This window comes from Paenibacillus cineris, from assembly GCF_018333335.1.
Taxonomy (GTDB): Bacteria; Bacillota; Bacilli; order Paenibacillales; family Paenibacillaceae; genus Paenibacillus_AQ; species Paenibacillus_AQ favisporus.
In genome coordinates this window covers 3,743,334-3,801,004 of record NZ_BORU01000001.1, presented here as the reverse complement: position 1 = coordinate 3,801,004, position 57,671 = coordinate 3,743,334, and the positions used below count along the sequence as shown (strand labels likewise).

Annotated in this window: 45 protein-coding genes and 1 tRNA gene (2 of these 46 cut by a window edge); 37 read left to right on the top strand and 9 right to left on the bottom strand. The window is 54.6% G+C overall.

Annotated elements, in window-relative coordinates; genetic code table 11:
- From KI379_RS17565 to KI379_RS17555, 3 genes are all read right to left on the bottom strand, one after another.
- Positions 1 to 953 carry the 5' portion of a glutamate-5-semialdehyde dehydrogenase gene (locus KI379_RS17565; RefSeq protein WP_076170918.1) on the bottom strand. Its footprint begins 295 nt before the window's first position, so only the first 953 of its 1,248 coding nucleotides appear in the window; its start codon is at positions 951 to 953; its stop codon lies off the left edge, out of view.
- A gap of 37 nt (positions 954 to 990) precedes the next feature.
- The gene (gene proB, locus KI379_RS17560; protein ID WP_089548011.1) at positions 991 to 2,094 is read right to left on the bottom strand and encodes a glutamate 5-kinase; all 1,104 of its coding nucleotides are present in this window, start codon (positions 2,092 to 2,094) and stop codon (positions 991 to 993) included.
- A gap of 382 nt (positions 2,095 to 2,476) precedes the next feature.
- Positions 2,477 to 3,688: a pyridoxal phosphate-dependent aminotransferase gene (locus tag KI379_RS17555; RefSeq protein WP_212984337.1), complete on the bottom strand. Its 1,212-nt coding sequence runs from the start codon at positions 3,686 to 3,688 to the stop codon at positions 2,477 to 2,479.
- 174 nt (positions 3,689 to 3,862) lie between these two features.
- Here KI379_RS17555 and KI379_RS17550 point away from each other — a divergent pair, with 174 nt between their 5' ends.
- A complete protein-coding gene (locus KI379_RS17550; protein WP_212984336.1) occupies positions 3,863 to 4,681 on the top strand; it encodes a carbon-nitrogen family hydrolase in 819 nt (272 codons plus the stop codon).
- A gap of 79 nt (positions 4,682 to 4,760) precedes the next feature.
- Here the strand turns inward: KI379_RS17550 and KI379_RS17545 are convergent, their stop codons facing one another.
- Positions 4,761 to 5,672: a LysR family transcriptional regulator gene (locus tag KI379_RS17545; protein WP_076170924.1), complete on the bottom strand. Its 912-nt coding sequence runs from the start codon at positions 5,670 to 5,672 to the stop codon at positions 4,761 to 4,763.
- Between the two features lie 204 nt (positions 5,673 to 5,876).
- Between KI379_RS17545 and leuC the strand changes: the two genes are divergently transcribed.
- The 21 genes from leuC (at position 5,877) to KI379_RS17440 (ending at position 36,748) form a co-directional block, all read left to right on the top strand.
- The gene (gene leuC / locus KI379_RS17540; RefSeq protein ID WP_089548008.1) at positions 5,877 to 7,301 is read left to right on the top strand and encodes a 3-isopropylmalate dehydratase large subunit; all 1,425 of its coding nucleotides are present in this window, start codon (positions 5,877 to 5,879) and stop codon (positions 7,299 to 7,301) included.
- Between the two features lie 14 nt (positions 7,302 to 7,315).
- The gene (gene leuD / locus KI379_RS17535) at positions 7,316 to 7,918 is read left to right on the top strand and encodes a 3-isopropylmalate dehydratase small subunit (RefSeq protein ID WP_212984335.1); all 603 of its coding nucleotides are present in this window, start codon (positions 7,316 to 7,318) and stop codon (positions 7,916 to 7,918) included.
- Between the two features lie 295 nt (positions 7,919 to 8,213).
- Positions 8,214 to 9,716: an N-acetylmuramoyl-L-alanine amidase family protein gene (locus KI379_RS17530; protein WP_212984334.1), complete on the top strand. Its 1,503-nt coding sequence runs from the start codon at positions 8,214 to 8,216 to the stop codon at positions 9,714 to 9,716.
- 28 nt (positions 9,717 to 9,744) lie between these two features.
- Positions 9,745 to 10,422 (top strand): GerMN domain-containing protein, encoded by a 678-nt coding sequence (locus KI379_RS17525; protein ID WP_244879324.1) that lies wholly within the window; start codon positions 9,745 to 9,747, stop codon positions 10,420 to 10,422.
- A 281-nt stretch (positions 10,423 to 10,703) separates the two neighbouring features.
- Positions 10,704 to 12,146: an N-acetylmuramoyl-L-alanine amidase family protein gene (locus tag KI379_RS17520; protein ID WP_212984333.1), complete on the top strand. Its 1,443-nt coding sequence runs from the start codon at positions 10,704 to 10,706 to the stop codon at positions 12,144 to 12,146.
- Positions 12,147 to 12,180: 34 nt separating this feature from the next.
- A complete protein-coding gene (locus KI379_RS17515) occupies positions 12,181 to 12,888 on the top strand; it encodes a GerMN domain-containing protein (protein ID WP_212984332.1) in 708 nt (235 codons plus the stop codon).
- Positions 12,889 to 13,079: 191 nt separating this feature from the next.
- Entirely contained in the window at positions 13,080 to 15,815 is a 2,736-nt protein-coding gene (locus KI379_RS17510) for an S-layer homology domain-containing protein (RefSeq protein WP_212984331.1), read from the top strand.
- A gap of 89 nt (positions 15,816 to 15,904) precedes the next feature.
- Positions 15,905 to 16,579: an endonuclease III gene (gene nth / locus KI379_RS17505; RefSeq protein WP_212984330.1), complete on the top strand. Its 675-nt coding sequence runs from the start codon at positions 15,905 to 15,907 to the stop codon at positions 16,577 to 16,579.
- 32 nt (positions 16,580 to 16,611) lie between these two features.
- Positions 16,612 to 16,884 (top strand): NAD/NADP transhydrogenase alpha subunit, encoded by a 273-nt coding sequence (locus KI379_RS17500; RefSeq protein ID WP_076170940.1) that lies wholly within the window; start codon positions 16,612 to 16,614, stop codon positions 16,882 to 16,884.
- 189 nt (positions 16,885 to 17,073) lie between these two features.
- A complete protein-coding gene (locus KI379_RS17495) occupies positions 17,074 to 20,745 on the top strand; it encodes a dynamin family protein (protein ID WP_212984329.1) in 3,672 nt (1,223 codons plus the stop codon).
- A gap of 552 nt (positions 20,746 to 21,297) precedes the next feature.
- Complete coding sequence (locus KI379_RS17490; protein ID WP_212984328.1) at positions 21,298 to 23,070, top strand: ABC transporter ATP-binding protein; 1,773 nt, start codon at positions 21,298 to 21,300, stop codon at positions 23,068 to 23,070.
- Positions 23,067 to 24,941 carry an ABC transporter ATP-binding protein gene (locus KI379_RS17485; protein ID WP_212984327.1) on the top strand — a complete coding sequence of 625 codons (1,875 nt, stop codon included), beginning with the start codon at positions 23,067 to 23,069 and terminating at the stop codon, positions 24,939 to 24,941. The genes KI379_RS17490 and KI379_RS17485 overlap by 4 nt, the downstream gene beginning before the upstream one ends.
- Positions 24,942 to 25,496: 555 nt before the next feature.
- Positions 25,497 to 26,687 (top strand): formate-dependent phosphoribosylglycinamide formyltransferase, encoded by a 1,191-nt coding sequence (purT, locus tag KI379_RS17480; RefSeq protein ID WP_145137334.1) that lies wholly within the window; start codon positions 25,497 to 25,499, stop codon positions 26,685 to 26,687.
- Entirely contained in the window at positions 26,677 to 27,138 is a 462-nt protein-coding gene (locus tag KI379_RS17475; RefSeq protein WP_234489346.1) for a GNAT family N-acetyltransferase, read from the top strand. Before purT ends, KI379_RS17475 begins: the two co-directional genes overlap by 11 nt.
- A 248-nt stretch (positions 27,139 to 27,386) precedes the next feature.
- A complete protein-coding gene (locus tag KI379_RS17470; RefSeq protein WP_306433678.1) occupies positions 27,387 to 29,057 on the top strand; it encodes a response regulator in 1,671 nt (556 codons plus the stop codon).
- 44 nt (positions 29,058 to 29,101) lie between these two features.
- Positions 29,102 to 30,856 carry a sensor histidine kinase gene (locus KI379_RS17465; protein WP_212984778.1) on the top strand — a complete coding sequence of 585 codons (1,755 nt, stop codon included), beginning with the start codon at positions 29,102 to 29,104 and terminating at the stop codon, positions 30,854 to 30,856.
- A complete protein-coding gene (locus KI379_RS17460; protein ID WP_212984326.1) occupies positions 30,853 to 31,833 on the top strand; it encodes a substrate-binding domain-containing protein in 981 nt (326 codons plus the stop codon). The genes KI379_RS17465 and KI379_RS17460 overlap by 4 nt, the downstream gene beginning before the upstream one ends.
- A 199-nt stretch (positions 31,834 to 32,032) precedes the next feature.
- Positions 32,033 to 33,082 (top strand): galactose ABC transporter substrate-binding protein, encoded by a 1,050-nt coding sequence (locus tag KI379_RS17455; RefSeq protein WP_076170952.1) that lies wholly within the window; start codon positions 32,033 to 32,035, stop codon positions 33,080 to 33,082.
- A gap of 95 nt (positions 33,083 to 33,177) precedes the next feature.
- Positions 33,178 to 34,689 (top strand): sugar ABC transporter ATP-binding protein, encoded by a 1,512-nt coding sequence (locus tag KI379_RS17450; RefSeq protein ID WP_212984325.1) that lies wholly within the window; start codon positions 33,178 to 33,180, stop codon positions 34,687 to 34,689.
- Positions 34,690 to 34,712: 23 nt separating this feature from the next.
- Entirely contained in the window at positions 34,713 to 35,741 is a 1,029-nt protein-coding gene (gene mglC / locus KI379_RS17445; RefSeq protein WP_212984324.1) for a galactose/methyl galactoside ABC transporter permease MglC, read from the top strand.
- 257 nt (positions 35,742 to 35,998) lie between these two features.
- Complete coding sequence (locus tag KI379_RS17440) at positions 35,999 to 36,748, top strand: CAP domain-containing protein (RefSeq protein WP_076170958.1); 750 nt, start codon at positions 35,999 to 36,001, stop codon at positions 36,746 to 36,748.
- 189 nt (positions 36,749 to 36,937) lie between these two features.
- Here KI379_RS17440 and KI379_RS17435 read toward each other — a convergent pair.
- Positions 36,938 to 37,010 (bottom strand) — tRNA-Lys (locus KI379_RS17435).
- A gap of 129 nt (positions 37,011 to 37,139) precedes the next feature.
- Between KI379_RS17435 and KI379_RS17430 the strand changes: the two genes are divergently transcribed.
- The 10 genes from KI379_RS17430 (at position 37,140) to KI379_RS17385 (ending at position 48,886) form a co-directional block, all read left to right on the top strand.
- A complete protein-coding gene (locus KI379_RS17430) occupies positions 37,140 to 38,051 on the top strand; it encodes a GDSL-type esterase/lipase family protein (protein ID WP_306433677.1) in 912 nt (303 codons plus the stop codon).
- Between the two features lie 33 nt (positions 38,052 to 38,084).
- Positions 38,085 to 39,068 carry an ABC transporter ATP-binding protein gene (locus tag KI379_RS17425; protein WP_076170960.1) on the top strand — a complete coding sequence of 328 codons (984 nt, stop codon included), beginning with the start codon at positions 38,085 to 38,087 and terminating at the stop codon, positions 39,066 to 39,068.
- Positions 39,061 to 40,050 (top strand): ABC transporter permease, encoded by a 990-nt coding sequence (locus KI379_RS17420; protein ID WP_076170962.1) that lies wholly within the window; start codon positions 39,061 to 39,063, stop codon positions 40,048 to 40,050. The genes KI379_RS17425 and KI379_RS17420 overlap by 8 nt, the downstream gene beginning before the upstream one ends.
- Positions 40,051 to 40,131: 81 nt before the next feature.
- Complete coding sequence (gene parE, locus KI379_RS17415; RefSeq protein WP_076170964.1) at positions 40,132 to 42,114, top strand: DNA topoisomerase IV subunit B; 1,983 nt, start codon at positions 40,132 to 40,134, stop codon at positions 42,112 to 42,114.
- Positions 42,115 to 42,125: 11 nt separating this feature from the next.
- A complete protein-coding gene (gene gyrA, locus KI379_RS17410; protein ID WP_076170966.1) occupies positions 42,126 to 44,591 on the top strand; it encodes a DNA gyrase subunit A in 2,466 nt (821 codons plus the stop codon).
- A gap of 276 nt (positions 44,592 to 44,867) precedes the next feature.
- On the top strand, positions 44,868 to 45,272 hold the full coding sequence (locus tag KI379_RS17405; RefSeq protein ID WP_076170968.1) for a MarR family winged helix-turn-helix transcriptional regulator: 405 nt from the start codon (positions 44,868 to 44,870) through the stop codon (positions 45,270 to 45,272).
- A gap of 93 nt (positions 45,273 to 45,365) precedes the next feature.
- Positions 45,366 to 46,586 (top strand): MFS transporter, encoded by a 1,221-nt coding sequence (locus tag KI379_RS17400; protein ID WP_089547994.1) that lies wholly within the window; start codon positions 45,366 to 45,368, stop codon positions 46,584 to 46,586.
- Positions 46,587 to 46,786: 200 nt separating this feature from the next.
- The gene (locus tag KI379_RS17395; RefSeq protein ID WP_076170972.1) at positions 46,787 to 47,131 is read left to right on the top strand and encodes a YojF family protein; all 345 of its coding nucleotides are present in this window, start codon (positions 46,787 to 46,789) and stop codon (positions 47,129 to 47,131) included.
- 20 nt (positions 47,132 to 47,151) lie between these two features.
- Entirely contained in the window at positions 47,152 to 47,802 is a 651-nt protein-coding gene (bshB2, locus tag KI379_RS17390) for a bacillithiol biosynthesis deacetylase BshB2 (RefSeq protein ID WP_212984323.1), read from the top strand.
- A 226-nt stretch (positions 47,803 to 48,028) separates the two neighbouring features.
- Positions 48,029 to 48,886, top strand: coding sequence for an SAM-dependent methyltransferase (locus tag KI379_RS17385; protein ID WP_244879323.1), 858 nt, complete (start codon positions 48,029 to 48,031; stop codon positions 48,884 to 48,886).
- Between the two features lie 193 nt (positions 48,887 to 49,079).
- Here the strand turns inward: KI379_RS17385 and KI379_RS17380 are convergent, their stop codons facing one another.
- Together KI379_RS17380 and KI379_RS17375 are read right to left on the bottom strand one after the other, a co-directional pair.
- The gene (locus tag KI379_RS17380) at positions 49,080 to 49,811 is read right to left on the bottom strand and encodes an RluA family pseudouridine synthase (protein ID WP_212984322.1); all 732 of its coding nucleotides are present in this window, start codon (positions 49,809 to 49,811) and stop codon (positions 49,080 to 49,082) included.
- A 3-nt stretch (positions 49,812 to 49,814) separates the two neighbouring features.
- Entirely contained in the window at positions 49,815 to 50,678 is an 864-nt protein-coding gene (locus tag KI379_RS17375; protein ID WP_076170978.1) for a class I SAM-dependent methyltransferase, read from the bottom strand.
- 139 nt (positions 50,679 to 50,817) lie between these two features.
- On the opposite strand from KI379_RS17375, the gene KI379_RS17370 reads away from it, so the two are divergent.
- Positions 50,818 to 51,243 carry a hypothetical protein gene (locus tag KI379_RS17370; RefSeq protein WP_076170980.1) on the top strand — a complete coding sequence of 142 codons (426 nt, stop codon included), beginning with the start codon at positions 50,818 to 50,820 and terminating at the stop codon, positions 51,241 to 51,243.
- Positions 51,244 to 51,327: 84 nt separating this feature from the next.
- Here the strand turns inward: KI379_RS17370 and KI379_RS17365 are convergent, their stop codons facing one another.
- A complete protein-coding gene (locus KI379_RS17365; protein ID WP_089547989.1) occupies positions 51,328 to 52,095 on the bottom strand; it encodes a GNAT family N-acetyltransferase in 768 nt (255 codons plus the stop codon).
- Between the two features lie 266 nt (positions 52,096 to 52,361).
- Between KI379_RS17365 and hpaB the strand changes: the two genes are divergently transcribed.
- On the top strand, positions 52,362 to 53,819 hold the full coding sequence (hpaB, locus tag KI379_RS17360; RefSeq protein ID WP_212984321.1) for a 4-hydroxyphenylacetate 3-monooxygenase, oxygenase component: 1,458 nt from the start codon (positions 52,362 to 52,364) through the stop codon (positions 53,817 to 53,819).
- A gap of 357 nt (positions 53,820 to 54,176) precedes the next feature.
- Here the strand turns inward: hpaB and KI379_RS17355 are convergent, their stop codons facing one another.
- Positions 54,177 to 55,079, bottom strand: coding sequence for an SDR family oxidoreductase (locus KI379_RS17355; protein WP_212984320.1), 903 nt, complete (start codon positions 55,077 to 55,079; stop codon positions 54,177 to 54,179).
- A gap of 222 nt (positions 55,080 to 55,301) precedes the next feature.
- Here KI379_RS17355 and KI379_RS17350 point away from each other — a divergent pair, with 222 nt between their 5' ends.
- The 3 genes from KI379_RS17350 to KI379_RS17340 form a co-directional block, all read left to right on the top strand.
- Entirely contained in the window at positions 55,302 to 56,231 is a 930-nt protein-coding gene (locus KI379_RS17350; protein WP_076171734.1) for a carbohydrate ABC transporter permease, read from the top strand.
- 65 nt (positions 56,232 to 56,296) lie between these two features.
- On the top strand, positions 56,297 to 57,163 hold the full coding sequence (locus KI379_RS17345; RefSeq protein WP_076170988.1) for a carbohydrate ABC transporter permease: 867 nt from the start codon (positions 56,297 to 56,299) through the stop codon (positions 57,161 to 57,163).
- Between the two features lie 80 nt (positions 57,164 to 57,243).
- Positions 57,244 to 57,671, top strand: partial view of an extracellular solute-binding protein gene (locus tag KI379_RS17340; RefSeq protein ID WP_212984319.1) — the 5' end (the start) only. The gene runs 952 nt beyond the window's last position; the window shows 428 of its 1,380 coding nt (coding positions 1-428); it begins with the start codon at positions 57,244 to 57,246; the stop codon falls past the right edge of the window.

Sequence of the window (57,671 nt, the reverse complement as noted above, 5' to 3'; positions counted from 1 at the left end):
ACGTTCAAAATGTAATCATTGTACTCCGTTGCATAATCTTCTTCTGTGACCGGGAGAGCCCAGTCGACGATTCTGCGGGTTTCTTCGTCGCCGCGCAGCTCGACGCCGGCTTCCTTGAATGTTCCTGCCAGTGCCAAAAGATGTTCCCGGGCAAACGCCTGGTGCACGATCAGCGTCTCCATCGAATTGCAGACCGACGGACGCTGTACCTTGGCATTGATCGAGATCTCCTCGGCCATCACGGGATCGGCCGTCTCATCCAGATACGTATGGCAGATGCCGGCGCCCGTTTCGATGACCGGCACGGTGGCGTTTTCCACTACGGTGCGGATGAGCGAGCTGCCGCCGCGAGGTATAACGACGTCGAGCAGGCCGTTCAGCTTCAGCATCTCGTCGACCGAGGAACGGTTCGGATCCTCGATCAGCTGCAGCGCCTCCGGCGGAATCGCGGTGGAGGCGAGGGCACCATGGAGCACCTCGACGATTTTGCGGTTGGAGGAGAGGGCGGAGGAACCGCCCCGCAGCACCACGGCATTTCCTGTCTTCAGACACAGGCCGGCGGCGTCGACGGTCACGTTCGGGCGCGCTTCGTAAATGATGCCGATAACGCCAAGCGGTACGCGGTATTTGCGGATACGGAGCCCGTTTGGCCGTTCGATATTCTCCAGCTCGTCGCCGACCGGATCGGGGAGCTCGACGATTTGCTCGAGCCCTGCAGCGATAGCGTCGATCCGCTGCGGATTAAGGGCCAGGCGGTCGAGCAGCGAGGATGAAGTTCCCTGCTGGCGGCCGCGCTCAAGGTCTTCGGCGTTGGCCGCGATAATGTCATCCTGCTTCTGACGCAGCGCCTCGGCCATGCGAAGCAGCGCCTGATTTTTCTCGTCGGTGCTCAGCCGGTTTAATACGGCGGCAGCAGCGCCGGCGCGTTCTGCTTTTGATCTTACTTCACTCATATCATAAATGCCTCCTTGTCCTTATTATGTGAGTAACCTATTTTAAGGTAATCCACTCATCCCTATGAATCACTTCGAGCCGGTGAACGGTATCCAGCGTCCGGATCACTTCAGCGCTGCCCAAGCCCTGAATCCGCCTGAGCTGCTCATCGTCATAATTGACGATGCCGCGGCCGCAGACCGTCCCTTCCAGGTTCAGCACCTCGACGACGTCGCCGGCATGAAACTGGCCTTCGACCTGCTTCACGCCAACGGGGAGAAGGCTGTGGCCGCCATGAACAAGCGCTTCCTCCGCTCCCCGGTCCACGTAGAGAGTGCCGAGCGGTGTGGACATGAACCCGAGCCACTGCTTCTTCATCGGCAGCGAGTGCAGCTCGGTGTCGAAGTAGGTTCCTTTGCCGCGGCCTTCCATGGCGCTGCGAAGATCGCCGTTCTCGGTCACGCGGCCCACGAAGACCGGCACGCCGCCGCGGGTGGCGATTTTGGCGGCATCCACTTTGGAACGCATGCCGCCCGTACCGACGGATGAACCGGCGCCGCCGGCAATGGAGTAGATCTCCTCGGTAATTTCTCCGACATGGTCAAACCGGATCGCATTCGGATTATTCCGCGGATCGGCCGTATAAAGACCGTCCGTATCGGTCAGGATCAGCAGGTGCTGGGCTTTGACCAGGTTGGCGACGAGCGCCGACAGCGTGTCGTTGTCGCCGAATTTCAGCTCATCAACCGAAACGGTATCGTTCTCGTTGAATATGGGGACCGCCCCCTGCTTCAGCAGCTCCTCGACGGTCATGCTGGCATTGTTCATGCGCTTGCGGCTGCAAAAGTCGGTGCGGGTCAGCAGGATTTGCGCGGCGGTGATGCCGTGCGAGGCGAATGCTTCCTGGTACGCCTGCATAAGCAGCGCCTGGCCGACGGAGGCGGCGGCTTGCTTTTCGTGCAGAAGCTTGGGCCGGAAGCTGTAGCCGATCGCCCGGAAACCGGCCGCGACGGCACCGGAGGTGACAAGCAGCACTTCGCATCCGGCTTTGATGAGTGCTGCAATTTCGCCCGCAAAGAAAGCGACCGCATCGCGGTTCAGTCCGCCTTCAACGCTAGTGAGCGAGCTGCTGCCGATTTTGACGACGACTCGAGATGGCATAGGATATCACGTTCCTTTTCTAATATAAGACTGCTCTGTTTTCCTCATAAAAACTTCCTGGTACAACAAAAAAACTTTCGTCCTTTGGAGTAAAGGACGAAAGTTTATACTTCCGCGGTACCACCTTTATTGATGATTGGATCATCCGGCTTTGGGCCCTGTAACAGAAGGCACTGTCCTGCACACAGGCAGGCCGCTCAGGGGTAGGTTTCGGAAGGGCTCGCGGTAAATTCTTTCAGCCGGTGGAATTTACTCTCTGGGCGCGAGTTGCCGTTCTTACTGGTCCCGTCAACGCGTTTCATTATGTTTCAACGATGCTTCCTTTGGTTCATCCGCTTTATTTTCACCTAGAATACCACGAAGCGGCGGTCTTTGCAAAAGGTTATACGAACAGATTCAGCCGTCCGATCCGCTCGGCAGCTTCCTGCAGCCTCTCCTCGGAGGTCAGCAGCCCGACGCGGACGTAGCCTTCGCCATGCCGGCCGAAACCGATGCCGGGAGCAACGGCCACCTTGGCTTCTTTCAGCAGGAGGTCGGCAAACGACTCCGACGTAAAGCCATTGGGCACCGGCAGCCAGCTGAAGAAGGAACCGCCCGGCTTCTCCGCCGCCCAGCCGATGCGGCCGAGACCGTCGAAAAAGGCGTTGCGACGCGATTCATACCGCTGCACGAGCTGCTGTACGCAGTCCTGGGAGGAGGTGAGCGCCGCAGCAGCAGCGGCTTGGATGCCGCCGAACAGACTGACGTAAATATGATCCTGCAGGTTGTTGATGAGCGAAATCACGTCCCTGTTGCCCAGCGCAAATCCGACACGCCAGCCAGCCATGTTGTACGTTTTGGAGAGGGTGTAGAATTCGATGCCGACTTCCTTGGCGCCTGGTGCCTGCAGGAAGCTGACGGGGCGCTCGCCGTCAAAGCCGATGGCACCGTAAGCAAAGTCGCTTGCGACGACGATGCCGTGCTCTCTGGCGAAGCGGACCGTGTCCTCATAGAAGCTTAGCGGGGCGACGGCCGATGTCGGATTGTTCGGATAATTCAGGAACATCAGCTTGGCGCGTGCCCGGTCCGCCGGGCTGATCCGGCCGTAATCCGGCAGGAAGGCGTTGTCCGCCAGCAGCGGCATAAACGACATTTCGGCTTTGGCCAGCGCTACGCCGGACCAGTAATCGGGGTATCCCGGATCCGGAACGAGGCACAGATCGCCGGGATTGAGCAAAATCTGCGGGAGCTGCACGAGTCCCGTTTTGCCGCCGAACAAAATGGCAACCTCTTTCTCAGGGTCAAGCTCCACGCCATAATCCTCGAGATAGCGATTCGCGATTGCTTCCTTTAAAAAGGCAAAGCCGGTAAACGGCGAATATTTATGATAGAGCGGGTTGGCTGCCGCCTCCTGCAGCGCGGATACGATGTGTCCCGGCGTGGGTGTATCGGGATTGCCCTGCCCCAGATTGATGACGTCATGCCCTGCGGCGATTTCCCGGTTCACCTTCTGCACGAGGGTAGCGAAAAACTGGGTCGGCAGCTGGGTCATCACTTCGGCGGGTACGATGGGAAAAGCGGATGCTGGACATGCGTTGTCCTCTGATGAATGCATATCAAATCACTCCGGTCTAGACTCGAGAATAATATGTTTAAATCTATCACGATTTATCAGGGCTGTATAGAGGGAAATGACTGCTTGCACGCGGAATGGGCAGCGTCTATGATGGTATACAAATGAGATTTGGGATCAAGCCGTTCGCGCCATGATCCAGGGGAGGAACCAATCATGCCTTTAAATGAACGCGTGGTGCTGCGAGCCGCTTTAATACAGGCCGATATTCAAATCGGCCAGCCGGAGGCGAACCGCCGCCATATGGAAGACCTGCTGGAACAGGCGGTGTCTGCCGAGCCGAAGCCGGACCTGCTAGTGCTGCCCGAAATGTGGAATACCGGTTACGCGCTGGAGCAGATCCAGGAGCTTGCGGATCCGGATGGCAGGGAGAGCCGGGAATGGTTATCGGCTTTTGCCAAGCGGCACGGGGTTACGATCGTTGGCGGCTCCATCGCGGAGAAAAAGGACGGCGGCATCTACAACACGATGTACGTTTTTAACGAACAAGGTGACACGACGGCCCAATACTCCAAGATTCACCTGTTCCGTCTGATGGACGAGGAGAAGCATCTTGAGGCCGGCGATGAAATCGTCAGCTTTGCATTGCGTGAGGGCTTTCAGGCTGGCGCTTCGATCTGCTACGACATCCGTTTTCCGGAGCTGGCCCGCACCCAGGCGCTGAACGGGGTAAAGGTGCTGATCGTGCCTGCCGAATGGCCGCATCCGCGCCTTCACCACTGGCGCACGCTGCTGATGGCCCGGGCGATCGAGAACCAGATGTATGTCATCGCCTGCAACCGCGTCGGGGTGAGCGGAAGCACCGAGTTCTTCGGCCATTCGCTCATCATCGACCCTTGGGGCGAGATTGTGGCTGAGGGCGGCGAAGGCGAAGAGATCGTGACCGGTGAACTCGATCTTGGACTGGTCGATGAAGTGAGAGGCCGGATTCCGGTGTTCGAGGACCGCCGCCCCGATATTTACCGTAAACCGTAACCTCATACCTCAATCTTCAAACCGGAAACCGCACATGAAAAAAAGGTCCGGGCTCTCCGCCCGGGCCTTTACACGTTTTTTAGACCAGATCATTCAGCGTATCCTTGAACGTTTCGATAAAAGCCTCCGCCGCTTTGGACAAATACCGTCCGCGCCGGTATGCGACCACAAGTGTCCGGCTCGGCACCGGCTCGGCAAGGGGAAGGTATACCGGCACGAATTCGCTTCGCGGTGCCCGCGCGATAAAACGCGGTACCAGCGTGATGCCCATACCCGTGGCGACGAGCGACTGGATCGTCTCCATGTTGTTGCTCTCAAAGACGACCTTGGGCTCGAAACCGGCCTGCTGGCACAGGTCGAAGGTTATTTTGCGGAAGCCCTGTCCCTTTTTGAGCACGATAAACGATTCCCCGCTCAGCTCATCGATCCGGACCGGAACCGGCTTCCCGGCTTTGGCTCTGGCAGCGAGCGGATGCGATTCCGGTACGGCGAGGTCGATCTTTTCTTCACCGATCACCTCGTATGTCAGCGAAGGCTCCTGCAGCGGCAGGGAGAGCAGGCTGAGGTCCGACTTGCCTCCCGCCGTAAGCTTTTCCAGGTTCATAGAGGAGTCCTCCAGCAGGGTGATTTCGATGTCAGGGTACTGGCGTTTGAATGTGGGAAGCACATGCGGAAGCAAGTGCGCGCCTGTAATCGGCATGCTGCCGATGACCACCTTGCCGCTCTTCAGCTGGGATATATCAGCCATTTCCTGGCGCAGCAGCTCCACGGCGTCTATAATTTTTTGGGCCTGCTCCATGAAGGAAGCCCCGGCATGCGTCAGTTCCACTGTGCTTGTATTGCGCTGGAACAGCAGCACCCCGAGCTCTTTCTCCAGCTTGGACAGCTGTTGGCTCAAGGAGGGCTGGGCGATGTGCAGCTTCTCGGCGGCCCGGGAAAAATTTCGCTCTTGGGCGATTTGGAGTGCGTATTGCAGCTGTCTAAGTTCCATGAGACACCTTCCTTTGCTTTCTATAAAGTAGCGGATAAACCACGCTTTGCTTGATAGTTAATTCCTATTACTTTTATAGATATTATATCTTGGATCAATTAAGCTGCAAATGCTATATTTAGTTTAATTCAAGAGGCTGCCGGGCTGAATCGACTTCTGTCCGGCGTCTCTTCCAAGGAACGAAACCATGAAGAGGTGACAGTGATGAGTAAAAGAACGATGTTTGAGAAAATCTGGGATAACCACGTGATTCATCAGGAAGAAGGCAAGCCGAGCATTTTGTACATCGATTTGCACCTCGTCCACGAGGTAACGTCCCCGCAAGCCTTCGAGGGCCTGCGCCTGAGCGGCCGCAAGGTGCGCCGTCCGGAGCTGACGTTCGCAACGATGGACCATAACGTACCGACGAAGGACCGCTTTAACATTAAAGACCCGATCTCCAAGCAGCAGATCGACACGCTGTCGCAGAACTGCCGCGACTTCGGCGTCACCCTCTTTGATCTGGATACGATTGATCAAGGGGTCGTGCACGTTATGGGGCCGGAACTCGGTCTGACCCATCCGGGCAAAACGATCGTCTGCGGGGACAGCCACACCTCGACTCACGGCGCATTCGGCGCTCTGGCATTCGGGATCGGCACAAGCGAAGTGGAACACGTGCTGGCTACCCAATGCTTGCAGCAGGCCAAAGCGAAGACGATGGAAGTGCGCTTCGTCGGCAAGCGCAACCCCGGCGTAACGGCGAAAGACATGATCCTCGGCGTCATTGCCAAGTATGGCACGGATTTTGCTACAGGTTATGTCATTGAGTACACGGGCGAAGCGATTCGCGAGCTGTCGATGGAAGAGCGCATGACCGTCTGCAACATGTCGATCGAAGGCGGTGCGAGAGCGGGCATGATCGCTCCGGATGAAACGACATTCGAATACTTGCGCGGACGCCAATACGTGCCGCAAGGCAGCGACTTTGACCAAGCGGTGGAGCAGTGGAAGCAGCTCGTCACCGACGAAGGCGCAGCATACGACCGCGTTGTAGAGTTTGACGTGGAAACCCTGATCCCGCAAGTGACCTGGGGAACGAGCCCGGGTATGGGTACGGACATTACGTCTCGCGTGCCGGTGCCGGCGGAACTGCCGACCGAAAACGAACGCAAAGCAGCTGAAAAAGCGATTGAATATATGGGCCTGACGCCGGGAACGCCGATGTCGGAAATCGAAATCGACTACGTGTTTATCGGTTCCTGCACCAACGGCCGGATCGAGGACCTGCGCGCTGCGGCCCAGGTAGCCAAGGGGCACAAAGTGTCCGACCGGGTAACGGCGATCGTCGTTCCGGGTTCGGGACGCGTCAAGATCCAGGCGGAGAAGGAAGGACTGGACAAAATTTTCACCGAAGCGGGCTTCGAATGGCGCGATGCCGGATGCAGCATGTGCCTGGCGATGAACCCGGACGTTCTCCAACCGGGACAGCGCTGCGCATCGACGTCCAACCGGAACTTCGAAGGCCGTCAAGGCCGCGGCGGTCGCACGCACCTCGTGTCTCCGGCAATGGCTGCAGCAGCAGCGATCAAGGGTCGGTTCACGGATGTCCGTGATTGGAACTTCAAAACGGAAGCGGTCAGCAGCTAAGGAGGAGAATAAACATGGAAGCTTTTACGAAATTAACAGGTCTCGTCGCTCCGGTAGACCGGGTGAACGTGGATACGGATGCCATCATTCCTAAACAATTTTTGAAGCGGATCGAACGTACCGGTTTCGGACAATTTCTGTTCTATGAATGGAGATTCGATGAGCAGGGCAACGACATCCCGCAGTTTTCGCTGAACCAGCCGCGCTATAAAGGAGCTTCGGTTCTGATCTCCAGAGCGAACTTCGGCTGCGGTTCTTCCCGTGAGCATGCGCCATGGGCGATCATGGATTACGGGTTCAGATGCATCATCGCTCCATCGTTCGCAGACATTTTCTACAACAACTGCTTTAAGAACGGCATTCTGCCAATCAAACTGTCTGAAGAGCAGGTGGAAGACCTGTTCCAGCGTACGGCAGCAAATGAAGGCTACGAGCTGAACGTCGACCTGGAAAACAAAACGATCACGGATGCCCAAGGTCTGCGTATCGATTTCGACCTGGATGAGCACCGCCGTCAATTCCTGCTGCAAGGCCTGGACGATATCGGCCTGACCCTTCAGCATGAAGACGCCATCTCCGCCTATGAGCAAAAGTACGCGGATCGCTTGTTCGCGTAACTTATCCAGCCGGATGGGCATTGCCCTTCATTATAAGCTCCCATGCTCCGATAAGGAGTGTGGGGGCTTTTTTGCTGGGCGCTGGAGTATACCCGAGGAGCCGAAGGAGTCAAGGGAGGTCGATATTTGGATAAATCGGGAATGAAAACAGGTAAAAATTTGTAAAATCAAGCAGGAATATAAGCTTAGCGCACAGAAATTGTTATAGGTCAAATACCGTTAATGTTTTTTTCATACATACATTCTGCGGCTTGTCACGAGCAGCAGCAAAAAATCAGTTTGTCAGAGGTGGAACATGAAGAAATTCGGCTTTTTACTGTTTTTATTGATGTTCGCCTTTATTGTCGGCGCCCAGGCGCCGTCGGTATCGGCGGCAAGCGGCACGGAGATCGTGCTGGACGGGAAACAACTGGACATGCCTGCGGACGCAGGGGTTGTCAACGTGAACGGAAGCATTATGGTTCCCTTCCGCGTGGTCGGTGAAAATCTTGGATTTGCCGTAGATTGGGAGCAGAAGTCGCAGAAGGTCACGATTCAGAAAGGCAGCACCAAGATGCTGCTAGTCGTGAAGCAGAAATCGGCAACCGTAAACGGCAAAAAGGTGAGCCTGGATCAGCCGCCGCTCCTGCAGAAGGGCAGCGTCGTTGTGCCGATCCGGTTCGTGAGCGAACAGATGGGGCTTGCGGTTAGTTGGGATGGCGTCAACAAAACTGTGTATCTGTCGACGGATGGATCGAATCCGTCGGGAGCCGATCCGGGAACAGGAGCAGGCAGTGGAGGCACAATACCGGTTCCTGATACGGGGAGCGGCAATTCGGAAGGCACCGCTCCGTCAGGCGGTTCTGAAGGATCCGGCGTGACCGGCCAGGAGGGGATTGCTGAGCTGACTGGCATCAGTTTTAGCGACAACCGCCTGATGATCGCTACCTCCGGTAACGGAAATGTGGTCCCGAAAGTGTTTACGATGAAAAATCCGGACCGCATCGTCGTAGATCTGCCGCAGACCCAATTCTCAGGAGCACTGGGCGAGACGCTTCCCTTGAGCGCTGACGCTCAAGGGAAACTGGACGTCAGCGGGTATCCCGACGTTTCCGGGATTCGGTATTCGTTGTTCAGCAGCAGTCCGTCCACCGTTCGGATCGTGATTGATTTGAACTATGCCAAAAACTATGCCGCATACCCTGATCCGTCCGGAAATGGTATGTTTATCGTCGATTTGAATTTAGCTTCGGAGACGCCGTCGGTTCCGGTCGGGGGCAGCGGGAAGAAGGTCGTCGTGATTGACGCCGGCCACGGTGCCAAGGATCCCGGGACGATCGGCTATTCGAAAACGAAGGAGAAGGACTTCAACTTGGCGGTTGCCCTAAAGGTCGGACAGCTTCTCGGGAGCGAGCCGAATATCGATTTTGTTCTGACGAGAAGCGATGACACTTTCCTCGAGTTGAAGGACCGTGTTAAAATAGCCAACGATCTGAATGCCGACGTATTTGTATCCATCCATGCGAACAGCGCGGGCTCGTCTGCGGCGAGCGGCAGCGAAACCTATTATCAGCGTGATGCAAGCAAATCGCTGGCGAACGTGCTGCACAAGTATTTGGTTCAGGCTACCGGCCTGGCGGACCGGGGAGTGAGATACGGCAACTTCCACGTCATTCGGGAGACCAAAATGCCGGCTGTTCTCCTGGAGGTTGGTTATTTGAGCAATCCGAAGGATGAGGCAACCTTGTTCTCCGAAAACGTCCAGCAGTCCGTCGCGCAGGGAATTGTGAGCGGCATTAAGGAATATTTGGGATTATAGAATTCGGAACTTGGCTGAAAGGAGTGTTATGGTGAATAAAAAAATATGGTGCGCAGTTCTTCTGTCCGCCGTGATGATTGTGGGAGCAGGCTGCGGTCAGAAAGCGAAGACGGCTCCTCCTCCGCCAGCGAGCGCTTCCGAACCGAGCTCAATTCAAGCGGACGAGAGCACATCGCCGCCGGTTACGGAAGGTACTGCTCCGGCTGACAGCACGGCAGGCAGCAATTCGGGCAATGACAGCAGTGGAGGGACCGGGGAACCCAAGGGGGAATCAACCGGTGAGGCAGCTAAGGATCAACCCAGCTTTCAGAAATTGACCATTGATGTATATTACACCGACCCTCAGGAAATGGAGCTGAAGAAAGCCCAGAAGGAGATCAGCTACCAGGTTCCTCTTGAGAAATACGTTGAGGCGTTCAAAGCGCTTCAAGACAGCGGCAGCACCGACCTCGTTCCGCTGTGGGGTAAAATCGAATTGACCAAAATGTCGCTGGACACGGATACGGGACTCCTGCATATGGATATTCATATCCCGGACGAAGCACGGCTGGGATCGGGCGGGGAACAATTTGCCCTCGACTCGCTCAAGCAAACGATGTTTCAATTCGACGAAATCAAAGCGATCGACATCCTCGTCGACGGCCAAGCCGTGGAGAGTCTGATGGGCCACATGGATCTCGACCATCCGATCAAGAGAGGCGAGTAGATCATCGTTTCAATCGTAACGAAGAAGCATGCCGATTCCTATTGGGAGTCGGCATGCTTTTTTTGCGGGAACCATGCTTTTCAGCAGGGGTGTTTGAATCGATAATACATAAAATCCCGGTTTTGTCCATCCAAAGTCATAGTAAAACTTTTGCATATAGAGGAATATATTCGCAACTTTTCAAGGGGGCTCGCGTCTAATAAATGTCTGGTGATGTCGAAGATGCCGAAGCCGAAACGTCAAAAAGCAGTTGAAAAATTTGAGAATGGTAGGGGTGAATAATGAAGAAGTTTGGTTTTTTGTTTGCGTTTATATTTGTCTTCATTTTGGCGTTTCCTCATAATGGACAGGCTGCGGCAGGGAGCACAAAGATTTTTTTGAATGACAATGAGCTGAAGCTAACAGGTAATGCAGTGGTTGAAAATGTGAAGGGTAATACGATGATCCCATTTCGTGTGGTCGGAGAGAGTCTGGGATTTGTTGTCGCATGGGAGCAGAAGACCGGCACGGTAACCATACAAAAGGACTCGACAGTCATAAAGCTTGTTGTTAATCAAAAGAATGCTACGGTTAACGGCAGTAAGGTTGCACTTAATATCGCGCCGATTCTGCGCACCGACACGGTCATCGTCCCGCTTCGCTTTGTGAGTGAGCAAATGGGACTGACCGTCAGCTGGGATAATGTGAAGAAAGTGGTATATTTAATTACCCCAGATTCGAATGCCGGAAACAGCGGAAATGCCGGCACCGGTGCAGGCAACGGCGGGACAACCGTACCCGGCAGCGGCAGCGGCGATAACGACAGCAGCGTCGGGCTCGTCAATGGACTCAGCTTCAGCGACAACCGTCTGCTGATCGCAACCAGCGGGTTGGTTAAGGCCAGCAGTTTTAAAATGACCGGTCCCGATCGGGTCGTCATCGATCTGACGAACGCGAAATTTTCGGATCAATTCAGCGGTTCTTCTCCGCTGGACAGCAATTATAACGGCTCAATCAACGTCAGCGGCTATCCGGATGTATCCAAAGTCCGTTACTCGCTGTATAACGATAATCCTTCCACGGTACGCGTGGTCATTGATCTGAATTATGCAAAAAATTATAAGCTGACCAATGAAAACGGGATGTATATCATCGACTTGAACACATCAGACAGCGGCACTCCTTCCACTCCAGTTGGCGGAGGCGGCAAAAAAATCGTCGTCATTGATGCAGGCCATGGCGATCAGGATCCTGGCGCATCAGGCGTTTCCGGCAAAAAAGAAAAAGCGTTTAACTTGGCGGTTGCCCTCAAAGTAGGGGCTCTGCTCAAAAATGATCCTAACATCGATGTCGTACTTACCCGCAGTGACGATACGTTCCTTGAACTGAGCGAACGGGTAAAGATCGCCAACGATTTGAAGGCGGATGTGTTTATTTCCATTCATGCGAACAGTGCAGGCTCCTCTGTGGCAACAGGAAGTGAAACCTATTATCAGCGGGATGCCAGCAAGGCGCTGGCCAACGTGATGCATAAGTACCTGGTACAAGCCACCGGACTGAAGGACCGCGGCGTTCGCTACGGCAATTTCCACGTCATTCGCGAAACGAAGATGCCGGCTGTGCTGCTGGAAGTCGGTTATCTGAGCAACAAAAACGACGAGGCTGCCCTTTTCTCGGAAAGCTTCCAGCAGCGGGTTGCCAAAGGCATTGTCAGTGGTATTAAAGAGTATTTGGGTGTGAAATAATGATCAGTCGCAGGAACAAGGAGGCGGGAAGTCAATGAATAAAAAAGTTTGGTGTGCAGGGGTTCTGGCTCTGGCGTTGGTTGCTTTGGCAGGCTGCGGCCAGAAGCCGACCGCCGCACCAGATCAGCAGCAGGAGACGGCCTCCGATCAGCAGGTGACTGGAAGCGGCGGAGATACGGCAGCCGGAGAAACGGGAACCGAAGGCACCGACGGAGCAGTTACTTCCGACAGCGGGCAGGACCAAGGTTCAGACCAAGGTCAGACCTCATCCGGTTCGCAAGGGCAAGGACAGGGTCAAGAGTCGACTGGCCAGGGCCAATCCACGTCCACACAAACGACGAATTCGAACCAAAAAAGCCTGAATATCGATGTCTATTATACAGATCCTGAGGAGCTGGATTTGCACAAAGTCCAGAAGGAAATCAGCTTCAGCAGCGATGATGAAAAGTATAAGAAGGCGTTCGAAGCGCTGCAGGCCAGCGACAAATCGGACCTCGTTCCTCTCTGGGGCAAGGTGGAACTTAAATCGCTGAGCATGAAGGACGGTCAGCTCACCATCGACATTCATATGCCGGATGAGGCCCGTCTTGGTGCAGGGGGCGAGCAGTTCGCCCTGGACGCGCTCGACAACACGCTGTTCCAGTTTGACGAAGTGAAGTCGATCGAACTGCTGGTTGACGGCGCCAAGGTGGAAAGCCTGATGGGGCATGTCGATTTGGAGCATCCGATGACAAGACACTGATTTTTTTGGGGAATTTCAGGAAATATAGCAGGAGCTCGGCTCCTGGATGTCGAATTATATACAGCTAGAGCATGGCTGATAGTATCGAACTAAAGTTGGAGCGTCGCGCATCCTTTGTGGGAGCTATGATTCCTGGGGAACGGGCGCCTCCGCTTTAGTTCTTTCTATTTATTTCAGAGAGGGGCACTATCATGGTTCAGAAACGCAGCAATCATTCCTTACCTTCTAAAAAAGTCGTCTCCGCCGTCCTGGTCGGTATGATGGCATTAAGCTCGGGCACAGCCGTATTCGCGGATACCCCGGCGACGACCGGAGCAAGTGTAACAGCAGCTTCCGCCGGCCAGTTCAGTGACGTCAAGAGCGGATTCTGGGCTGAGAAGCATATATACAAGCTTGCTGCCCAAGGCATCATCCTCGGTGATAAAGGGCTGTTCCGTCCAAACGATTATGTGACCCAGCAGGAAGCTGTTACGATGGCGATCCGTTTTGCCGGGCTTCAGAACAAGCTGAGCACGGACACAGCCGTTGCGCTGCCGGAGAATGTCGTCGTAAATAATTATTTCAAGCCATACGTTGCACTCGCTTTCCAGCAAAGCCTGCTGAACAAGGCGTCCGAAAGCGCGGCCACCGGTCAAAAGGGAACCTGGGGCGAGCGGAAGGCGAGCCGGGAGTGGATCACCGAAGTGCTCGTCCGCGCTCTGGGCAAGGAAAGCCAAGCTTCCGCAGCAGCCTCGAAGGCCACGACGTTTGCCGATAACGGCAAGATTTCCGCTTCAAAACGCGGCTTTGTGAACGTGGCACTGGAGCTGGGATTGACGAATGGTGTGGATGGTAACCGCTTTGATCCGCAAGGTTCGGTTACGCGCGCCCAGCTGGCGACCTTTTTCAGCCGGGCCGAAGCCTACAACAACATTAAGTACGACAACTCCGCCGAAGGCATCATCACCGGGCTGAGCGATAATAAGCTTGATTTGTATGTAGACGGCAGTGTGAAGAGCTACGCCCTTGATGCGACAACCGGATATTTTACAAAGAATTCGGAAACGAAGATTGCCTTTACGGAACTGAAGCCGTACACCAAAGTGATGGTCATCGGCAGCGGGACGAAGGCAGGGTATGTGGAAGTGACGGATCCAACGGTTCAACTGGAAAGCACGGAAGGAACGTTCCAGAAGCTGTCTCCGGGGAACATTCTCTGGATCGAAACGAACAGCACGTTCCAGCAGTTTACATATGATGCGGGCACGACGTTCCTGGATCAGAACGGTGCGAAGATCGATCCTTCCGCCATCGCGGTCGGCAGCAAGGTATCGGTATCTCGTGAAACGTTCAGCTCCGCGAAGAAAACGGTCATCGTTCAAGTGAAATCGGGGATCGTGAACAAGACGGGCACCGGAACGCTGCAGAGCATCGATACGGCCACCAAGTCGCTCGTTATCAAAAATGACGCGGGCAATCTTGAGAGCTACACTTGGGATGCCAACTCGTTCTTCAGTTACCAGAATGAGATTCTGTCTCCGTCCGAACTAAAAGCGGGCTCGACCATTAATTACACGATCAGAAACAACATGATTCAATCCATTGAATTAAAACAGGGAGTGGAGCGTACGATCCGCGGATCCTTGTATGAGGTTGGAGCAAACGGCTCGACCATCACCTACAAGCGGGACGGCGGAGCACTTGAAGTGAAGCTTCTTGCCAGCAAGCCGGAAATCGTCATCAGCGGCATCAGCGCACCGCTTCTTAGCGATCTGATCGCGGATTCCACCGCCGGCGACCAGGTGCAAATTACGCTGAATCCTGACGAGCAGGTAACCAAAATCGAAGTGCTGAACCGCCAGATGGAGCAAAAACGCGGAGCCTCGGTCGTATCCTATGAACCGAAGACGAAGCTGCTCACGCTGATGGATGCCAACAAAAAACCGTTCGTTGTGACGCTTGACGATAAAACCAAGCTGGTGTACAACACGGCCAATCCGACGCTGTCCGGCATCGAATCGCTGCTGACGACCGGCCGTAAAGTGAACGTCAGCTATCTGACGAACCGGGCGCTGTCGCTTGAAGTCATCTACCAGTACGACGGCAAGGTAACCGCGATCGATACGGCTGCCAAGAAGATGACTGTGGTCACCCCTGGCGGGGAAACACTCGTACTGCCTTACAGTAATCCGGCTGTACAGGCATACGGCAAGAGCAACGCGTCGCTGTCCGACGTGAAGATCGGCAGTGATGTCGCCCTCGTGCTGAATGCGACGCAGGATGCCATTTCGTCCATTCTATTGAAATCGACGGTTCAATTTGAAGTCGTGGACATGAACTATACCAGCAGCCGAATTACGGTGAAGAAGGATGGCGTGACGAGCCAGTTCTATCTGGACAAAGCCGCACTGACAGGAGATAACGGACAGGCGGTGGAGCTGGCGGATATTCGTGCCGGACAGATTCTCAACGTGACGTTTAACGGAACAAACGCGGCTGCCGCACAAATCGTGAAGCTGACGACGGGCCAAATCACGGCGGTGGATTCTTCTGCGGCATCGCCAAGCATTACGGTGAAGGATTATGCCGGCACGACGGAAACGTTCAAGCTGGGAACCGGGTCGAAAATCGTCAATGACGCCGGCAGCGCGCTGAGCCTGGGGAACCTGGCGGCGGGCAACCGCGTCGAAGTCCGCAAGGACGAAAGCGGCAATGCCGTGGTCAAGGTGCTGAATGTAACGACCCAGACCTACTGGAAATATGACAGTTATGCGAAGGAAATATATGTGAAACGGCAAAATGTCAATGATGCCAACCAATACACGCTTTCGCCTGGAGCATATATTCACCAAGGTGACACGATATTGACCGTGCAATCCCTGAAAGAAAATGATACTATTGTATTGTATTTAAACAATGGAACGATTGTAGAAATACAGAAACAATAGTATGCTTTGGGAATGGTCATAAGATACACCGTCTTGATGCGGGGTTCTTACCCGCGTCAGGACGTTTTTTTTTGCAGGAGGTACTTCGCATGAAGGCTGAAACCGTTCGCTATATTTTGGACACGATCGGAGCGATGTTCCCTGATGCGCATTGTGAATTAAACCACAGCAATGCGTTCGAGCTGACGATCGCGGTTCTGTTGTCCGCCCAGTGTACGGACGAAACGGTAAACAAGGTAACCAAGGATCTTTTTCAAAAGTATAAAACGCCTGAGGATTATGTTTCGGTTCCCTTGGAGGAGCTCGAACAGGATATCCGCCGGATCGGCCTGTACCGGAACAAAGCCAAGCACATCCACAATCTGTGCCGCATTCTGATCGAACAGTACGGCGGAGAGGTTCCACGAGAGCATGACAAGCTGGTACAGCTTCCCGGCGTAGGACGCAAGACGGCCAATGTGGTGGTGTCGAATGCTTTTGACGTTCCGGCGATTGCGGTGGATACGCACGTCGAGCGGGTATCCAAGCGGCTTGCTCTGGCGGGCTGGAAGGACTCGGTGCTCGAAGTGGAGAAAAAGCTGATGAAGCGGGTGCCCAAGGATGAGTGGACGATCACGCACCACAGGCTCATCTTCTTCGGCCGGTATCACTGCAAGGCACAGAATCCGAAATGTCAGATATGTCCGCTGCTCGATGTGTGCCGTGAAGGAAAAAAACGTATGAAGACGTCCCAAATCAGAAAAGATAAGGAACATACAGGATAGGAAGAACAAAGATGGAGAAGGATGGGATTTAGATGAAATGCATTTCGGTGTACACAGACAATTTTGAAATGTTTTCCGATATTTTTGATGCGGTTGTGGAAAGCAAACTGAGCGAAAACGAAGAGAAGGAAGTCGAAGGAATCACGGTGAGCCATTCGGGCGACGTGCCTGAGCATTACCTGGACCGGATGTCCGTTAAGCCTGAAGTCGTTGTCATGAAGGACAAGTCCCGGGGTTTGACGATTTTGCAGCACGGCAAAGTCTTTGAAATTTTGATTCCGGAACTGGAAAGCGCGTCGATTTAACGGCCTGTATATGCAGCGTAAGGCCCAGGATAAAACCGAATGGTATTCGGTTTTATTTTTTTTTGTCCGGCAAAGTGATTTCCAACCCATCGGTGGAATGTTAAAATAAAACTATTTGAATGGGTTTTTCGGCAAAAAGCGTCATGAGCCGCCTCATTCGGTCAATTGACACAAGGGAGAGTAGTCAGCATGTCGTTCACTGTCCAAACTACAGCTAGCCAAGGATCTATTGCGCTGCAGCCTCTGAAGGAGCAGCTTGCCGCTTGGGGCGATGCGAGATCGGCGAGTCTCATCGACGATTTAATACATAAAGCAGACGCCGGGGAAATGACCATCGCCTTTTGCGGCCATTTCTCGGCGGGAAAATCCAGCCTGATCAATTCCTTATGCGGACAAAAGGTGCTTCCATCCGGTCCGGTGCCGACCAGCGCCAACGTCGTCTCCATCCGCAATGGCGAGCCGCGCGCCCTGATCTATCCGGCCGCAGGTGCAGGGGATGAAGCCCCGAAAGAGACCGCGGACCCGCTTCAAGTCTCGCTTAAGGAACTGTACGAGTACTGCACCAACGGTGGTGACTATTCATCGGTGGAGGTGTGGGATCATGTTCCTCTGCTTGGGGAGCACGGCGTCTTCATGGATACACCAGGGGTGGATTCGACGGACGACGGCCATCAAAAAGCGACCCACTCCGCGCTTCATTTGGCGGATGTCGTTCTGTATGTGATGGACTATAACCATGTCCAGTCCGAAAACAATTTGGTGTTTGCCAAGAGTCTGTCGGATTGGGGCAAACCGCTGTACCTGATCGTCAACCAAATCGATAAGCACCGGGAGCGGGAGCTATCCTTTGATACCTACCGCCAGGAAGTGGAGGCGGCTTTCAAGCGGTGGCAGGTGCATTACGAGAATTTGCTGTTTATCTCGCTGAAGAATCCGGAGCATCCGTATAACCAGCGGGCTCAGCTGGATGGCCTGGTGCAGGAGCTGATCGCCCAGCGGGGACCGCTATTGTCTTACAGCATCGACTGTTCCGCTCGTCATATCGCCGAGCAGCATACGGCGCAGTTCGCCGATTCGCTGCAGGAGGACATGGAGCAGCTGCTGCAGGAGATGGGCGGCGCGGAGAAGGCGGCGGAGCTGGAACGGGAGATGGGCGCCCTCAGGGAGGAGATCGACCGGTTAGAGAATATCCGGCAGCTGGAGCGGGAAGCGGTCCGCCGTGAGGCGGAAGGACTGCTCGAGAATGCCAACCTGACCCCGGCCGATCTGCGGGACAGGGCGCAGCTGTTTCTCGAAAGCCGCAAGCCGGGCTTCAAGAAGGGCTTTCTGTTCGCCGGGGCGAAGACGGAGCAGGAGAAGCAGGAGCGCTTGGAAGGCTTTCTGTCTTCGCTGCGGGAGCAGTGCGCCTCCCAGATCGGGTGGCATCTTCAGGAGCTGCTGCGCCGCTGGGGACAGTCCCACCGGATTTGGAACGAGGAACGCGATCAGCAGCTTGCCGATCGGATGCCGGTCATCGGGCCGGAACTGCTGGAGGGCACGGTGGAGCCGGGAGCGGTGCTGTCCGGCGAATACCTGCTGAATTACTGCCGCAAGCTGTCGGCAGAAATCAAGGCGCTGTACCGCCGCGCTGCGCTGGACGCGGCGGAAGAGATGCTGGCGGATGTCGAGGCATCCGCCGCGCCCGCCAAGCAGCGCGCGCAGCAGGAGCTGGCCGCGCTGCAGGAGCAGTCCGCCGCGATGGCCCGCTACACGGAGCTGGCAGCGGCCATCACGGCGCGCAAGGAAGCGGCGGCGCGCCTGCTGCCGCCGCACCAGGCGCTCACCCCCGGCACTCTGCCGCGGGTGAGCGCCCCAACCCGGCCGGCTGTGCAGCCGGCCGGGGAAGACGCGGGCGCGCCGCTGGCGGAGCCCGCTGTGAAGCCCGCCCCGCATGGCGGGGCGGGGCCGCAGGGCGGCGCGGCCAAGGGCCGCCGCCAGCGGCTTGACGCGGCCGCGGCGCAGCTGCGCGAAGCGGCTGCGCTGCTGGGGCGCCATCCCGCGCTGGCTTCCGCCGCGCGGGGGCTGGAGGGCCGAGCCGAGGCGCTGGCCGGCGGCTCGTTCACGATGGCACTGTTCGGCGCGTTCAGTGCCGGCAAGTCTTCGTTCGCCAACGCTCTGCTTGGCGACAGCGTGCTGCCCGTCTCGCCGCATCCGACGACAGCGGCGATCAACCGCATCCTGGCGCCTAAGGGCGAGTATGCGCACGGGACGGCCAGGGTGCAAATGAAGTCGGCCGAGGCCTTCCAGGACGATTTGGCATATTCCTTCTCGATCCTCCAGCTCAGCAAGCCGGAAGGCGACGGCTGGCTTGAGGCGGTACGTTCCATGAAGCCGGAAGGTGTGCATCCGGCCGGCCTGCCGCATTACGGATTTCTCAAGGCGGCCGCCGCGGGCTGGGAACTGGCGAAACCGCTGCTGGGCAGCGTTCAGACCGTTGATATGCCGGAGTACCGCTCTTTTGTAGCGGATGAGACTAAATCTTGCTTTGTCGACCGGATTGATCTGTATTACAGCTCTCCGTTGACGGAGCAGGGAATCGTGCTCGTGGATACGCCGGGGGCTGACTCACTGCACGCCCGCCATACCGGCGTGACGTTCCAATATATGAAGCAGGCGGACGCCATCGTTTTTGTAACGTATTATAATCACGCGTTTTCCAAGGGCGACAGGCAGTTCCTGACCCAGCTCGGCCGGGTGAAGGACAGCTTTGCCCTCGATAAAATGTTTTTCATCGTCAACGCGGCCGATCTGGCTGCTTCCCCGGAAGAGCTGGAGCAGGTCGTCAAGCATGTGGACGGCAACCTGAAAGCCCGGGGCATCCGGCTGCCGCATATTTACCCCCTCTCCAGCATGACCGCGCTCGAGGCGAAGCTGGGCGGAGATGAAGCCATGCTGGCGCAATCGGGAATCGGCGCATTTGAGGATGCGCTCGGAGTCTTCGCCGGGGAAGAGCTGCCCAAGCTGTCCCTTAAAGCCGCCGCATCCGAGGTGTCGGCTGCGCGGAAAAGGGCGGAGGAATGGGCGCGTCTGTCCCGGCAGGATGCAGGCAGCAGGCAGCGGCGCAAGCAGGAGCTGGTCCGGACAGCCGAGCAGGCCAAGGGGCTTGTCGGGCAGTTTGCCTCAATGCAGCAGGGGAACCTGATTGCACAGGAAACGAAAGAGCTGCTGTTCCACGTCAGACAGCGGATCGGTTTCGGAATGGGTGACTTTTTTAACGAAACGTTTCATCCTTCCGTTCTGCGTGAGGATGCGGGTCAGCTGAAGCGGGTGTTTGCCGGGTGCGGACGCGAGCTGGAACGGACGCTCGTCCGTGAGCTGGAGCAGGAGCTGCTGGCCACGACGCTTCGATTGGAGAACAAAGGCAAACAAATCGTGCATGCGGCCGCCGTACAGACGACAGAGGATATATCCGCACTGGATGCCGGTTTGGTTCTGAATCCGCCGGAGGAAAAGGAGTGGGAAACGCCGGAGCTTAAGGAAGTTCAGCTGGAAGGCATCGTCGACTGGAACGCGGCCTGGGGATATTTTAAATCGCCGAAGGCTTTCTTTGAAGGCGGAGGACGCGAAAAAATGCGTTCGGCTGTAGAAGAACAGATCAAGGAAGCGCTGAGCCGCGAAGTATCCGCGCAGGAAGGGCTGCTGTCTGATTTTTACGCGCAGCGGATGGGGGATGCCCAGCATAGGCAAGCCGGCGCCCTGCAGGAGCAGCTGAAGGAAACGGTCGATGCGCTGACCGCCTCGCTGGAACAGGGCGAACGGCCGGAGACGTGGGATACCCTCGCAGCCGAACTGCTTCATATTGAACAGCGAATGACGTCTTAGGAAACCGCACGGTCACGGAGCGGGACACCGATTCGTGTTTGGTCGATAGCTGTTTCGAGACCTAGCTCGTCGTACTGATGGCCACAGAGCAGTCAATAAGGACCGTTCTCATCAGAAACTCATGCAAAACTGGAATGATGTTAGCTAAATACTCCATCACCGGCTAGCCGGTAATTTCTATGCCGAAGTCCCTGTTACAGGGGCTTTTTTATTTTCAATATGTAGGGGTGGCAAGTCCAGGTACTGACCGTACCGCTAACCTCTTGAAGACCGTTTCGGACACCGAAAAATGGAAGCTTTCCCCCAAGTCAGGAAGCGCTTTTACAGCACCACCCGGCTTTTTATCGGGAAGCGCAGAGATTGAGAGGATTTGGCATGATTTGATAAGTAAACCCGGATTATATCCAGTTAATGCCGAACCATTGACAAAGCGGCGAAAATATGCGCTGTTATCCTCTTTGCCGCCTCTGAGAGACGGTGTTAAACTTCATAAATGTTCACAACTTACGCGAATGATTTTCAAGCATTCACATGACTCGAAGGAGGAGAACCATGAATGTTCTCAGGCAAATGCAGGGCTTTTTTTGGGCGAAGCGCAGTTTTCTTTATTTATCTATACTCTGCCTCGCCATAGCTACTGCGCTGGGGCTTGTTACCCCGAATTTGCTCCGGAAGTTGATCGACGAAGCGATCGTTCCGCGGCATTTTGAGCTCGTTCCCGCTCTGGCGCTCACCGTCATCGGTGTCGTCACCCTTAAAGCCGTCATGCAGTTTCTAAGCGGCATGCTCGGCGGAAGACTGGGGAACTATCTGGCATACCGTTTGCGTAACGGCTGCTATGAGAAGCTGCAAGTCTTGTCTTTCCGCTATTACGACACGGCCAGAACCGGCGACCTGATGTCCCGTCTGACCGGGGATCTCGAAGCGATCCGGCAATTTATCGCCTTCGGCATCCCGCAAATTTTGAACACGATCCTCATGGTTGTGTTCGGAGCGGTCATGATGCTGTCGATCAGCTGGCAGCTGACGCTCGCTACCATGATCAGTATCCCGTTCCTAGTGTTTGTTGCCCTGAAGTTCGAAGGCAAGATCCACCCGGCGTTCCAGGAAATGCGCCTGGCGCTGAGTGCGCTGACGACTTCGGTACAAGAGAACATTACAGGTGTTCGTACGGTCAAATCATTTGCGCGTGAGCCTCACGAAGTCGACAAGTTTTCCGTGCGTAACGAACGCTACAAAAACAACCAGATCTTCGCTTCGGGTTTGTGGAGCCGCTACTTTCCGGTCATGGAGCTTCTCGCGTCCATCTGCGTCGTGCTGCTCCTCGGTGTCGGAGGCACGCTGGTCATTCACCAATCGCTGTCGCTGGGCGAGCTCGTTGCCTTCTTCAGCTTGATCTGGTACATTATCGGACCGATGTGGAATATCGGTTATCTCATCAACAACTACACGCAGTCGGAAGCTTCGGGGGAGCGGGTGCTCGAACTCCTGAACCAGCCGATTGACGTCAAGGATAAAGACAATGCCGTCGCTCTGTCTTCCGACGAAGTGAAAGGGCATGTCACCTTTGAACATGTTACCTTTGCTTATGGCAATAAGTTGGCCGCCATCCAGGACATTAATTTGGATGCGCCTCCAGGATCGGTCATCGGCCTGCTCGGCGGAACCGGATCAGGGAAATCGACGATCATCCAGCTGCTGATGCATGCGTATAACGTCAATAGCGGCAGCATCAAGCTGGACGGCAAGAACATTAATGATATTCAAGTCCGGAGCCTGCGCAGCCAAATCGCGTCGGTGTTCCAGGAGACGTTCCTGTTCTCGTCCAGCATCCGCAATAACATCGCCTACGGCCTGAAGGACGTAACGATGGACGAGATCATCCGGGCCGCCAAGCTGGCCAAAGCCCACGATTTCATTATGGAAATGCCGGACGGTTACGATACGGTGGTCGGCGAACGGGGCATGGGCCTCTCCGGAGGGCAGAAGCAGCGGATCGCGATTGCGCGCGCGCTGCTGAAAAATCCGAAGATCCTCATCCTCGATGACGCGACGAGCGCCGTCGACATGGAAACCGAGCACGAAATCCAGTCGGGCTTCCAGGAAGTTATGAAGGGACGGACGACGTTCATCATCGCCCACCGGATCTCTTCCCTGCGGCATGCCGACGAGATTCTCGTGCTGAACGAGGGCAAAATCGTGCAGCGCGGCAAGCATGAAGATTTAATCACGGTGCCTGGCCCTTACCAGGATGTATACCATATTCAATATGCAGACCACATTGCCCGGATGAATGGGAATGCAGGAGAGCAGGTGAGCTCATGAATCCCGCAGCGGAAACGAATAAACAGCGGCCGGGAGCCGCAAATAAGAACAACCCGAAGGGGAAGACGCCAGGTGTAACCGGCGAACGCTTTGTGTATCAGGATGACGAAGTCATCGAAAAGCCGTTTAACTGGTCCCAGCTGACCCGGCTGTTCGCTTATATGAAGCCTTATGCCAAGCAAATGCTGCCGCTCGTCCTGCTGATGATGGTCCTGGGGACGATTACGAAACTGACCGTTCCGTTCCTGACCAGTCAGGCGATCGACAAGGCGATCGCGCCGAAAGACGGTAATACGAGCCTGACGCTCTTGTATCTGCTTACGGCAGCGGCACTTGTTCTTTACATTATTCAGTGGATCGCGAGTACGTACCGGATCCGCCTGACCAACATTATCGGACAGCGCGTCATCTATGACCTGCGTTCGCATTTGTTCCAGCACATCCAGAAGCTGTCCTTCAACTTCTTTGACAAGCGGCCGGCAGGCTCCGTGCTCGTGCGTATCACGAATGACGTCAACTCCCTGCAGGAGCTGTTCACCAACGGTGTCGTCAACCTGATGATCGACTGTGTCCAGCTGGTCGGGATCGTGGTCATTTTGATGCTGATCAACTGGAAACTCGGACTTGCGGTTGTTCTGACCGTGCCGATCATGTTTTTCATCTCCACAAAGCTGCGGGTCAAGATCCGCCGCGCCTGGCAGGAAGTGCGCATGAAGAATTCCCGGATCAACTCGCATTTGAACGAATCGATCCAGGGGATCCGCGTTACGCAGGCTTACACACAGGAGCAGGAGAACATCAAGTTTTTTGACAAAATGAACATGGACAGCAAAAAGTCGTGGGACCGTGCGTCCACGCTGAACCAAGGGTTCGGCCCGCTGATCGAAATCACAGGGGGCATCGGCACCTTGATCCTGTTCTGGTTCGGGGCTTACCTGATACAGGAGGGCCAGCTGACGGTTGGTCTCCTGGTCGCCTTCTCCAGCTATGTCGGCAACTTCTGGGAGCCGATCAACCGGCTCGGCCAAATGTACAATCAGCTGCTGGTGGCGATGGCTTCCTCGGAGCGGATCTTCGAATTTATCGATGAGAAGCCGCATATCGACGACAAGCCGAATGCCCGGCCGATGCCGAAAATTACCGGCGACATCAAGCTGGAGAACGTCGTGTTCGAATACGAGAAGGGCCGGCCGGCACTCAAGGGTATCAACCTTGACGTCAAGGCAGGTCAAACGATCGCCCTCGTCGGGCATACCGGTTCAGGAAAAAGTACAATCATTAATTTGCTCAGCCGGTTCTATGATATAACAGGGGGCAAAATTACGATTGACGGTCTGGACATCCGGGACGTGAAGCTGGATACGCTCCGCAGCCAAATCGGAATCGTGCTGCAGGACACGTTCATTTTCTCGGGAACGATCCGCGATAACATTCGCTTTGGCCGGTTGGACGCGACCGACGAGGAGATCGAGGAAGTAGCCAAGGCCGTCGACGCTCATGAATTTATTATGAAGCTGCCGAACGGTTACGATACGGAGGTCGAGGAGCGTGGGAACATGCTCTCCATGGGGCAGCGGCAGCTGCTGTCCTTCGCCCGGGCGCTTCTGGCCGATCCGCGCATTCTTATTCTTGATGAGGCGACGGCCAGCATCGATACGGAGACCGAGCTGAAAATTCAGGAAGCGCTGAAGGTGCTCCTGAAAGGCCGGACTTCCTTTATCGTCGCGCACCGGTTGTCGACGATCCGCCATGCGGACAAAATCGTCGTACTGGATCACGGCGAGATCAAGGAGGAAGGCAACCACCAGGAACTGATGCAGAAGCAGGGAACGTACCATGGTCTGATCGAAGCGCAGTTCCGGTTTGTCTGAGGATGATATAATATAAAAGTTGACCTAAAGAATTCGATGCCAGCAAGGGAGTAAAATGATTCCTAAGAAGCGAAGCGGTCTTAAGAGCTTTCAAAAGGAAAGCTAACATCGGAAGCATATGCTTTGGCTTTCTGCCTCACGTAGGTTCCATAAAATCAAGAAATCCGAAAACAAGAGAGATCGTAGGAACATTTTACGTACTTGCTACCATCATCATTCATTTTTAAAACTTATATAGGCTTTCAGCCGAGCTGAATTGTTCTGGCCGAAAGATAAACTTCCGCATAAAAATGGACTGTCTTCCGTAGGTACATCGTTGGAGATATTATATTTTCCCCGGTCGCCGAAAGTTAACGGTGCGTTTACAGCCAATTAACAAACAACCAAAATTGTAAAATCAAGCAAGCTTCTCCAATGATCGCCATTCAAATAAGGAGAGATTGTGAATTTTGCAGGAAAATGTCGGAGCACTCTTGCATTCTTCCTTCGGAACCCCGAAAATGATAGAGAGGTATACATTTGTGGTATACATTAGTAGGGGGGAATTGGGAAGTGGTGTGGGGTGCTCCTTTTTCTGCACATGCTACAAAACTGCTGCTTCTAGGCAGCGGTGAATTGGGAAAAGAAGTAGTTCTCGAGGCTCAGCGTTTGGGCGTAGAAACCATTGCCGTGGACCGATATGAACACGCCCCTGCGATGCAGGTGGCCCATCGAAGCCATGTCATTGATATGCTCGATCCCGAATCGCTGAAGCGGATTATTCATCAGGAACATCCGGACATCATCGTCCCGGAAATTGAAGCTATAGCTACACAGGCTCTCCTTGAGCTGGAAGAGGAAGGGTACCGCGTCATTCCGACGGCTCGCGCCGCCCGGCTGACGATGGACCGTGAAGGGATTCGCCGCCTGGCTGCGGAAGATCTCGGACTTCCCACGGCGGATTATCGATTCGCCGACAGTCTGGAGGAGCTGCAAGAAGCGGTAGCCGTGCTTGGCACGCCCTGCGTGGTTAAGCCGATCATGAGCTCATCCGGTAAAGGGCAGAGCGTTTGCCGCACGCCAGAAGATGCGGAAGAATGCTGGAATGCAGCCCTGGAAGGCGGACGAGCGAAGAGCACCCGCGTGATCGTTGAAGCATTTGTTACGTTTGAGAGCGAAATTACGCTCTTGACGGTCCGCTCTGTGAGCGGAACCACATTTTGCCCGCCGATTGGACATATTCAAAAGGACGGGGATTATGTAGAATCCTGGCAGCCTCATGTCCTTAGTGAAGAGCAGCTGCGGGAGGCAGAATCCATTGCCAAAGCCATTACAGACGAGCTCGGGGGATATGGCATTTTCGGAGTGGAACTGTTTGTTACCAAGCAAGGCATCATATTCAGTGAAGTATCCCCGCGTCCGCATGACACCGGCATGGTGACCATGGTGACGCAGGATTTATCGGAGTTCGCCCTGCATGTCAGAGCGATTCTCGGACTTCCGGTTACGTCGGTTGAACTGCTGACACCGGGAGCTTCGGCAACTTTGAAAGCGGTGAATGCAAGTACGAATTTTGCCGTCAGCGGTGTAGAGGAAGCACTGAGCCTTCCCCGGACACAGGTTCGGATTTTCGGCAAGCCTGAAACGAAGATCGGCCGGAGGATGGCGGTAGCGTTAAGCACTGACCCGGATATTCAGAAAGCACGGAACACGGCTAAGCAAGCCGCCAGTCTTTTAAAAGTGGAGGAATATGATCATGAACAGTAATTTGTCGGCTCCTACTTTGCAAATCCGTAAATCAAATTGCAATTGCGATCTGGAGTCTGTAACGGCGTTAATGCGCGAGCTCAACTATCCAACGACGATCAACGTTATGCGCGAACGGATGGAAGCCTCGGAAGACAATCCGAAACTGTGCACAATGGTAGCAGAGCTGGACGGAGAAGTTGTCGGCATGGTGGCGTTGAATCAAGTTCACTCCTATGCCACAGGCGAGACGGCGACTCAGGTATCCGCTTTGATCGTATCCGAGAAACACCGCGGCCAAGGGATCGGCAAGCGCCTGATCCGCAGCAGCGAAGAATGGGGAAGAGCCCACGGCAGCCAGGTTCTGTTTTTGACGAGCGGCAACCGTGTGGAACGTGCCCCGGCCCATGCCTTCTATGAACATATCGGTTTTGATAAAGTCGGCTACCGCTTCATCAGAAAGCTGAAATAATACCGATTTCCAACATACCGGCCCCCCTGCAGAGGAGGGCTTTTTTCTATTTCCTGTATCCTTAAGTACCGAAGTATTCTACAAACATGTTCAATATTTACAATACATATGAATTGATATACAATACGTGAGTGATATTTCGAAAGCGGTTACATTTTTCGACAAGACCAATGTGTTTTGGGGCCGGAGGAGCCGATTGTTCATGTTCTGACAAGTGTGAGTACAAATTTGGAACAGCCGAGGGATGAATGATGTATAAACTGCTGCTGGTGGAAGACGAAGAAGACGTCCGGGATGGGCTGGTCGAGGAAATCAGCTGGGAGCTTCACGGCTTTCAGGTGACGGGTACAGCCGAAAACGGACGCGAAGCGCTGGAATGGATGGAAAAGGAGATGCCGGACATCGTCGTGACCGACATCCAAATGCCCTTTATGAACGGCTTGGAGCTGGCCGCGTGGATCCGGGAGCATGCCCCGTCCACCAAAATCATTATTTTGACCGGATACGATGAGTTTGAGTATGCCCAAAAAGCGATTAAGCTGCAGATTGACGAATACGTGCTCAAGCCGTTTTCTTCCCGGGAGCTTGTGGATGTGCTGCTGAAGGTGAAGACGCATATGGATGCCGAGCGGGCTGAGAAGGAAAACGTCCAGCTGCTGATGGAGCATTACCGGAAAAGCATACCTGTACTCAGGGAGCTTTTTTTGTCTTCACTGGTGACCCGGAGGCTTACGCCTGAGGAATACATTGAGAAAGGAGCCAGTTACGGGATCAGCCTGGACGGGCAAACCTTTATGGCTTCGATCATTCGTCCCGATCCAGTGCAGAGAGAACGGGATGTCCGGGAGGAAGCGGAGGATCCGGCATCAGCGTTGTCGCTAAAATACTCGGAGGACCGGTACCTGCTGCTGTTTGCCGTGTACAACGTGGCGGCAGAGATTTGCCAATTGCGGCAAGGGTTCAAGGCGTTTATTCACCATAACGACTGCGTCCTCCTGTCAGTGCTGCCCGATGCGGATGAGAGTGCGGCGGCGCAGCGGACGCTGGAGCTGCTGGAGGAAATCCGTCTGAACGTGAACAAATATTTGAAGCTGACGGTGACGGCAGGGGCCGGCTCTGTATACCGGTCGCTGGGCGACGTGTTCGATTCTTACGCGGAAGCGTCGCAGGCGCTGGACTATCGTCCTATTCTCGGCAACAACCGGGTCATTTGGATCGATGATGTGGAACAGCGGAAGGCGGATCCACTCGTATTCGATAGCCTGAAGGAGCAGGAGCTCGTCCGGAGCATCCGCGTAGGCACGGCGGAAGAGCTGGAGGAGACGGTAAGGCGGATGTTTGACGGCCTGGAGTCGTCCAAGGTCAGCGTGCAGGACTGCCAGGTGTATATCATCGGCGTGTTGACCGCCGTCATCCGGGTGGCGAAGGAGTTCGGCATCGAGCTTGAAGAGCTGTTTGGCCGTGGATCGCTGCCGTTCGCCGACATGTACCATTACAACAATTTACAGGAGCTGCGGGAGTGGATACACCGGGTATCCTCGCGGCTGATGATAACGATCGCGCAGGGAAGGCAGTCCGGATATAACCAGCTTGTTGAGGATGCCAAAGCGTATATTCATGAGCATTACCGGGAAAGCGACATTTCCATTAACAAAGTATGCCGGCATTTGCATATCAGCACCGGGTATTTCAGCAGCATTTTTAAAAAGGAAATGAAGATGACCTTCGTAGCCTACTTGCTGCATGTACGCATGGAAGCGGCCAAGGAGATGCTGCGGTCGACGCCGCTGAAAGCGTTCGAAATCGCCGAAACGCTTGGGTTCGCGGATCCGAATTACTTCAGCTTCTGCTTCCGCAAGAAGTTCGGCATTACGCCCAAAGAATATCGCAGCGGCCACGGAGGAGGCGAATCGGCTTGAAGATTCCGCATCGTCGCCTGAAGCCCCGTGCTCCCCGGCTGCCCATGTCCTTCCGGCTGCGGAGCATTCAAACGATCATCACCGCGACCTTTGCCGGTATGACGGTGCTCGTCGTCATCCTGGTCAGCATTATGCTGTACAATAAATTTTCCAAGACGGCGGAGGAGAACGCCTACCTCAATATTCAGCAAATTATCGAGCAGGTCAATTACCACCTGGAGCTGTATGTCAAAGGGATGCAGGACATTTATGCTGTAGTCGAGCAGCAGATTGATCAAACGCCTGACGTCAGCAGCGGGGTGCTCCGCGAGCAGCTGACGACACTGCTTCATACCCGGGAAGACCTTGTATCCGTAGCGCTGTTTACGCCCGAAGGCCGGCTGGTGCTGGACATACCGAATGCCGAAATGCGCCGGAACACCAAGCTGACCGAACAGAGCTGGTACGAATCGGCACGGGAGGTGCCGCAGAAGCTGTCTTTTTCCCCGCCGCACATCCAAAATTTATACAAGGGCCAGTACAAGTGGGTCGTATCGTTAAGCCGCATGATCGAATATCGGGACCAGGGAAAAGTAAAGCGCGGAATTCTGCTCGTTGACGTCAACTTCCGGACGATTGATGAGCTGAGCCGCAAAGTGAGCCTTGGCAAGCAGGGTTATGCTTACATCATCGACGAGCTGGGGAACATCGTCTACCATCCGCAGCAGCAGCTGATCTATGCCGGTTTGAAGTACGAAAATCTGGAACCCGTGTTTGACTATGCCTATGGCAGCTATATCGATAAATCGACCGGCGTGCCGCGGTATATCACGATCCGGACGGTACAGCCCATCGGCTGGAAAATCGTCGGGGTCGCCTTTCCAGACGAAATTGTGACGACCAAGCAGGACCTGAATCAGTTTATTTTCTGGTTTCTCGTGGTCGTCATTACGGCTGTGGTACTCCTCGCTGTCTTCATCTCGGCGAAAATATCCCAGCCGCTCCGCCGCCTGGAGCGGTCGGTCCAAAGCGTCGGACAGGGGGATTTCAGCACGCCGATTTACGTCAGCGGCGCTTATGAAGTGGTGCAGCTGTCCAAGCGGTTTAATTTTATGCTGCACCGCATCCGCCAGCTGATGGACCAGATCATTCACGAGCAGGAAGCGAAGCGGAAAAGCGAGCTGGATGTGCTGCAGTCGCAAATCAATCCCCATTTTCTCTACAATACGCTGAATTCGGTGATCCGGCTGGCGGAAAAAGGCAAAAAGGAAGAGGTCGTGACGACGATCACTTCGCTTTCCAAGTTTTTCCGGATCAGTCTGAGCAAAGGGAACACGATCATCACCGTGGAAGAAGAGCTGGAGCATGTGCGCCATTATTTGATCATCCAGAAGATCCGCTACAAGCATAAGTTCAATTATGAGATTCAGTGTGATGAAGCCGCACGCTCCTGCAGGACGCTGAAGCTGATCCTGCAGCCGATCGTAGAGAACGCCATTTATCATGGAATCGAGAAAATGCCGGACGAAGGCTGGATCTCCATCTCGGCGGCGGTTCAGGGAGAGCAGCTCGTCTTGACCGTCAAGGACAACGGGCTTGGCATGACCCCGCAGGTGATGGATCAGATTCTCAGCGGTAACCACCGCAGCGGCAGCGGATCGGGTGTCGGCGTGAAGAACGTGAACGAGCGCATCCGGCTGTGCTACGGCAAGCCTTACGGTCTGCATTTTGCGAGCGAACTGGAAGAAGGGACAAGTGTTACGATCACGCTGCCGGCGGTATCGGACCGTGCGGAGGAACTGGAGAGGGGGATATCATGAGCTTAAGCCAAGGAATCGTCCGAGCAGCGCTGCTGCTTGCCATCTTGCTCCTCACGGGCTCTTGTTCCTCCTCGCCTCCGAATCTCCGCACCTCAGGCAAGCCGCGGACCATCGACATGATCGTCAAGATGAATCACGGCGACTACTGGAACACGGTGAAAATGGGCGCCGAGGTGGCGGCCAAAGAATTCAACGTTCAGCTGACGTTTAAAGCTCCTGACAACGAAAGCGATATCGGCGGGCAAATTCAGCTGATGGATCAGTCCATCCAAAACAAGGCGGATGCCATCATTCTGTCTGCGAGCGACTACATGAAGCTGGCCCAGGTGACCGACCGCGCGGCCTATTACAAAATCCCGGTCATCTCAATGGATTCCGAGGTGGCATCGGCCCGGGTCAAAACGTTCGTGGGCACGAACAACTACGAAGCGGGCCAGAAGGCGGCGGAGCGGATGGTCGCCCTGACCGGAACGAACAGCCGCATCGGCGTGATGAATTTTGTGCAGGGCTCCAAAAACGGCGACGAGCGCGAGGAGGGCTTTATGGATTATATCGCCCGGTTTCCCGGGGTTCAGGTCGTGGCCGTGGAATACTGCCAGTCCAATGAACAGCTGGCGCGTGAGCTCACCCGCAAAATGCTGAACGAGCATCCCGACATAAACGGGATTGTGGCGCTTAACGAAGTGGCGTCGATCGGCACCGGAGAAGAGATGCAGAAGCTGGGGGCCGGCGGACGCGTGAAGCTGATCACGTTCGACAGCCCGGCGAAAGTGATGGAGCTGCTGCAGGAGGGGATCGTGCAGGCGACGGTCATCCAGAACCCGTTTAACAACGGTTATTTGGCTGTGCAGTACGCAGTTGAAGCGATGGAGGGCCTGGACGTCCCTGAGCGCATCGATACCAAGTCCAAAATTATCGATCTCGACAATATGCTCTGGCCGGATAATCAGAAGCAGCTGTTTCCGTTTGTCCGCTGAGCTATTGGTGAACCGAGTGCCGCACTTCCTTAAGCGGCACTTTTTTGCGTTCATCACATCATTCTTCCCACGTCATGAGAATTTTCATAGAACACATGAGAATTTTATATTCGAATCCGCCCCCGGATACAGCATAATGTAAACGTATCCAAGAGATACGAGAGGCACGTTAAAGAGAATATCAGGAGGTCTGTGAACGATGAAAAAAATCACTTCCGTCATCCTAGCCGGTGCGCTGCTGGGTACGGTCATGGCCGGCTGCTCGAACTCCGGCGACAAATCCTCGGGGGCTTCGGGCGGCAGCGCGGACAGCGGCAAGGAGCCGTCCATCGGGGTAGCCATTTATAAATTCGACGATACGTTCATGACGGGTGTACGCAATGCCATCAAAACCAATGCGGAAGGCAAGGCAAAGGTGGATATTGTGGACAGCCAGAACTCCCAGCCGACCCAAAACGACAAGGTCGATCTGTTCATCACCAAAAAGACCGATGCGCTGCTGATCAACCCGGTGGACCGCACGGCGGCCGGCGTCATTATCGACAAAGCCAAAACGGCCAGCATCCCGGTTGTCTTCCTGAACCGTGAACCGCTGCCCGAAGACATGAAGAAATGGGACAAAGTGTATTACGTCGGCGCCAAGGCAGAAGAATCCGGCACGATGTCCGGGGAACTGATCGCGGACTATTGGAAGGCACATCCGGAAGCGGATAAAAACAAGGACGGTGTCCTGCAGTACGTCATGCTCAAAGGAGAACCCGGACACCAGGATGCGGAGCTGCGCACCAAGTACTCGATCCAGGCGATCGAAGACGCAGGCATCAAGGTCGAGAAGCTGGCGGAAGACACCGCGATGTGGGATCGTGTGAAAGGGCAGGAGAAGATGGCCGCTTTCCTTGGCTCGCATGGCGATAAAATCGAAGCCGTTCTCGCGAACAACGACGACATGGCGCTTGGCGCGATCGAGGCGCTGAAAGCGGCAGGCTACTTCACGGGAGGAAAAACGATGCCGGTTGTCGGCGTCGATGCTACGGCGCCGGCACTTCAAGCACTGCAGGACGGCACGCTGCTCGGCACAGTGCTGAACGATGCGAACAACCAGGGCAAAGCTTCCGTGACGCTGGCCACGCTGCTGGCCAAGGGCGAAACGCCGACCAAGGAGAACGTCGGATTCGACATTACGGATAATCAATACGTGTGGATTCCTTACAAAAAAATTACCAAAGACAACATCGACGATGCGAAGTAAGCCGACAGGCTGGACTTAAACTAACCATCCCCGGAAAGGGCGGACGAGAAGCGCGGTCCGTCCTTTCCTCTGGATGAGGGCAGGGAGCGGAAGTTATGGCTGAGCGTGAATTTTTACTGGAAATGAACCGGATCAGCAAAGAGTTTCCCGGCGTTAAGGCGCTGGACGGGGTTACGCTGCAGGTAAGGCCCGGTACGGTTCATGCCCTGATGGGGGAGAACGGTGCCGGCAAGTCCACTTTAATGAAATGCCTGTACGGCATTTATTCGCCGGACGCGGGCGATATTCTGCTGGACGGCAATAAGGTCCAGATCAACAATTCCAAGGATGCGCTGAACCTGGGGATTTCGATGATTCACCAGGAGCTGCACCCGGTGCCTTTTCGCAATGTGATGGAAAATATTTGGCTGGGGCGTTTTCCGACAAAGGGCGCGGGATTCATCCGGTTTATCGACCATAAAAAAATGTACCGGGACACGAAGGAGCTGTTCAAGCAGCTGGACATTGATATTGATCCGGACGTGATGGTCGGCAAGCTGTCGGTCTCCAAAATCCAGTCCATCGAAATCGCCAAGGCAGTATCCTTTCATGCGCGGGTCATCATCATGGACGAACCGACGTCGTCCTTGACCGGTGTGGAAGTCGAGCATTTATTCCGCATTATCCGCGACCTGAAGAAACGCGGGGTGGCCATCATCTACATCTCGCACAAAATGGAGGAAATTTTGCAAATTTCCGACGATGTCACGATTATGCGCGACGGCAGCAAAATCGGCACATGGCCAGCCAGCGAGCTGACCACAGAGATGATTATCGCGAAGATGGTCGGACGGGACCTGACACACCGGTTTCCGGAGAAGGAAAACGTGCCTGGCGAAGTGATTTTGAAGGTTGATGGCGTGACTTCGCCCATTCCGAAATCGTTTAAAGACATTTCTTTTGAGCTGCGCAAAGGGGAAATTCTCGGCATCGGGGGATTGGTCGGCGCCCAGCGCACCGAGCTGATCGAAGCGTTGTTCGGGCTGAGGGACATCGCCTCGGGCTCCATTTCCTTGAACGGCAGGCCGGTCAAGATCAAGTCGCCGGAGGATGCGAAGAAGCTCGGTATGGCGCTGCTGACGGAAGAACGGCGGGTCACCGGCATCTTCTCCGTTCTGCCTGTGCACGAAAACGCGGCAATCGCCAATTTGGGGAGATATCGCAAAGCGTTGTTCCTGCTGGACGGCAAACGCAAAAAGCAGGAAGCCGATCAAATGGTGGAGAAGCTGCGCACCAAAACGCCGACCACCCGGGCGCTGATCATGAACTTGTCCGGCGGTAACCAGCAGAAGGTGCTGCTGGCCAGATGGCTTTTGACCGAACCCGAAATTCTGCTGCTGGATGAGCCGACAAGGGGGATCGACGTCGGAGCGAAGTTTGAAATCTATACGATCATCAAAGACCTGGCGAAACAGGGGAAAAGCATCATCATGATCTCCTCCGAAATGCCGGAGCTGCTCGGTATGTCGGACCGGATCATGGTGATGTCCGAAGGACGGCTGACCGGCATCGTGGACGGAAGCAGCGCCACGGAAGAAGAAATCATGCGTCTGGCCGCCCAGCATTAGGGAAAGCCGAAGGAGGAACTAACATGCTGAACACCAAAAAAATCAACACAGGCAGGAGATTTCAGGGATTTGCCTCGCAGTATGCGATTTACATCGTGCTGGTGCTGCTGGTCATCGGGATTACGATCTACAATCCTTCTTTTCTGTCCGTAAACTCGCTGCGGGACATTCTGATCCAGTCATCGACCCGCGCCATCATCGCGCTTGGCGTTGCGTTCATTTTGATCACGGCCGGAACCGACTTGTCGGCTGGCCGAATCGTCGGCCTGACCGCGGTTATATCGGCATCGATGCTGCAGAGCTCGGACTATGCTGCGCGTTTTTTTCCGAATCTGCCGCATCTTCAAGTATGGCTGCCCATTGTCCTGGCCATTATCGTCGGCCTGCTGTGCGGATTGGTTAACGGGCTGGTCGTCTCGAAGCTGAACGTTCCGCCGTTTATCGCAACGCTTGGCACGATGGTTGCCGTGTACGGCCTGAACTCTCTGTATTTTGATATGGAGCCGAATAACTCCCAGCCAATCGGGGGTCTGCGCAAAGATTTCACTGCGATCGGTACAGGATATATCGGCGAAGGGCAGTATTCCGTGCCTTATATCGTGCTGATCGCCATTTTCGTGGCGTTCATCGTGTGGGTTATTTTCACGAAAACGAAGCTTGGAAAATACATGTACGCAATCGGCGGCAACATCCAGGCGGCTAAAGTATCGGGCATCAACGTCGCCAAGTACCTGATTTATATCTATGCTATCGCAGGCGCCCTCTACGGGCTGGCGGGAGTGCTCGAAGCCTCCAGAACCGGCGGCGCAACGAACAACTACGGGAATATGTACGAGCTGGACGCCATTGCGGCCTGCGTCGTCGGCGGGGTGTCGACCACCGGCGGCATTGGCACGGTACCCGGCGTCATGGTGGGCGTGCTGATCTTCACGATCATCAACTATGGCTTGACCTTTATCGGCATCAGCCCTTACTGGCAGCTCATCATTAAGGGATTGATCATCGTAGCGGCCGTCGCTTTCGACATGCGGAAGTATGCTGCCAAAAAGTAATAGGCCATAAAGGAATCGATCTTCTCGTTATGCAAACAAGCTGCGGCATTTCATGCTGCGGCTTATTTGTGCTGGAGCTGGAGTAGTTCGGCTGAAAGAAGGACGGATGGTTGATGTAAGAAGGTTTACCAATATTTGAGGCGTAGCCAGAAGAAACAAACATGTTACAATGTGAGGGTAGATTGTTTACAACTTTGTAACCTGTGTAAACGAAATCAACTTACGATAATTCACTGCGAAAAGGAGATGTTTGCAAGATGAAAAACAGAATGATGAAGACCATCGCCGGAGGAGCTTTCGCTGCCGTACTGGCTGCAGGACTGATCGGGTCCGGATCTGCATCAGCCGCTTCTGCCACCTCCGCTCCTCAAAAACAAGATCTCGGCAGCCTGCAGGCTTACCTGGAGCAGCTGCTGCAAAATAACGGCGGTTCTTTGAATTGGAACTTCGTGTACGAGCTGCCTTCCAATGGGCAAGTAAACGTACCGACAACGGGAACGGACAAGCCTACGACGACCAAACCTTCCACGCCGCAAACAAGCAAGCCTTCGGCTCCACAGACGAGCAAGCCGTCGACGCCAACGACTACGACGCCTTCGACTCCGTCCAACAACAGCGGAAGCAACACGGCGGACAAGTCAGGCTATGCCGCTCAAGTGATCAAGCTGGTTAACCAGGAACGTGCGAAAGCCGGCCTTGGTGCGCTGAAGGAAAATACGAAGCTGTCCGGTATGGCGATGGACAAAGCGAAAGACATGTACAGCAATAATTACTTTGACCACAATTCTCCAACGTACGGATCTCCGTTTGACATGATGAAGAAGTACGGCATCTCTTACAGCTATGCTGGCGAGAACATCGCCAAAGGCCAAAAGGATCCGGCTGACGTCATGAATGCGTGGATGAACAGCGAAGGCCACCGCGCGAACATTTTGAACAGCCATTACACCACGATCGGCGTGGCCTACTATAATGGGGTCTGGGTTCAAGAGTTTATTGCGAACTAATCATTCATATATCATCTAAACAAAAGGGGTGCCCCATGGCCGTTCGGCAGGGGTACCCTTTTATTTTAAGAAAAGTTCGGTCAATCCTTCGGGAATATGGAAAACCGGGTCTGGGCGGTGAGTCAGATGATTGCATACGAATTGAAAAAAGCAGAACCCGCATGCTTCAGCATACGAATTCTGCTTTGATGGGTTATGCAGGGGTCGAACCTGCGACCTGCCGATTAAGAGTCGGCTGCTCTACCAGCTAAGCTAATAACCCGCGTCGTCTAACAGGGAATATTATAACTCCGTTTCTCCCCGATATCCACTATGTTCACAAAATCGACAAAAAAGGCTGGCGTTAAAACCGGGAATATGGCATGATTTGCAAATTGCCGGGAGAAGTTTTATGTTTATGTACATAACGTTTACGGAAACGACCGTTCAGATTGATCTGTGGAGGGATTATGTCTTGAGTTCATCGAAGTGGATTTGGCGGATTATCGGCATTCAGTCCATCGCGGCAACGCTCCTCCTCATCGCCGGCTTCGCATACGCGGTACAGGATATCAACCATCCCCAAGGCAGCAAGTTAAACCTGTCGGCTCCTTCCGCCAAACCTGAAGGAACGGCACCGGGCAATATTGAACAGAAAAAAGAGCTGAAGGCTGCGGTCATTGGAGATTCCCTGGCCAAAGGAACCGGCGACAGCACCGGGAGCGGCTTCGCGCGGCGAAGTGTGACCAAGCTTGCGGAGGCTACGGGCAAGAAGGTGACCCTGCTGAACAATCTTGGCATTAACGGGCTGACCACATCCGGATTGCTTCCGAAGTTAAAGGAACAAGGGACCCGGTACGTGCTTGGCGAGGCGGACATCATTCTGTTGTCCATCGGGGGCAATGATTTGTTCCAGGGGGCGGATCTGCTGTCAGGCAGCCAGACCGGTACCGCGGGCAACGACGGAGAGGCTGCGGATCTGGACCCTGATGAGCTGCTGGAAGCGCTGCCCCAGGCGAAGAAACAGCTGCAGCAAATTTTGGAGCAAATCCGGAAGATCAACCCGGATGCGCTCATCATTTACGTCGGGCTCTATAATCCGTTTGTAGACGTGAAGGATCTTAAAGTGGCCGGTAATCAGGCCGTTTCGGAGTGGAACAGTGCCGCACTCACGGTCATCAATAAATATGACAACATGACGTTTGTTCCGACGTTCGACCTGTTTCAGCACAGTTTGAACAAGTATTTGTCGACGGATCATTTCCATCCGAACGATCAAGGATATGAGCGGATTGCAGAGCGAATTGTACAGGGAATGTTGTGAGAAAGAAGCGGGAAAGGGGCGTCAGGCGCGCATATGTCTGAAGGAAGCATCTTGAAATCGCAGGATGACGTCGTTCTGTCGGTGGAGCATGTGAAGAAGAAGATCGGACGGAAGTGGATCATTCACGATGTCACCTTCGACGTCCGGGAGGGCGAAGTGTTCGGCTTTCTGGGCCCGAACGGGGCTGGCAAAACGACGACCATCCGCATGCTGGTGGATTTGATCAAGCCGACCAGCGGTACCATCCGGGTGTGCGGATACGACGTGAACAAGAATCAGGAGCAGGCGCTCCGGTTTGTAGGCTCGATCGTCGAAAACCCGGAGGCGTATACTTATTTGACAGGATGGGAGAACCTTGAGCATTTTGCCCGGATGCAGCGCGGTATAGACCGTCAGCGTATCCAGGAAGTGGTTGACATCGTCAGGCTCGACCAGCGCATTCATGACAAGGTCAGCACGTATTCGCTCGGGATGAGGCAGCGGCTTGGAATCGCCCAAGCCCTTCTGGGACGGCCCAAGCTGCTGATCCTGGATGAGCCGACCAACGGGCTCGATCCGAAAGGAATCAAGGAGCTGAGACAGTTTATCCGTCAGCTGGCCGATGAAGGGCTCGCCGTATTTGTGTCCAGCCACCTGCTGAGCGAAATTCAGCTGCTGTGCGACCGGGTAGCCATCATCAGCAAGGGTCGCGTACTGGCCGTGGGTCCTGTTGAAGAGCTGGTATCGGAAAATGCCCAATATGTCATATGGGATCTCTCTTCCGTGGGAGAAGGCAGGTCCTTACTCAGCCGGCAGGCAGGCGTAGAGGTGATTTCGGACGCCGAAGAGGTGCTCGATGACGCCATCATCGCCGGTATGGGGCAGGAAGCGATCGTGACCCGGATGGACGAACAGCTTGTCGCCTCCATCGTCAGACAGCTCGTTTCAGCAGGGATTGAAGTCAATGGCGTGCATAAAATTAATCCGACTCTGGAACAGCTGTTCCTCAAAATGACGGAAGGTGAGAGCATTGATTAACCTGCTTCCGCTGGTCAAAAACGAAACGATCAAAATTATCAAAAAGAAACGGTTTTATGTCGTATTGCTCATCCTGGTCGTCCTGGTGCCCATGTTCACCTATGCCCAGATGCGCTCGGCCGAACGGACGCGCGAGAAGTTTCACGGCGATTGGCGGCTTGAAGTTCAGCAGCAGATCACCGATAATGAAAATTCACTCAGCAGCGACCGCGTTCCGGATGAATGGAAAAAGTTCCGGAAAATTTTTATCCAGCAGCTGCAGTATTACCTGGACCATGACGTGAACCCGAACGAGCCGAACGGCGTCACCTTTACCCGCGAGTTTTTGGACAACTCCATTTCCTTGTTCATTCCTCTGTTGGTAATGGCGATCGCCTCGGATATCGTATCGGGCGAGAGGACATCGGGCACGATCAAAATGCTGCTGACCCGGCCGGTCAAAAGGTGGAAGGTGCTGCTCAGTAAACTAATCGCGCTGGTCATGTACAATTCGTTAATCGTCGTGGCGACGGTCATCATCACTTATTTGATTTCGGGCGCGGTATTTGGCTACAAAGGCTTTACGATTCCGGTGTTCACTGGCTTTCTTATCCGCGGCTCGGAAGTGGATATGACCGCCGTTCATGCCGTCCCGCAGTGGGAATACCTGCTGATGCAGGCGGGTCTAGCCTGGTTCGTCAGCCTTGTCGTCGGGGTGCTCGCATTTATGGTGTCCGTGCTTGTCCGCAGTACCGCCGCCAGTATCGTCGTCATGATGGCGGCGCTCATTGCCGGCTCTATATTGACGAACATGGCGTCCGCATGGAACAGCGCCAAATATTTGTTTATGGTCAACCTGCAGCTGACCAACTACCTGTCGGGCACACCGGCGCCGATCGAGGGCATGAGCTTGACGTTTTCCCTCATCGTGCTGACGGTTTGGGGGGCTGCTGCGATTGCAATCTCTTTCCTTGTCTTTACGAAAAGGGATATCTTGAATTAAAATGGACAAGGATAACAAAACATCTGTTTGCATTTTGGATGAAATTCATCCTACATAAAGAAACACAAAGGGGGAGCATGAATGGTCGAGCAGATCGATATGTTTGCAGAGTCATCAAAGGGCGGCCCGAACGGCCAAACCGGATACGATGCTGACGACATTCAAGTGCTCGAAGGCCTGGTTGCGGTTCGCAAACGGCCAGGTATGTATATTGGCAGCACCAGCTCATCCGGACTTCATCATCTGGTATGGGAAATTGTTGATAATGCTGTAGACGAGCATTTAGCCAAATACTGCACGAGAATTGATATTACGGTACACAAAGACGGATCTATCACCGTTTTGGACAACGGACGGGGGATACCGACAGGAATGCACAAGACGGGTATCCCTACGCCGCAGGTAGTATATACCATCCTGCATGCCGGCGGTAAATTTGGCGGATCGGGTTACAAGAAGTCCGGCGGTTTGCACGGAGTAGGCGCTTCGGTGACCAACGCACTGTCGGAATGGCTTGAGGTGGAAATTTACCGGGAAGGCAAGATTCACCGGATGCGTTTTGAATATTGGCAGGACAAGAACGGCAAGGAGCACGTCGGCGAGCCGGTGACCGGCCTGGAAGTGCTGGGCAATACGAACAAGACCGGCACCAAGGTGACGTTTAAGCCTGACGCGCGTGTGTTTCAGGGCGGTATCAACGTAACTTACGATACCCTCGCCGAACGGCTTCAGGAAATTGCGTTCTTGAACTCCGGGCTGCGGATCGTCCTGAAGGACGAGCGTGCGGACCGCCAGGACGAGTTTTTCTATGAAGGCGGCGCCAGCCAGTTCGTCGAATTTCTGAACGAAGGCAAAGACGTCATGCATGACGTCATTCACTTTTATGGGGAAAAGGAAGACGTCGAGGTCGAGGTGGCCCTGCAGTACAACGCAGGATATACCGAAACGATCGCTTCTTTCGTTAACTCGATTCCGACTCGCGGCGGCGGTACGCATGAAACAGGCTTTAAAACGGCCTACACGCGCGTGATGAACGATTATGCCCGCAAAAATCACCTGCTGAAAGAAAAGGACAAAAACCTTGAGGGGAACGATCTGCGCGAAGGCATGATGGCGGTCATCAGCGTTAAGATGGCCGAGGTCGAATTCGTGGGTCAGACCAAGGACCAGCTCGGCAGCGCTTCCGCGCGGAGCACCGTCGATGCGGTCGTTTCGGAGAAAATGCAGATTTTCCTCGAGGAAAATCCGCAGGTGGCGCAGACGCTGATCAAAAAGGCGATCCAGGCCTCCAAAGCGAGGGAAGCCGCACGGAAAGCGCGCGACGACATGCGCAGCGGCAAGAAGCGCAGCGAGAGCTCGAATCTGGGCGGCAAGCTGGCGCCGGCACAGTCGAAGGATTTTACCCGTACGGAGCTGTTTGTCGTGGAAGGGAACTCTGCGGGCGGATCGGCCAAGCAGGGCCGGGATTCCAAAATTCAGGCCATCCTTCCGCTGAAGGGGAAGCCGATGAATCCGGAGAAGGCGAAGCTCGCCGACATTATGAAAAACGAAGAATACCGGATGATCATTTCCGCCATCGGGGCCGGCATCGGCAACGAGTTTGAAATCGAAGACAGCAATTACTCCAAAATTATTATTATGACCGACGCAGACACGGACGGAGCGCACATTCAAGTGCTGCTGCTGACCTTTTTCTACCGTTACATGAAGCCGCTGATCGATGCCGGAAGAGTGTATATCGCTCAGCCTCCGCTGTACAAAATCACGCGGAAATCCGGCAAGCTGGAGACGATCCGTTATGCATATAACGACGAGCAGCTGCAAAACTATCTGAAAGAGTTCGGTAAAAACTACGAGCTTCAACGCTACAAGGGACTCGGCGAAATGAACCCCGAACAGCTGTGGGAAACGACGATGAACCCGGATACCAGAACGCTGCTGCAGGTGCAGATCGAGGATGCCGCCAAGGCCGAACGGCGCGTCTCCACGCTGATGGGCGACAAGATTGATCCGCGCAAGCGCTGGATCGTGGAAAACGTGGACTTTAGAGAGTTCGAGGAATAGAAGGTGAATGGATGAGCTTATCGGAACAATTTTTGCCGGCCTTTCTGGAGGAGGTCGTCGGCGACCGCTTTGGCCGGTACTCCAAATATATTATTCAGGACCGGGCCATTCCCGACGTGCGGGACGGCCTGAAGCCTGTTCAGCGCCGGATTCTGTATGCAATGTACGATTCGGGCAACACACCGGATAAACCTTACCGCAAATCCGCCAAAACCGTCGGGGACGTCATGGGCAACTATCATCCCCACGGGGATGCGTCCATCTATGACGGCATGGTAAGGATGGCCCAGCCTTGGAAGATGGGGCATGTGCTGGTGGACGGTCACGGCAACTGGGGTTCGATTGACGATGACCCGGCCGCAGCGATGCGGTACACGGAAGCCCGCCTGTCGCCGATCGCCATGGAGCTGCTGCGGGATATTGAGAAGCGCACCGTACAGTTTAAGGACAACTTTGATAATACCGCCAAGGAGCCAGTTGTTCTTCCTTCCAGATATCCGAATCTGCTGGTCAACGGGGTCAGCGGCATTTCCGCCGGTTTTGCAACCGAAATTCCGCCGCACAACCTGCGCGAGGTGATCGACGCATGCATCGCCGTCATGCAGAAGCCGGAAATCGAACTGGACGAGATTATGACCTTTATCAAAGGTCCAGACTTTCCGACGGGCGGCCTGATCATGGGCGGAGACGGAATCAAGGAAGCGTACCAGACGGGCAAGGGGCGGATTTATCTCCGGTCTAAAGCGGACATTGAGTTTTTGCGCGGCGGCAAGCAGCAAATCGTCATTACCGAAATTCCGTACCAGGTCGTCAAATCGCGGCTGGTGACACAAATGGAGAATATTCGACTCGAGAAAAAAATCGAGGGAATTTCGGAGGTTCGTGACGAAAGCGGCCGCGAAGGATTGCGCATCGTTGTCGAAATCAAGAAGGAAGCGGATGCCCAGGGCATTCTGGCGTACCTGCTTAAGAAGACCGATTTGCAGGTGACGTACAACTTTAACATGGTTTCCATCGTCAACAAGGCGCCGCAGCAGCTTGGACTGAAAGCGATGCTGCAGGCCTACATCGAGCATCAGCGCGAGGTCGTGACGTACCGGACGCAGTTTGACCTCGAGAAGGCGGAGGCCAGAGCCCATGTGCTCGAAGGGCTTGTCAAGGCACTGAACATTCTGGACGAAGTCATCGCGGCGATCAAGGCTTCCAGCAACCGTCAGGATGCGCAGAACAACCTGCAGTGGATGTTCGGGTTTACGGAGCGTCAGGCCGATGCGATTCTGACCCTGCAGCTGTACCGTCTGACCAACCTGGAGATCACGACGCTGCAGAAGGAGCTGGACGAGCTGCATAAGAAGATCGCCCAGTACCAGGCGATTCTGGAGAGCGACAAGAAGCTGATCGCGCTGATCCGCAAGGAGTTGCTCGAAATCCGCGATAAGTACGGCGTGGACCGGCGCTCTTCGATCCAGGGCGAGGTTGAAGAAATCAAGGTCAACCTGGAAGTCATGGTCAGCTCGGAGGATGTGCTCGTAACTCTGTCCAACGATGGATACATCAAGCGGACGAGCATGCTGTCGTTTACGCGTTCCGGCGGGGAGCTGGACAGCTCCGGGGTGAAGGAGGGCGATTATGTCAACAGGGTGCTGGAGGTCAACACGCTGGATAATCTGCTGATCTTTACGCAGCGAGGCCAGTTCTTCCTGCTGCCGGTGCATCAGGTGCCGGAGTTCAAGTGGAAGGACCCGGGAACCGCGATCGTCAACGTCATTAACCTGGCGAAGGAAGACGAGATTGTCGGGGCCATCCCTGTCAACAATTTTGATCAGCCGGATAAATCGCTCGTCTTTGTGACTCGCAAGGGCCAAGTGAAGCGGACGGAGCTGAAAGAATACATGACAAACCGCTCCAGCGCGGTTGCCGCTTGCAAGGTCGGCAGCGACGATGCGGTTCTGACGGTAACGATGAGCAATAACGACAAAGACATTTTGCTGGTCAGCAGGGACGGCATGAGCATCCGCTTCAAGGAGCAGGAGGTTAATGCGATGGGCCGCGTATCCGCCGGGGTGCGCGGAATTCAGCTCAAGGAAGGCGATGAGGTCGTATCCGCCCTGTGGGTAGAAGAGGACGAGGGCGAAATCCTCACCCTGACGGATCTGGGCTACGGCAAACGGACGCTGCTGGCGGACTATCTGCCGCAGAGCCGCGGCGGCAAGGGACTGGCTACGTTCGAGTTCAAGGAAGGCAAGCGGGTGAAGCCGAACGGATCCCGCATCGCGGGAGCTTTTTATTGCCGCGAGCCGCTTGAGATCACGGCCATGACCCAAGCCGGCCAAAGCTTCAGCTTCAATTCGGAGCAGGCGCCGCTCGCCGAGCGGAAATCGATCGGCAAGCTGCTCGTGCATGTGGAGAAGAAAGACGAGATTGTCGATTTGCTCGTGACCGGCTCTGAGCCGAGCCGGACGGAGTCCAAATCATAAATTATTGCTCAAAGGGCATCCCGGGCTGCGGGATGCCCTTTGTTTTTAACCGAAAATTTTTAAAAATTTCGAGGCTCCCCGAAAAGGTTCTAAATGGGCACGGGAAGGCCATCGGAGCCGCGTTTTAGGGGATGTTTTTCCTGTAAATTTACACAGTTTTCACGAACCAAGCAAAGAAATTTTTCATGGTGAAGAAGGAATTGCTTTAAATTGCGCGAAACTTAATCATGTAAATCATGACGATTACAAGATACTGAGCGAAAGGAAGGATATACAGTGCAGACTTCCGAATTTGCGAAAATGTGGTCTAAACTAAGCAAAGATTACAAATTACATATGGAAAACGAGCTCGCTCCGGCCCTGACAGAGTCTCAGCTAACTGTACTTGAAGTGCTGAGCGATCAGGAACGGATGAAGCCTTCGGATTTGACCCCGCTGCTGGCGACAAGCCCTGCCGCGGTCACCATGCTGCTGGACCGCATGGAGAAGAACGGGCTGATCCAGCGCGAGCGGGATTTGAACGATCGGCGGATCGTGTGGGTGTCCATTTCGGAAAAGGGCAAGAACGAAGTGCTCCGCGGTCTGCAGATCCGCGATGCGTTCCTGTCCGGCGTGCTGAGCCGAATCTCGCTTCACAACCAGCAGCTGCTGGTGTATCTATTGGGCAAAATCACGGCCTAAACCGCGCCGGGCGTGTTGGAAGGCGCCGTTTAGGGCATCGTATGGATAACGATGCTTGTACCCCTATTATTTCTTCAAGAGGAGTCATCATGGATGAGTAAGTTAGAGCTTTTGCGCCACCCCAAGCAAAGAAAGCTGCTCTTTAGCGCCGGCTTCAGCTGGTTGTTCGACGCTATGGATGTCGGCATCATATCGTTTATCGTAACGGCATTAACAGCCGAATGGAAGCTGTCACCGCAGCAGGTCGGGGTCCTGACCAGCATGAACTCCGTCGGCATGGTCATCGGAGCGGCTGCTGCCGGTTATATGGCCGACCGGTTCGGACGCAAGACGATCCTGCTGTGGACCCTGCTCATTTTTTCGGTGGCGAGCGGCTTGTCCGCGTTGGCTGCAAGCTTTGCCGTGCTGTGCCTGCTGCGGTTTATTACCGGTATCGGTCTTGGCGGCGAGCTGCCGGTGGCTTCAACGCTCGTCTCGGAGTCGATGCCGGCACGTGACCGCGGCAGAGCCGTTGTCCTGCTGGAGAGCTTCTGGGCGGGAGGATGGCTGGTCGCTGCGCTGGTGTCTTACTTCGTCATTCCGAAGTACGGATGGCAGATTGCGTTTGTCATCGGGGCCTTACCTGCGCTATATGCCATATATTTACGCAAATCCATCGAAGATGCGCCGCGTTTCAAGGAACAGCAGGCAAGCGTCTCCAAGCTGTCCTTCGGGACCAAATTCAAGTCGATTTGGGCTAAAGAGCATAGCCGCTCTACGCTGATGCTTTGGATTCTGTGGTTTACCGTCGTGTTTTCCTATTACGGCATGTTTTTGTGGCTGCCGTCGGTCATGGTTCTCAAAGGCTTCAGTTTGGTCAAAAGTTTTGAATACGTGCTGATCATGACGATCGCCCAGCTGCCCGGCTATTTTACCGCGGCTTACTTCATCGAGAAGTTCGGACGCAAGTTCGTCATGGTTACTTATTTGACGCTGACGGCGCTGAGTGCGCTGTGGTTCGGTTATGCGGACACCGAAGGCATGCTGATTGCCGCGGGCATCTGCTTGTCCTTCTTCAACCTCGGTGCCTGGGGGGGCATGTATGCCTATACGCCGGAGCTGTACCCGACTCGGGTGCGGTCCACCGGCGTGGGGCTGGCCACCTCGGTTGGCCGGGTCGGCGGCGTAATTGCCCCGCTGCTCGTAGGCGTCATGGTTGGCAAGGGCATCAGCATCGATACCATTTTCGGCATGTTTTTTGTCATTGTGCTGATTGGTGCAATCGGAGTGCTGCTTCTCGGTAAGGAAACCAAAGGCAGGGAACTGGCCGATTAAACGGCAATAAATATGTCATCTGTTGAAGAAGCTGTCATGGGCAGCTTCTTTCCTTTTTCGTCATGCATATTTTTGGACTTTGCCACGCCCGTTCTTCCGCCCAAGATGACTAAATCTACGGGTTTGATTGTGATTTCCCGTTGTTTTGAATTATAATAAATAATGTTGCAGTTAGACGCTATCAGAATGGGGGAAGGAATATGCAGCTGATCAATCCCGGCATGGTCCAGGAGATGCTAGATTCACTGAAAAACCAGGACCTTTATATACACCTTGAAATGACAACGGGTGCTTACGCTTCACACAACGATTCATCCAAATTTACCGCATCGACGTTTATCCATAACGGCGTCGTCCGATATTCGCAAGGCTCCATCGCCGGCTTTGGCCCTTACCGGGTCGGCCTCAAGATGGAGCAGGGCTGGGTTTATTCCCAAGGCTTGACCCATTTTGAAGAAACGGAAACGGATCGGCTGATCATGGCCGGACATGACAGCGACGGCAAGCTCGTCGTGGCGCTTCAGCTGAGCCGCCAACCATTTTAACGAGAGAGAAGGTTAGACATATGGAAAAACATATCCTTGTGGTGTTTCCCCACCCCGATGATGAGTCGTTCGGCACGTCGGGGACGCTGGCTAAGCATATCCAGTCCGGAACCCAGGTGACTTATGCCTGTTTAACCCTGGGGGAAATGGCCCGCAACATGGGTAATCCCATCTTGGCAAACCGCGTGACGCTTCCCGAGCTGCGCCGGAAGGAGCTGGAGGAGTCCTGCCGGGCGATCGGCATCCAGGATCTTCGCCTCATGGGTCTGCATGACAAGACGGTGGAGTTTGAGGATCAGGAGATGCTCACCAGCCGCCTGCGCGCGCTGATTGACGAAGTGAAGCCGTCGCTGATTATCACGTTCTACCCGGGTTACGCCGTTCATCCGGACCATGACGCGACCGGAGCCGCGGTTATCCGGACCGTGACGGCCATGCCGAAGAAGGAGCGGCCGAAAGTGCACTGCCTGGCGTTCTCCAACGGGTGCGAGAAGATCCTTGGCAAACCGGATGTCCTTGTGGATGTGCGCGATTATTTACCGCAGAAGTTTGCCTCGATCCGTGCCCATCAGTCGCAGTTCCGCTGGGAGACGAGCGGACAGTCGGAGCTGGATAAAGCCGTGCTGGAGCGCTTCAGCCAAGAGCGGTTCTGGACTTATCATTTTGAATAATAGCATGGAATTCAAGACAAGCCGGACGGGCTGCTGCCATCATTGCAGCGCCCGTCTTTTTTTGTGCAGCACTATCGAAACCGTAGGCCGGCTCTTGTTGCGAAAGCACATCAAACGCGTCTTGGCCCCAATGGAGGATATTGACAACATGGGGCTCCGGCGGATACAATTTGTGAAATCCTGTTTGGGATTTAACATGTGAGCAGAAAGGTGTGTGGCCCTGGAGATGAGCCGAGAAGAGTTAAGAAGAGCAGAGTTTGCGAGCGGAGATCGTACCGGAGAAGTCGGTACCAGAGAAGAGGGTCCCGGAGAAGCGGCGGCCGTGGCTGAGCCGTTAAACAGAGGGCTGGCCGATGAGGAGCCAAGCCGTGATCAGTTTAGCCTTTCCGAGGGAGATACAGGGGACATCCGGCTGGAGCGGATCGTCTTCATTGGAAGAACCTATGACGAATATTTGCGGATGTTTCATTTAAAGCCCGGGGACTTGAAGGGACGAACCGTCCTGGATTGCCCCGGCGGGGCATGCTCGTTTACGGCCAAGGCGAGGCAGATCGGCATTGAAGCCGTTGCTGCGGATATAGCCTATCAGTTTGACCCTGCGGCACTTGAGGCGAAGGGAAGGCTCGATATCGGGCATGCGGTGCAGCATGTGGAGAGCCTGGGCGATCAGTACCGGTGGGACGAATTCGGCGGTCCCGAGGGGCTCCGCAGCGAGCGTACAAAGGCCTTGACCGCCACGGTCAAGGATATGAAGCAGCATCCTGATCGATATGTTGCCGCCGTTTTGCCGGTGCTGCCGTTTGCAGACCGGCAGTTTGATATCACGCTGTCTGCGCATTTTTTGTTTATGTACAGCGACAAGCTGGATTACGCGTTTCATGAGCAGACGGTCGCTGAGCTGATGCGGGTGACGAAGGACGAAATTCGGATTTTTCCGCTGGTGGACCAGAGCAGCCGCAGGTACAAGGACATGCAGAAGCTGCTGTCGTTTGCCGCCGGTAACGGATGGTCGGCCGAGGAACGGCCATCGGACTACGAATTCCAACGGGGGGCTGCCTCAATGCTGGTGCTGACAAGAAGCTGACGGGAAAAAGAATGGCGGAACGAGAACGCTCGTTGGATGCCGGCATAATGCCGAAGTTGGATCGTAACCGTCTTTTGTCAGTTCCGCAGAACTTATTCTTATTAAATCATAAAAAAGCCGGAGAGCCTGCGTATGCAGGGCTCTCCGGCTTTTATACTGTTTGCGGCCGATTGCAGCCGCCGGGCGGAATGAATTATGATTCCTTGTCGGTCAAAGCGTTCAGGGTCGCTTCCGGCCACAAATTCCAGGGATGCTCGGCAGGCGGAAGTGAAGCAAGAATGATCTCTTCCTTTGTGACGGGATGAGGGACGCCGACGATGACAGACCACAGTGCGATCTGCTGCCCCGGCTTATTTACCCCATTGCCGTATTTCTGATCGCCATAGAGCGGACAGCCGGCATGGCTCATCTGAACCCGAATCTGATGGGACCGGCCGGTATGGAGCTCCACCTTGACCAAGCTATAGCGGTCCGCCTCTGCGATCACTTCGTAATCCAGCAGCGCTTCCTTCGCGCCGGTTGTTCCCGGCTTCACCACAGACACGGTATTGGTCTTGGCATCCTTGAGCAGGAAGTCTTTCAGGCTTCCTCTCTGCGCAGGAAGCCTCCCATGTACGACGGCCGCGTAAACTTTGCGGAACTTGCGGGAGCGTACCGTTTCCGAAAGCCGAGAGGCGGCCTTGGATGTCTTGGCAAACACCATCGCCCCGCCGACGGGGCGATCCAGCCGATGCACCAGGCCGACAAATACGTTGCCGGGCTTGTTATACCGGATCTTGATGTCCTCCTTGAGCAGGCTGACCAGATCGGCGTCCCCGGAGGCATCTTCCTGCGTAGGAACGTTGACCGGCTTCACGATGCCTAATAAATGATTGTCCTCATACAAAATCGGAATGCGGACGTCCTGACCATCGGCTCTGCTCATGGTTTAAGACTCCCATCTTCCCAAAATACCGCACGGCAGATTCAGTCCGGAGGCGGTAATCGGCAGTCCGAGCTCGCCGCAGGAAATGCTTCCTCCAAACCGGCGGGCTGCCGTCATGGACAGGATGTTATGCAGTACGGTCGGCGAAATACCGGTCGTATACGAATTAATGAGCATAAACAATGGGTTGTCCGACATGATGCTCATGCAGCTCTCGACGAAGGGATAGAGGCTCTGCTCCAGCTTCCACATTTCCCCGCCGGGTCCACGGCCGTAGGATGGCGGGTCCATGATGATCGCGTCGTATTTATTGCCGCGGCGCTGTTCGCGCTGCACGAATTTGAACACGTCATCCGTTATGAAACGGACCGGACGGTCTCCGAGGCCGGACAGCTGCAGGTTCTCCTTGGCCCATTGAACCATGCCTTTTGCGGCGTCGACATGGACGACTTGGGCGCCTGCGGAAGCTGCCGCCACGCTGGCTCCGCCGGTATAGGCGAACAGGTTCAGCACCTGGATCGGCCGGCCCGCCCCGGCAATCTTGTCCATCATCCAGCGCCAGTTGGCTGCTTGCTCGGGGAACAAACCGGTATGCTTAAAGTTGGTAGGGCGGATATGGAACTTCAGCTTGTCGTAGGAAATGGTCCAGCGGTCGGGGATCGGCTTTTTCATGTCCCATTGGCCGCCGCCCGAAGAGCTTCGGTGGTAATGCCCGTGAACTTGGCGCCACTGCCCCGTTTCGTTGGTGAGCGGCCATATAATCTGCGGGTCGGGTCTGCGGAGAATGACGTCTCCCCAACGCTCCAGCTTTTCCCCGTCCCCGGTATCAATCAATTCATAATCCTGCCAATCGCGTGCTACATACATGAATGCATTCCATCCTTCTGTTCTTTAATTTCATTTAGCTTATATTGTACAACATTTCGTACATACAATGCACTTTCTTCATACTCGGTGCGGGTAAAGGTATAATAAAGATAACCCCTCGCGAAAGGAGGACTTGCCGGTGAGCAGCAGACGGAAAATATCGTGGATTCTCACTTGGTTTGGCTTGTTTTGCGGCATTCTTTATGTCAATCTGGCGGTCCGTGGCGGCACGAAGGATTGGTTTGGCTTTCTTGTCTTCGCCGTGCTTCCGCTTGGAATCGGACTTATACTGCGCACGAAAACGAAAAAAGCGAGAGCATGGATGGAGATCACCCCCGAGATGGAGAAGAGCATTCTCCACCTGGCTGCAGAGCAGGAGAACCTGCTGACCGCAGCGGACGTTGCCTTGAATACAACACTCAGCATGGAGCAGGCCGGCGAGGCGCTGGAAGCGATGCGCCGCAAGGGACAGGTCCATTTACGGGTAGCGGATAACGGGGCGCTGGTCTATGAATTCCAGGCCGTTCTATCGATGGAAGCTAAGCTGAATGCGGAGCGGGTGTAAACCCCAGTCCACCCCGCCCCGCACAACGCAATAAACCGGCTGCGCCTTGGACATGCCAAGCGCAGCCGGTTTTTCTTGTGGCGATTATTGGGACGCCATGTACTCGTAGTAGTCCTGCTGTCTCATCACTTTGAATCCGCAGGACTCATACAGCCGGAGCGCATTGGGGTTCTGAACCGCCACCTCCAGCCATATGTCCCGCCCCCGTGCTATCGCTTCGGATACGATGAGCATCAGTGTGCTGCGGCCGATCCCCTGACCCCGAACAGATGCTTTCACCGCAAAGCCGTATATCCACGTATCGGATCCTGTATCTTCAAGAGATACCTTGCCGACGGTAACCCCATCCCGCTTAATGATGAGCGGCCGGGTTCCCGTTTCCTGCAGCAGCGATGAGTAGATTTCGGCTGATTCCTCCCGGCTCATCTCGAATCCTTCCTGATCGATGGCGATGATGTCCTCCATGTCGGCAAGCTCCGCGCTTCGCAGCTGGACCGACGGGTTCGCTTCCGCGACAGTTTGGCCGTCGTCATGCCATTTCATTTGATACTCCGAATGGCAGAACACCCCTCCTTGGGACTCGATGAAGCCTATGCCGCTGGAAGAGGAAGCCGGGGTATTCAGAAGGATGGTCTTATAGGCTGAAACGTTAGCCGAGCGGATGGCGTCCTTCCATAGATTCGTAAATATTCCCTGACGGCGGTAATCCGGATGTACCATGCCGCATACCTCGAGACCGCCGCCGAGCGGATATAAGGCGAGAAAACCGGTCAGCATATCGCCGGAATAATGAAAAAAGTCCAGCTTTGCGTCCGCGGGACGGGACTTCAGCATGCTCCAGTTTAATTTCAAAGTGATGGCATCGGCCCGCTCGCACAGCTCCTGCAGAGCGGAGATATCGCCTAGTTGACTTGGATTAAGAATAGTCTGCTTCCCCCATATTCGTTATTTTCTGCTATCATATCATGTTCCTATTTCGCGTTAAAGAGAGTGAATTGCACTTTATGCAAGGTTTTTTTGTTCATGCGAAGCCTCCATCATTAGGCTGTCATACCTCACTTCATACAGCGGCACGGAATAGGATGAATGTAACATTTCCTAGGAAGGGAGCCATCCGTATGCCGGTGAAAAACGGTAAGGAGTATATAGAGCGGATCGACCAGGCACAGCCGGAGGTTTGGCTTCGAGGTAAGAAAATCCAAGGAAAGCTGTCCGACCATGCGGCTTTCCGCGGGTTAATGAGCACTCAGGCGTCACTGTACGATATGCAGGTCGCGGAGGAGTATGCGCAGCTTCTGACATACACATCTCCGGAAACCGGGGAGCCGGTAGGCTTATCGTACTTACAGCCGAAGACGAAGGAAGATTTGGCCAGACGCAGGAGCGCGATGACGCTGTGGGGTGAGCGGCATTTCGGCCTGCTCGGCAGATCGCCGGATTATATGAACACGGCCGTTATGGCCTACGCTGCCGCCTCGGAGCTGCTGGCTGAAGCGGATGCGAAGTATGCGGACAACATGCGGAATTACTACCGGTACTGCTCAGAGAATGACATAACGCTGTCTCACGCCTTCGTGCAGCCGGCGGCGAGCCGTACCGCCGAAATGCTTGATGACGGAACGATCGTCAATACCGCGGCACGCATCGTCGACCAGACGACAGAAGGCGTCATCGTGTCAGGCGCGTTTCTGCTGGCGACCCAGGGAGTCACAGCGGATGAAATACTTGTGTATCCGCCGGCATCGTTCGTGTTTCAGGAGGAAGACAATCCTGAAACTTTTGCTTTTGCCGTCCCGAACAACCTACCGGGGATGAAGTGGATAAGCCGGGAAAGCCTGGTCGGCGGCGATTCGGGTTACGATTATCCGCTCAGCTCGCGATTTGAGGAAATGGACACTCTCGTCATTTTCGATCACGTGCTCGTTCCATGGGAGCGTATATTCATTCTTGGCAACGACAGCCTGTCCATACGCTTCTTTGCACAGAGCGGCTTTCACGTGCATGCAGCGCACCAGGTTTGCTGCCGATACGTGGCGAAGACCGAGTTTGTACTTGGAATCATTCTGTCCATTGTCGACGCACTGGAAAGAAACGGAGGCGTGGTCACTGAACAAGTGACAGAGGTGATCGTAAATCTGGAGTTGCTCAAGGCGCTGCTGCTCGCCTCCGAAGCGGGTGCAAAGGTGGACCGGTGGGGAAGCATGATGCCCGACTATAAGCCGCTCTGGTCCGCTGCCGTCGTCTATCCCCAAATGTATGCACGGATGATGGAAATTATCCAGCTGCTCGGGTCCAGCAGCGTCATTATGATTCCGTCAGAGCAGGATTTTGAGGCACCCGGGATTGCTACCTATTTATCGGCTTATCTCAAAGGCAGCAGCATGGACGCGCGGGATAAGACTGCGCTGTTCCGGCTTGCCTGGGAGCTGAGCAGCAGCGGTTTCGGTGGGCGGCAGCAGCTCTACGAACGCTTTTTCTTCGGGGGACAGCAGGTAACCAGCAACAGGCTGTTTCAAGGCTATTTGGATAAGGAGAAATACAAGGAGCGGGTTCAGCAATTTCTGCGGGATTTATAATCGCCGTTCTATGGATCGGTCATATTCCACCCGGCCCGCTCATATATCTGTAATGGGGAACGTACGCAAGCAGCACGGGAGAGAGAAGCCGCCTGGGAAGAGCCATCCTTGCACAGAGGAGGCGGGCGGCGATGACGATCGATCAGTTGATCGCTTTATTGGCACTTGTCGTCATGATCATTGGACTTGTCAGCGGAAAAGGAAAATCATAAGCTGCAAAAAAAGAGAGCTGTCTTTCAGCTCTCTTTTTTTGCCTGCAAACCGCTTGACGCTTCTGACTGACCCAGGGCCTCCGTCCCGTAAAGATCGAATTTCATCGATGCTAAAGCGCCGCCTCTTTGCGATGCTGACTCAGCACTAATCAGTAACCATTTGCCCTCCGTTGATGTGGATCGTCGTTCCGGTGATATACGACCCGTCGTCCGAAGCCAGCAGCACATACGTGGGTGCCAGCTCGTAAGGCTGGGCGGCACGCCCCAGCGGCACGTCGCGGCCGAAGACGGCAACCCGCTCAGGAGGTATCGAAGCGGGATTGAGAGGTGTCCATACGGGACCCGGAGCAACCGCGTTAACCCGGATGCATTGAGGGGCAAGATTTCGGGCGAGAGCGCGGGTGAAGCTGACGATCGCACCTTTAGTCGAGGAGTAGTCCATGAGCGTATCATTGCCGAGATACGCAGTCACGGAAGCGGTGTTTACGATGCTGCTTCCCGGCCGGAGGTGGGGGAGGACCGCCTTGGTCAGAAGGATAAAGGACAAAATGTTCACTTCAAACGTATTTCGCAGCTGTTCTTCGGAAATGTCCAGCAGTGAGGTTTGGAAGTACTGAACCCCGGCATTGTTAATGAGAATGTCGATTTTCCCGAATGCCTTCAGAGTGCTGTCTACGATATACGATGCAAAACCCGGCGACCGCACGTCAACGGGAAGCAGAAGGCATTTTCTGCCGAGCTGGCGGATTCGCCGCTCCGTGTCCTGCGCGTCGCGGTGTTCGTTGAGATACACGATGACCAGGTCGGCACCTTCTTTGGCAAAAGCGATGGCGACCGCACGGCCGATACCGCTGTCTCCTCCGGTGATGATCGCCACCTTGCCCTTTAATTTACCGGTTCCGATATAGTTCGGATTTTCAGAGATAGGGAGCGGGTCCATCACATATTCAATCCCCGGCTGCCCGTGCTGGTGCTGATCCGGCGGAAAAGCCACCGGAATGTCCTTGCACTGGTGAATGACGCCATATTTAGCATACGGATAGTTCATCGGCCAATCCTTCCTTAAGCTTTTGATGGTACACAGTTTATTCACGGGATGGGCGAGTGTGCCAGTTATTTTTAAGTCTTACATCGAAATAACAAACGAACATAAACGGCTGTCCCGGACATAAATATGTACCAAAGCTGATGATCACCCAATGATGACGCATGTTGTTGGCATTAGGGATCCTTTTGGAAGGAGGAGGGCCGATTGATAGTAAGCAATGAGATGAATGCTGACAAGAGAATGACACCCAAACGAAAAAGATGGTTCACGCGCAATGATTGGACCGGCTATTTGTTCAGCGCCCCATTAATTATCGGCGTGCTCGCATTTGCCATCTATCCGATGTTTGCCGCATTGTTTATCAGCTTTCACCAGACGTCGGGCCTGTCGCTAAACGGAAAGTGGGTGGGGCTCAGCAATTACCGGTATGCCCTGGAGGATCCGGTCTTCTGGCAAGCGCTTACAAATACGTTTTTGATGGGCGTCTTGTCCGTGGTGCTCGGCATCGTATTATCCTTTGTGCTGGCGAGCCTGATCAACAATCTCAAATGGAACTTCGGCAAAAACTTTTTTAAGGCCGTCTATTTTCTGCCGAACGTCGTGTCGGCGGTAGCGACCAGTCTCCTGTTCTCGTTTCTGTTTTTCCCATCGAAAGAAGGGCTGCTGAACTTTGTGCTGAGCTGGTTCGGGGTACACCATCCCATCGGCTGGTTTACGAATCCGGAGGTGTCGCGCTACAGCATCGTGCTGATGAGCCTGTGGGGGGCGCTTGGCTACAACACAATCATTTTTCTGGCAGGCCTGCAAAGCGTGCCGCGCGACCTGTACGAAGCCGCTGAAGTCGATGGGGCGGGCGGGTACAAGAAATGGCTCCATATCACCATCCCTTATTTACGTCCGATCTTCGTCTTTATGCTCATCATGGGCACGATCGGCGGCATGAAGCGGTTCACTGACGTGTGGCTGATCGGCGGTACGGCAGGCAATCCGGGCGGAAGCCTGATGACGGTGGTGCTGTACATATACCGGAACGCATTTTTGGCATCGCAAATGGGTCTGGCCACAGCCGCTTCTTATCTGCTGTTCATCATCATTTTGGTGCTGACCGCAGTTATGATGCTGTTAAACCGCCGCAAAGACAGCCTCGACTGACGCACTAGGGCCAATACCGACGTCATATCAGAACTACATGATACTTAAGCAAAGGAGGTCCCGCCATGATCCAAACGGCCGATTCCAAGGCGCTGCGCCGTAAAAAAATCCCTGTCAGTCAGTGGATTCTCGCCATCGTGCTGTTTCTCGGCTCCTTTATCATGATCGTGCCATTTCTGTGGATGCTCGTGACCAGCTTCGACTGGGGGGCCCGGCTGAACATTACGTTTCCGCCGAAAATTTGGCCGGAAGAGCCGTCCATACGCACGTATGAAGTGGCCTTTACGAACATTAAAATGTTCCGTTATATCATCAATTCGATCATCGTCAGCGCAGGCGTCATCGTTGTCAGCTCCCTGTCCGCGCTGCTGTCCGGTTATGCCCTCTCCAAGCTGCGGTTCAAAGGGGCGAGCCTGGTGCTTCTGCTGGCACTGAGTACGATGATGATTCCGTTTGAAATGACCATGATTCCGCAGTACCTGCTTTTCAGCAAGCTGGGGCTTCTGGACAATTATCTGGCTTTTTATTTACCGGCACTTAACTATGCCTTCGGCACGTTTTTGGCCAAAGCCTTCATCGACCAGCTGCCATCCAGTCTGCGCGAAGCCGCCATTCTCGACGGCGCCGGGGAGTTCACCGTGTTCGGCCGGGTGTATTTGCCGCTCTGCACGCCGATTATCGCCACCATGATCATCCTCCTGTTCCTGGGCGTGTGGAACGAAATGCTGTGGCCGCTGCTGGTGCTGAAGAACGCTGCCAAATATACGATCCAGATCGGCCTGGCGATGTTTACGTATAACAACGGCATCAACCAACAGCCCTCGATCATTATGGCTGCAACGGCGGTCAGTCTCATTCCTGTCGTCGTCGTATATATGTTTTTGCAGCGTTACATTATCGAAAGCATTGCTTTGTCCGGGATCAAGCAGTAAACCCGGCGAAGCGCGGCCTTGGAGCCGCACGGCACCAATGATGATTGCGAACACACTGATGATGAAAAGGGGGAACATGCATGAAAAAATGGCTTCTGCTCCTGCTGTCCTGCACGCTCGTATTCACGCTGGCAGCCTGCTCTGAAGGGTCAGGCAAAGACGTGACCGGCGGCGTGGAAATCAAGCAAGTCTCCGACATGAAAGGAACCGTCCGGGTGGCGCTGGCCGGATGGCAGCTCGACAACGGCATCAACGCGCAAACGGGTAATCCGACGATCGGGCTGACCGAGTACATGGATAAGACGTTCAAGAAAATGTACCCGAATATCAAGGTGGAGCTGTACCAAATTCCTTGGGAGAACGTAAAGGCCAAGCAAACGGCGATGCTCATGTCGGGGGATGCCGACGTGCTGTACACCGGGGGAGCTTTTGCCTCCCAATGGTATCAGGACGGACTGCTGCGTGATCTGGACGACCTGATCAAAGAAGACACATCGTTTGATCCCGG

Coding starts and splice junctions, on each gene's coding strand:
- proB (WP_089548011.1), bottom strand. CDS start 2,094: ATGCCATCTCGAGTCGTCGTCAAAATCGGCAGCAGCTCGCTCACTAGC.
- KI379_RS17555 (WP_212984337.1), bottom strand. CDS start 3,688: ATGCATTCATCAGAGGACAACGCATGTCCAGCATCCGCTTTTCCCATC.
- KI379_RS17550 (WP_212984336.1), top strand. CDS start 3,863: ATGCCTTTAAATGAACGCGTGGTGCTGCGAGCCGCTTTAATACAGGCC.
- KI379_RS17545 (WP_076170924.1), bottom strand. CDS start 5,672: ATGGAACTTAGACAGCTGCAATACGCACTCCAAATCGCCCAAGAGCGA.
- leuC (WP_089548008.1), top strand. CDS start 5,877: ATGAGTAAAAGAACGATGTTTGAGAAAATCTGGGATAACCACGTGATT.
- leuD (WP_212984335.1), top strand. CDS start 7,316: ATGGAAGCTTTTACGAAATTAACAGGTCTCGTCGCTCCGGTAGACCGG.
- KI379_RS17530 (WP_212984334.1), top strand. CDS start 8,214: ATGAAGAAATTCGGCTTTTTACTGTTTTTATTGATGTTCGCCTTTATT.
- KI379_RS17525 (WP_244879324.1), top strand. CDS start 9,745: ATGGTGAATAAAAAAATATGGTGCGCAGTTCTTCTGTCCGCCGTGATG.
- KI379_RS17520 (WP_212984333.1), top strand. CDS start 10,704: ATGAAGAAGTTTGGTTTTTTGTTTGCGTTTATATTTGTCTTCATTTTG.
- KI379_RS17515 (WP_212984332.1), top strand. CDS start 12,181: ATGAATAAAAAAGTTTGGTGTGCAGGGGTTCTGGCTCTGGCGTTGGTT.
- KI379_RS17510 (WP_212984331.1), top strand. CDS start 13,080: ATGGTTCAGAAACGCAGCAATCATTCCTTACCTTCTAAAAAAGTCGTC.
- nth (WP_212984330.1), top strand. CDS start 15,905: ATGAAGGCTGAAACCGTTCGCTATATTTTGGACACGATCGGAGCGATG.
- KI379_RS17500 (WP_076170940.1), top strand. CDS start 16,612: ATGAAATGCATTTCGGTGTACACAGACAATTTTGAAATGTTTTCCGAT.
- KI379_RS17495 (WP_212984329.1), top strand. CDS start 17,074: ATGTCGTTCACTGTCCAAACTACAGCTAGCCAAGGATCTATTGCGCTG.
- KI379_RS17490 (WP_212984328.1), top strand. CDS start 21,298: ATGAATGTTCTCAGGCAAATGCAGGGCTTTTTTTGGGCGAAGCGCAGT.
- KI379_RS17485 (WP_212984327.1), top strand. CDS start 23,067: ATGAATCCCGCAGCGGAAACGAATAAACAGCGGCCGGGAGCCGCAAAT.
- KI379_RS17475 (WP_234489346.1), top strand. CDS start 26,677: ATGAACAGTAATTTGTCGGCTCCTACTTTGCAAATCCGTAAATCAAAT.
- KI379_RS17470 (WP_306433678.1), top strand. CDS start 27,387: ATGATGTATAAACTGCTGCTGGTGGAAGACGAAGAAGACGTCCGGGAT.
- KI379_RS17465 (WP_212984778.1), top strand. CDS start 29,102: ATGTCCTTCCGGCTGCGGAGCATTCAAACGATCATCACCGCGACCTTT.
- KI379_RS17460 (WP_212984326.1), top strand. CDS start 30,853: ATGAGCTTAAGCCAAGGAATCGTCCGAGCAGCGCTGCTGCTTGCCATC.
- KI379_RS17455 (WP_076170952.1), top strand. CDS start 32,033: ATGAAAAAAATCACTTCCGTCATCCTAGCCGGTGCGCTGCTGGGTACG.
- KI379_RS17450 (WP_212984325.1), top strand. CDS start 33,178: ATGGCTGAGCGTGAATTTTTACTGGAAATGAACCGGATCAGCAAAGAG.
- mglC (WP_212984324.1), top strand. CDS start 34,713: ATGCTGAACACCAAAAAAATCAACACAGGCAGGAGATTTCAGGGATTT.
- KI379_RS17440 (WP_076170958.1), top strand. CDS start 35,999: ATGAAAAACAGAATGATGAAGACCATCGCCGGAGGAGCTTTCGCTGCC.
- KI379_RS17430 (WP_306433677.1), top strand. CDS start 37,140: ATGTTTATGTACATAACGTTTACGGAAACGACCGTTCAGATTGATCTG.
- KI379_RS17425 (WP_076170960.1), top strand. CDS start 38,085: ATGTCTGAAGGAAGCATCTTGAAATCGCAGGATGACGTCGTTCTGTCG.
- parE (WP_076170964.1), top strand. CDS start 40,132: ATGGTCGAGCAGATCGATATGTTTGCAGAGTCATCAAAGGGCGGCCCG.
- gyrA (WP_076170966.1), top strand. CDS start 42,126: ATGAGCTTATCGGAACAATTTTTGCCGGCCTTTCTGGAGGAGGTCGTC.
- KI379_RS17400 (WP_089547994.1), top strand. CDS start 45,366: ATGAGTAAGTTAGAGCTTTTGCGCCACCCCAAGCAAAGAAAGCTGCTC.
- KI379_RS17395 (WP_076170972.1), top strand. CDS start 46,787: ATGCAGCTGATCAATCCCGGCATGGTCCAGGAGATGCTAGATTCACTG.
- bshB2 (WP_212984323.1), top strand. CDS start 47,152: ATGGAAAAACATATCCTTGTGGTGTTTCCCCACCCCGATGATGAGTCG.
- KI379_RS17385 (WP_244879323.1), top strand. CDS start 48,029: ATGAGCCGAGAAGAGTTAAGAAGAGCAGAGTTTGCGAGCGGAGATCGT.
- KI379_RS17380 (WP_212984322.1), bottom strand. CDS start 49,811: ATGAGCAGAGCCGATGGTCAGGACGTCCGCATTCCGATTTTGTATGAG.
- KI379_RS17375 (WP_076170978.1), bottom strand. CDS start 50,678: ATGTATGTAGCACGCGATTGGCAGGATTATGAATTGATTGATACCGGG.
- hpaB (WP_212984321.1), top strand. CDS start 52,362: ATGCCGGTGAAAAACGGTAAGGAGTATATAGAGCGGATCGACCAGGCA.
- KI379_RS17355 (WP_212984320.1), bottom strand. CDS start 55,079: ATGAACTATCCGTATGCTAAATATGGCGTCATTCACCAGTGCAAGGAC.
- KI379_RS17350 (WP_076171734.1), top strand. CDS start 55,302: ATGAATGCTGACAAGAGAATGACACCCAAACGAAAAAGATGGTTCACG.
- KI379_RS17345 (WP_076170988.1), top strand. CDS start 56,297: ATGATCCAAACGGCCGATTCCAAGGCGCTGCGCCGTAAAAAAATCCCT.